Below are 57671 nucleotides of genomic sequence, written 5' to 3'. Positions count from 1 at the left end.
GTCTGCCTGGGGATCTTCGACGCGCCTGTCGAACAGGCGGTCGTGCCCAGCAACGCGGCGGCGACCAACGGTCCGATCTTCGATGCAAGGGCTTCCTGGTCTTCAGAAGACTACGCAAAACGCTTTGCGCGGCTCCACAATCACATTCGCAAGGGCGATTGCTATCAGGGCAATCTGACCTTTCCGGTTCATGCGCAGTGGTCGGGCGATCCGCTGGCCGCCTTCGACGCGCTGACCGAGCGCCAGCCTGTGAAATACGGCGCGCTGATCGCGCTCGGCGATCCGGTCGTTTTGTCGCGTTCGCCGGAACTGTTCTTCGAGGTCGACGCCGAAGGCATGATCGAGACCCATCCGATGAAGGGCACCGCCCCGCGCGGCGCGACCAAGGCGGAGGACAAGCGGCTGAAGGCGTTCTTGCTAAATGATGAGAAGAACCAGGCTGAGAACCGGATGATCGTCGATCTGCTGCGCAACGACATCTCGCTGATCAGCGAGGTCGGCACGCTGGAGGTGCCGGAGCTTTTCCGCATCGAGAGCTACCCGACCGTCCACCAGATGGTGAGCCGTGTGCGGGCCAAGCTCTTGCCCGACCTCACCATCCGCCAGATCTTCACTGCGCTGTTTCCATGCGGATCGATCACCGGCGCCCCAAAAATCCGCGCTATGGAAATCCTGCACGATCTGGAAGCCACACCACGCGACGTCTATTGCGGCGCCATCGGCTGGATCGCGCCCGGCGGCACGATGCGCTTTTCGGTTGCGATCCGCACCATATCGCTCTTTTCCAGTGGCGAAGCCGTCTACAATATCGGTGGTGGCGTCGTCTTCGATTCGACGGCCGAGGAGGAGTATCAAGAGTGCCTGCTGAAAGCGCGCTACGCGACGGGAACACCGCCGATTTCGAGTTGATCGAAACCATGCGTTGGCAGCCGGGCCAGGGCTTCCTCCGTTTCGACCGCCATTTGGCTCGCCTTTATGGCTCGGCAGCCGAACTGGGTTTTGCCTGCGATCCACAAAAGGTCGGCGAGATGCTCAGGAACGCCGTCGACCGGCCGGACATAGCCTTGCGCACACGCCTCGTCCTGTCGCGCAGCGGCAAGGTGACGGTCTCGGCGCTGCCTTATGAGCCGCATGCAGCCGACAAGGTGTGGAGGCTGCAACTGGCGCGGGTGCGGCTCGATTCAAGCGACACGCTGCTGCGCCACAAGACGAGCCGCCGGGACACCTATCAGCGGGCGCGAGCCGAATATCTGATCAGCCGGGCCGACGAGGTGCTGCTGGCCAACGAGCGTGGTGAAATCTGTGAGGGCACGATCACCAATCTCTTTGCCGATTTCGGCGACGGCGCGCTGGCAACGCCGCGGCTCGACTGCGGCCTGCTGCCGGGCGTATTGCGCGGCGAATTGCTGGACGAAGGTCGCGCCCGCGAGGCGATCTACAGCTTGGATGATCTGAAGTCGGCCAAAGCGCTGTTCGTTGGCAATTCACTGCGCGGATTGATCCCGGCGCGGCTGGGCTGAAACGCACCGAAAAGGCACCGGGCGTCACGCCCATGACTGTGTTTCGAGCATGGTTTTCCTTGCGAGCTGCGGTAGATGCGTCCGGCCCGAGAAAGAATGGGCCGGACGCGCGGCAGCCGCTTGGGAGGAGCGACTATTCGCCTTCGTGGGTCTGACCGGAGCCGCCGACGGAGACGATGTTGAAGGGTTTGCCTTCGACAGCAATGTCGCCGGCTTTCTCGAACGACGTCGCGTCAACGAGACGCAGCACGCCTTTCAAAGGATCCGTGACCACGATCCTGTCGCCGGCGACCGCGACGCGCGGCCTCGGCTCGCTCCAGTGACCGTCCATCGAATAGGGATCGGTCAGCTTGAGCGAGTTTGCGATCTCCCCCTTGACCACGTCGAGCTGGTGAAGCTGGCCGTCCTCAGTGAAAACGTAGGCGAACTTGGGACGAACAGGATCGATCGCGAAATGCACGCGGCGCGTCGGAAGGCTGATCAGCCGGAATGCGTCGCTTTCGACCGTCGGATCGATCAGCACCACCTTGTCGGCGCCGTAGTTGCCGAGGAAATATTGCAGGCCCCTGCCGCCGATCAGCGTCGTCGTTTTGCCATCCGGCAGGCTGTCGGCATAGGGCAGATGACGGATCGCCGGGGTGCCGTCGCCATGGCTGACGACAAGCAGGCCGGTCGCGCAGGCGAAAGCCAGGATATTGCCGGAAGACGCCTCGCCGTGGAGGTCGGGGCAGGCGTGGATGCCGCCGATCGGCGCGCCGGCTTCGTCAGCGACCCTGATGCCGACCGGGAGTTCGTCCGGCTTTTCCCTGTTCGGCTCCGAGAGGAGGACATGGGAGCCATAGGCAACTGCGACGCCGTGCTGCGGCGCGTCCGTCTTCACTTCCCTGAAGTCCGATTTGCCTTCCAGGACGACCTTCTCAGAGATGATACGCGCGACACCTTCGCCGTCGAAAAAAGCGGCGAAGTCTCCGTCATGCTCGACGAAATGCGACGGCTTCTTGCCTGTAATCTCGACGCCGGCAAGCTTCGGCGCTTCGACGTCGATGTCGCCGTGTTCGCCGTGGTCCTCGAAGGAAATGCCGCTCGCGATCCCGGTAACGACGCCGGCCGAGCCCTGCACGGCGAACACGGTCCGGCCGCTTTCGCTGCGATGGAGCGACGTCGGCCCTTTGATCTTAAACGTGTCGAGCTTTCCGCCATCGACCGCATCGATTACGATCACCTTCGGATCCGCGTGATCCGAGATGAAGAGGCGCCAGGCGGTCACCTCCTCGGCAAGGCCCGCACTTGTTGATAGAGACAGAAGCAGCGCGATGGCCGTGGCTGACGCCAAATTTGTCTTCACGGTATTCTCCCTTGGATGTTATTACATAACTGATTGCGGTCGACGAAAGGCGGATTGCTCCGCCTTTCCGTCGTGGCGCGGCGATCAGCTTCCGAGGATCGCGCCTTTGATCGCCGTGATGTTGTGCCGCATCATCTCAAGATAGGTCGCCGCCGGGCCGTTCTCGTCCGACAGGGCGTCGGAGTAGAGTTCACCGCCGATTTTCAGACTCGTCTCGCTGGCGATCTGCTCGATCAGGCGGGGGTTGGTGACGTTTTCAACGAAGATTGCCGAAGCCTTGTCTTGCCTGATCTGTTTGATGAGGGCCGCGACGTCCGCGGCTGAGGCCTCAGATTCGGTGGAGACGCCCTCCGGTGCGAGGAATTTTATGCCGTATTCGTGCTCGAAATACCCATAGGCGTCGTGGGAAGTGATGATCGTGCGCTTGTCCTCGGGGATCTCAGCTACAGCAGCCTTGATCTCCTCTTCCAGTGCCTCGAGCTGCTGGCCGTATGATTCGGCATTGGCCCGATAAGTGTCACAGCCGGCCGCATCGGCGGCACAGAAGGCATCGGCGATGTTCTTCACATAGAGTTCGGCATTGTGCACCGACTGCCATGCATGGGGATCGGACTCGCCGTGATGATGGTGCCCTTCCTCATGGCCCTCTTTCGCCTCCGCGGCGTGCCCTGCCTCGCCCTTGGCGGCTTTATCCTGATCGTGGTGACCTTCTTCCTCGGTGTTGCGCAACACCTCGCCGCCTTTGGTCAATTCCACGACCGGCGCTTTCGTCGCGCTCGCTTCGACGAGACGCTGGAGGAAGCCCTCGAACTGGAGGCCGTTGACCAGCACCACGTCGGCAGAACCGACAGTGGCCGCGTCGGCCGGCTTCGGTTCGTAGACATGGGCGTCACCATTCGGGCCGACCAGCGTGATGATGTCGACACGGTCACCGCCGACATTCTTGGCGAAATCGGCAATGATCGAGAAACTGGCGACAACCTTGAGGTTCTCGGCCGCGGCCACCGACGGGATGATTGGCAACGATGTTATGACGCCCATCACGGCGGCGAGCTTCAGCGTCCTGGACATTCGATCAACTCCTTTGTTCAAGCGGTTCTGTGGGAGATGTGCCGGACTCGTGGCGAGCAGCCGCGCATCCCGGCAGAGATGGAAGAAAACGTAGATCGCGCCCGCCGACAGATGATCGTCGGGCCGGCCGATCCCATCGAGGTGATGCACGGCGGGATGGCTGTTGTGGCCCAGCGTCAGGTCTTGAAAGATCACACAGGCAGCCATTCGATCCATCTCCGCGGGAGCCATCAAAGTCAGCCCAGCTCTTGACGATCCGTTATGTTATGTTATCACGTTCGTCAATCGAAAACGTTATATTATAACTAACGGTCACCGTTGTTGGAACACGAGGGAACAGTGGATGCCTGGACGCAACCAGCAGTTGGTGCTCGACGCGTTGACGCGCTCCGAGAGGCCGATGGGGGCCTACGAACTGCTTGAACTTCTTCGCCAGGAAGGGCTCCGCTCACCGCTACAGATCTATCGCGCTCTGGATCGGCTCATCGAGGAGGGCCTGGTTCACAGGATCGAGAGCCTGAGCGCGTTTGCGCTCTGCCTCCCCAGCGAATGCGGCACCCACGGGCGCGCCGCTTTTGCAATCTGCGCGAATTGCGGGCGGGCAAGTGAAGTTCATGACCCGGCATTGGAGCGGGTGCTGCGCCGGATTGCCCGACGGCAGGGCTTCCGAACCAAGTCGGCCACGGTGGAGCTTTCGGGTCTCTGCGAGGCTTGCGCGCATGCATAGCGCAAAGCGAGAGGGTCCGCTTCGACGGATGGTCGATAAAAAGGCCCAAGTTCCATCCGCCAGCTTCCGGTGCATCTCCCGGTGATGCACTTCAATCGGCTCGCCATTTTGATCCACTCCCTTTGATTTGGCATTGCGATCACGTCATCGCGAGTCGCCGGCAATCTTTGAGGAGAGCCTTGCTTGAGCTTCGCCATCCACGATTTTGGCCTTAACCACGTAGCCAACTGAGCGTAGCCGAGGTTGGCGCTTTTCGCTGGTTTATGACAATGATCTGTGGTTGTAGCGCGTGGCGGTCGGGCAAAAAAATGCTCCGCTTTGCGTCTGTTTGCCCGGCTTTTCAGCCTATCTGAGGGAGTAATCGATAAAATGGCGAATGAAAACTGGCCCGTTTACGGTGAGATCACCGGCCCTGTCGTGATGATCGGCTTCGGCTCGATCGGACGGGGAACGCTGCCGCTGATCGAGCGCCATTTCAACTTCGACAAGTCGCGCATGACGGTCATCGACCCACGCGATACCGACCGCAAGCTGCTCGACGAGCGCGACATCACCTTCATGCAGGATGCGGTGACCAAGCAGAACTACAAGAAGCTGCTGACGCCGCTGCTGACCAAAGGTGGCGGCCAGGGCTTTTGCGTCAACCTGTCGGTCGACACCGGCTCAGTGGATTTGATGCGGCTCTGTCGCAAGCTTGGTGTGCTCTACATCGACACCGTCGTCGAGCCATGGCTCGGCTTCTATTTCGACCCCAAGGCCGACAATGCCAGCCGCAGCAACTACGCGCTGCGTGAATCCATGATCGAAGAAAAGCAGGCGCATCCCGGCGGGGCGACCGCAATCTCCACCTGCGGCGCCAATCCAGGCATGGTCTCGTGGTTCGTCAAGCAGGCGCTGGTCAACCTCGCCACCGATCTTGGCCTCGAGTTCTCAGAGCCCGCGCAGCACGATCGCGAAGGCTGGGCCAGGCTGATGAAAAAGGCCGGCGTCAAGGGCATTCACATCGCCGAGCGCGACACACAGCGCACCAAGAAGCCGAAGCCGATGGATGTGTTCTGGAACACCTGGTCGGTCGAAGGCTTCATCTCGGAAGGCCTGCAACCGGCAGAGCTCGGCTGGGGCACGCATGAAACGTGGATGCCGAAGAACGCCAAGGAGCACAAGCATGGCTCGAAGGCCGCGATCTACCTGGAGCAGCCGGGCGCCAACACGCGTGTGCGCAGCTGGTGCCCGACGCCCGGACCGCAATACGGATTCCTGGTGACGCACAACGAGTCGATTTCGATCGCCGACTTCTTCACCCTGCGCGGCAAGAAGGGCAAGGTTCAATATCGCCCGACCTGTCACTACGCCTACCATCCCTGCAATGACGCCGTGCTGTCGCTGCACGAGATGTTCGGCGCCGCCGGCAAGGCACAAGCCGTACATCACGTGCTCGATGAGAACGAACTGGTCGACGGTGTCGACGAGCTCGGCGTGCTGCTCTACGGCCACGACAAGAACGCCTATTGGTACGGCTCGCAACTGTCGCTGGCGGAAGCGCGCAAGCTGGCGCCTTATCAGAACGCCACGGGCATGCAGGTCACGTCGGCAGTGCTGGCGGGCATGGTCTGGGCGCTGGAAAATCCCGAGGCCGGCATCGTCGAGGCCGACGAGATGGACTACAGGCGCTGCCTGGAAGTGCAGTCCCACTATCTCGGGCCGATCAGGGGCTACTACACCGATTGGACGCCGCTCGATAACCGCCCTGGTCTTTTCCCGGAAGACCTCGACAAGAACGACCCATGGCAATTCCGCAACATCCTCGTTCGATAGTGCAATATCCTCGTTCGATAGCAATGTCTCACTGCCTTGCAATCGCCTGGAAATCGGGCGATTGAAGGAAGGTGGGCCAGAGCGACGTGCGTCCATTTGGACGCACAAAGCGCGCTCCAGCGCTTGAAATGTACGCATCGTGCTTTCCGAAAAATCGGATCGATTTTCGGGCCGATGCGAGAGGAGAGGATTTTGATGATGACGATTGCGCGCAAATTGCTTTCGGCCGGCATTGTCGCGGCCTGTGCCGCCTCGGCGGCGTGCACCACCGCCGGCCCGGGCGGGCCGCCTTTGGCCACGCGGAGCCCGGTCGAAGGCTCATGGATCGACGCGCAAGGCACGGGCCTGTCGACCTTCGCCGGCGGCAGCTTCAACACCGTCGCGACCGACACCGGCCAGAAACTTGCCGACGGCAGCTACACCATGACCGGCGGTACCTCGGTCGAGATCCAGGGCACTTCGCTGATCCGCCAGACGCCGATCAGCTTCAACTGCTTGTTGATCTCCACCTCCCAGCTTAATTGCACCAGCGCGAGCGGACAGAACTTCGTGCTGACGCGACGCACCTGAGCCCATACTGAATTGCTTTTGCAAAGGACGGCGGCTTGAGCCGCCGTCCTTTTTGCGCCGGCAAAGCTCTCCCCGATTCCGCTTGCATCACCTAAAACCCGATGTGAACATGGGCAAAAAGCTGGCTGTTATGTTCCAGTCAAGCAAGGGCGTTAAACAGGTCATCCTGGAGACGAAGATGAAGAAGATCGCCGCTATTGCCGCCCTGTCGGTGTCCACGCTTGGCCTGTCGGCCGGCGTGTCCTTTGCCGACTACACGCTGAACATCCTGCACATCAACGACTGGCACAGCCGCATCGAAAGCAACAACAAATATGAATCGACCTGCTCGGCCGAAGAGGAGACCAAGGGCGAGTGCATCGGCGGCGCGGCGCGGCTGATCACGGCGATCGCCCAGGAGCGCAAGAAACTCGAGGGGCAGAATGTGCTGCTGCTCAGCGCGGGCGACAACTTCCAGGGCTCGCTCTTCTACATCACCTACAAGGGCAAGACCGAAGGCGAATTCCTCAACCAGATGAAATTCGATGCCATGGCGGTCGGCAATCACGAGTTCGACGACGGCGAGGCGGCGCTGGCGCCATTCCTGGACATGATCCAGTTTCCGGTGCTCGGCGCCAATGTGAAGGCCGACGAGCAATCCAAGCTCGGTGACCGCGTGAAACCGTCGATCGTGATTGAGGTCGGCGGTCAGAAGATCGGCGTCGTCGGCGCGATCACCAACGACACGCCGGAGCTCGCTTCGCCAGGCCCTAACGTCACGATCGAGGACGACGTCAAGTCGATCACATCCGAGGTCGAGAAGCTGAAGGGAGAAGGCGTCAACAAGATCATCGCGGTCACCCATATCGGTTACAAGCGCGAGCGCGACGTCATCGCCAAGATTCCGGGTGTCGACGTGGTGGTCGGCGGCCACAGCCATTCGCTTTTGTCCAACACCGACCCCAAGGCTGAAGGCCCCTACCCGACGATGGTCGACAATCCGGACGGCTATAAGGTGCCGGTCGTCCAGGCAGCGTCCTATTCGAAATATCTCGGCGAGTTCAAGGTCGTGTTCGACGACAACGGCGTCGTCAAGCAAGCCAGCGGCGACCCGATCTACCTCGACAAGTCGATCACGCCGGATCCCGCCGTGCTTGCCCGCATCAAGGAGCTCGGCGCTCCGATCGAGGCGTTGAAGAACCAGGAGGTCGCCGAAACCACCAAGGCGATCGACGGCAGCCGCGAGAACTGCCGCACCCGCGAGTGCGAGATGGGCAATCTCGTCTCCGATGCCGTCCTTGACCGCGTCAAGGACCAGGGTGTCGAGATCGTCATCACGAATGGCGGCGGTCTGCGCGCCTCGATCGACCAGGGCACCGTCACCATGGGCGAAGTGCTGAACGTGCTGCCATTCCAGAACACAGTGGCGACCTTCCAGATTTCCGGCAAGGATCTGATTGCCGGGCTAGAGAACGGTCTCAGCCAGATCGAGGACGGCGCCGGCCGCTTCCCACAGGTTGCCGGCCTGAAGTATTCATTCGACAAATCGGCCGCCCCGAATGCCGGGCGCGTCAAGTCGGTCGAAGTCATGCAAGGCGGCGCGTGGACGCCGATCAATCCGGATAAGGATTACCTGGTCGCCACCAACAACTATGTGCGCCAGGGCGGCGATGGCTACGACGTATTCGCCGACAAGGCCAAGAACGCCTACGATTACGGTCCGGGCCTCGAACAGGTGGTCGCCGATTATCTCGGCGCGCATCGGCCCTATACGCCGAAGCTCGATGGCCGTATCACCGAGATCGCGGCCGCCGCCGCGGCGGAACCGGTCCAGGAACCGGCCCAGGAACCGGCCAAGCCGGCTGAAGCCGCGCCTGCTCCGGCCGAGCCGGCAAAGCCGGCAGAAACGGCTCCAGCCGCAACCGCGGAGCCGGCGATGCCCGAACCGCCGGCTGGTTCGGACGATATCGCCACGACGCCGCCAGCCGTCCCGGCGGAACCCGCCCCGGCAGCGCCGGCACCTGCCGAGCCGGCTAAACCGACCGAGACGGCACCCGCGGCACCGGCTCCTGCGGCGGAACCGGCCAAACCAGCCGAGGCTGCGCCTGCCGAGCCGGCAAAGCCGGCCGAGGCAACACCGGCCGAAAGCAGCCATGTGATCGTTGCCGGCGATACCTATTGGGACCTGGCGGAGAAGGCCTATGGCGATGGCACCAAGTGGAAAACGATCTCGGACGCCAACAAGGACTATGAGCCGCGCCGCCTTCCGGTCGGCGCAACCTTGACCATCCCGGCCGCAAACTAAATTCTTCCGTCATTGCTGGAAAACCCGTCCGGGGAACCGGGCGGGTTTTCTGCTTTCCGCCCGAGGTAAGATAAGGTGCGGCCAGACGCTGCATTGAAAACCGGCGCGGCATCGCTAGTTTCGCGCGGTGTCCGGAGATCCCTAATGACGCTTTCCAACCCTGTCGATCCCAAGGCCGCGGCGGCGAAGGGCCTCGGCCCGCAGCCGGCAGGACAGCCGCCGGTCGGGGCGGGCAGGATCGGCGTCATGCTGGTTAATCTCGGCACGCCCGACGGCACGGAATTCAAGCCGATGTGGCGCTACCTCAGGGAATTCCTGTCCGATCCGCGCGTCATCGAGCTCAACAAGGCGATCTGGTACCCCATCCTCTACGGGCTGGTTCTCACCACACGGCCGAAGAAGTCGGGCGCCAACTATGCCAGGATATGGAACCGGCAGCGCAACGAGTCGCCGCTGCGCACCTACACCCGCGCCCAGAGCGAAAAGCTGACCGAGGCGCTGCGCGACCTGCCCGACGTTATCGTCGACTGGGCGATGCGTTACGGCAATCCGTCGACCGAGAGCGTCGCCAAAGGGTTGGTCGCGCAAGGCTGCGACCGCATTCTGTCTTTTCCGCTCTATCCGCAATATTCCGCGACCACGACCGCGACCGCCAACGACCAGCTGTTTCGCGCGCTGATGAAGGTGCGCCGCGCCCCGGCGATCCGCAGCGTGCCGCCCTACTATGCCGAACCGGTTTATATCGAGGCGCTTGCCCGTTCAATCGAGCGCCATCTGGCGACGCTCGATTTCGAGCCGGAGGTGGTCATCGCCTCCTATCACGGCATTCCGAAACCCTATTCCGACAAGGGTGACCCCTATCAGGCCCATTGCCTGGAGACGACCCGGCTGCTGCGGGAAAAGCTCGGTTGGGATGAGAAGAGGCTGATCACCACGTTCCAGTCGCGCTTCGGTGCTCAGGAATGGTTGCAGCCCTACACCGACAAGACGGTCGAGAAATTGGCCGGAGAAGGCGTGAAATCGATCGCCATCATCAATCCGGGCTTTTCTGTCGACTGCATCGAGACGCTGGACGAGATCGGCAGAGAGGCGGCCGAGACTTTCCACCATGCCGGCGGCAAGAAGTTCGCGCACATCCCCTGCCTCAACGACAGTGCCGAGGGCATGGCGGTGATCGAGGCGATGGTGCGGCGCGAACTGTCGGGCTGGATTTGAAGCGGACATAATCGAGCGCCGCTAGCCCGGCCGCCCATACGCCGACAATTCGCGATCACCCGATTGTAACATTTCTGAAACACACTTAAGTGTTTGGTGAAGTCGGTTGCGTTGAAACGTCTACCGCATCGGCGGAAAATCGGAATCGATTTTCGGAAAGCACGATGCGCAGGTATAAAAGTTAGAGCGTACTTTGTGCGTCCAGTGGACGCGCGTCGCTCTAATGTGCTCGGCATCTGAGGGAGGGCCAAATGGATTTCAGTGGTTTCGATATCGCGCTTCTTGTTCTTGTCGCTCTTGTCGTGCTCGTGCTTTTCAAAGGCATCCGGACAATCCCGCAAGGCTACAATTATACCGTCGAACGCTTTGGCCGCTATACCAAGACATTGAGCCCCGGCCTTAACCTCATCGTGCCGTTCGTCGACCGCATCGGCGCCAAGTTGAACATGATGGAGCAGGTGCTCGACGTCCCGACCCAGGAGATCATCACCCGCGACAACGCCACCGTCGCCGTCGACGGCGTCGCCTTCTACCAGGTGCTCAACGCCGCGCAGGCCGCCTACCAGGTCGCTGGGCTGGAGAACGCCATCCTCAACCTGACGATGACCAACATCCGTACCGTGATGGGTTCGATGGACCTCGACGAGCTTTTGTCGAACCGCGACGCCATCAACGAACGCCTGCTGCGCGTCGTCGACGAGGCGGCGCACCCCTGGGGCATCAAGATCACTCGTGTCGAGATCAAGGACATCAACCCGCCGGCCAATCTCGTCGAATCGATGGGTCGCCAGATGATGGCCGAACGCAACAAGCGCGCGCAGATCCTTGACGCCGAAGGCCTCAAGCAGTCGCAGATCCTGGAAGCCGAGGGCCGCAAGGAAGCCGCCTTCCGCGACGCCGAGGCGCGCGAACGCTCCGCCGAGGCCGAGGCCCGCGCCACGCAGGTGGTGTCGGAAGCGATCTCCAAGGGCGACGTGCAGGCGCTCAACTACTTCGTCGCGCTGAAATACACCGAAGCGCTGACCAGGATCGGCTCCGCCACAAACAGCAAGGTTGTGCTGATGCCGATGGAAGCTTCGTCGCTGATCGGCACGCTCGGCGGCATCGGCGAGATCGCCAAGGAAGTCTTTAGGGGCGACGGCACTGCCGGCACGCCGCGGCAAGCCGCCCGCCCGCCCGTAGTTCGCCCGAGCGAGAGCTGAGGCCGGTCCCATGTTCGACCGCATCATTTCCGAACTCGGCCCTTGGAACTGGATGGTTCTCGGCTTCCTTCTCCTCGTAATGGAGGTCGTCGCACCGGGCATTTTCATGCTGTGGATCGGCATCGCCGCGCTGCTGATCGGTGCAGTCTCCCTGCTCATCTGGGACGCAGGTTTTTGGACTTGGCAGGTCCAGGTTCTCGCTTTCCTGGCGATGTCGCTGGTTTCAACCTATGTCGGCAAGAGACTGGCGGGCGGACGCCACGACCCGACAGACCAGCCACTGCTCAACCGCCGCGGCGAACAAATGATCGGCAGGATGGCGACACTGGCCGAGCCCATCAAGGACGGCCGCGGCCGCATAAAGCTGGGCGACACGCTATGGCGCGTCTCCGGCCCCGATCTGCCGGCCGGCACGCAGGTGCGCGTGACGGGCGCGGCCGACACCGATCTGGAACTGACGGTCGAGGCGGTCTAGGACCGATCCCACCGATCTCGGCGGGCGACTTTTCAAACAGGCCTGAGCCTCTGTCAGAGACTGTTTCGAAATTCGCTCTGGCGAGTCATATGGTGGTGGTTTCGAGAACCGGCGCGCAGCGGACATTAGAGCGCTGCGCGTCCAATTGGACGCGCAAAGGACGCTCTAACACTTTGCATTTGCGCATGATCCTTTCCGGGAAACCGAAATGGGTTTCCGGGGTCATGCGCTGGTCCGTGAGCACCGGTAGCTTTAACTGCCACGACCGCTCATAAGTGCTTCGGCCGGCGAAGGCCGGAAGCGCAGAAAACGCCATCAGATGGCCGCCAGAGTAGAGTTTCCAAACGGGCTCTCAGGCCGCGCCGATGCGCAGCAGATCGTGCAGATGGACAAGTCCGACCGGCCGTCCGCCCTCGACAACCATCAGGCTGGAGATGGCCGAATTGTTGATCGTCTGCAGCGCCGTCGCCACCAGCGTATCTGGACCGGCCGTCTTCGGCTCCTTGGTCATGACCTGATCGACACTCATCGCCAGAAGATTGCTGCCGATGTGGCGCCTGATATCGCCGTCGGTGACGATGCCGATCAGCGCACCATCCGCAGCGGTTATTGCCACGCAGCCAAACCCCTTGCGCGACAATTCGAGGATCGCTTCGCGCATTCCAGTGCCGGAAGGCACCAGCGGCAGCCTGTCGCCGACATGCATGATGTCGCGGATCTGCGTCAGATTGGCGCCAAGTTGCCCGCCGGGATGGAAGGTGCGGAAATGATCCGGCGTGAAGCCGCGCGCTTCGAGCAACGCGATGGCCAGCGCATCGCCGATCACCAGTTGCAGCAGCGTCGATGTCGTCGGCGCCAGGCCATGCGGGCAGGCTTCCGGCGCACGCGGCAGCAAAAGCACCACATCGGCCGCGCGCGCCAGCGCCGATCGCTCTCCGGCGGTGACCGCGATCAGCGGAATCGAGAAGCGCCTGGAATAGGCGATGATGCCCTTGAGTTCCCGGCTCTCGCCCGACCACGACATGGCGATGATGGCATCGTCCCTGGCGATCATGCCGAGGTCGCCGTGATTGGCTTCGGCAGGATGGACGAAGAAAGCCGGCGTGCCGGTCGAGGCGAGCGTCGCGGCGATCTTTGAGCCGATATGGCCGCTCTTGCCGACGCCGGTGACGATGACGCGGCCCTCGATCTGCGACACCATGTCGACGGCGCGCGCGAACGGTTCGGTCAATCCGTTTTCGAGCGCGGCCGCCAGCGCCGCGACACCGGCCTGCTCGGTCGCTACCGTTCTGAGCGCCGAGGCGATCGAAGCTTGCCCGTCGAACCGCTTCTTGTCTTGGGATCCCGCATGCATGGCTGATGCGATTAGCGCTTTGCTGCGCGCCTGTCCAACGGAATTGCCATCCAGCGGGGCTTTAAACCAACGCCGCCTCAACCCTCCATTAACCATCCCTATTTACGGTTCGGTAAGTATGGCGCGCGGGCGCCGCGCAAGCAGTGGTGGCAATGTCCGGGGCCCAGCATGAAAAGAAAGGAAGGCGAAACGGCAAGGCGGTCTACGCCTTGCTGTTGGCGACCAGCGTCTTCGCCTTGCTGCGGCCTGCGCAGCCCTATGCCCAGGTAGCCGAGCTGCGCGGCGAGGTTTCGGAATCAGCGATTCTGGACGACCAGCAGCGCGAAACCAGGCAATTGAGCATGGCCAGCGCCCAGGATCAGACGGCACGGGCCGACGCAGCCATCCAGGGCAATGCACCGGCGCCGACCTATCAGCCGGCCAGCCCGGGCGCCGTGCAGGACGACGACACGGCACCCGCGACCGGCAGCATTTTTGATCCGCTGGAAGCCACCGATGATGCGTTTGCGGACACGCCCGCTCCAATCCCGCCGCGCCGGCCATCGAGCGTAACGCAACGCGCGAACGATCAAGACTTGGCCGCCGAGGCCGCCGCCGCGACTGCAGCCACGACGGATGACACGGACACCGGCGAAACTGACCAGGACGCCACCAATCCCCGTGCCGTGACCATTGATTCCGCCGACAGGCAGCAGCTCGATCCGGGCGCCGAGCGCGCCGAAGCTATCGAAGGTCAGGACGAGAGTGCCGAGGACGACCCGTTCGCCGCCACCGGCATCAAACTCGGCTCCTTCGTGATCAGGCCGACGCTCGAGCAAGGCCTGACGGCGTCGTCGAATGCCGATTCAAGCACCGAAGGCAAACCGGCCCTGCTGTCCGAAACGGCGCTGCGCTTCAATGCCATCTCCGACTGGCGGGAGAATTCGGCTGTCATCGACGGCTATGGCATCTTTCTCAAGACCATATCGGGCGACGAGGTTCAGGAGGCACGGGGCCGTGTCGACGGCACGCTCAATGTCGACCTCGACAACGATCTGCGCGCTATCGCCAGCCTTGGTTACGAGGCGGCGCCGGAATCGGCTTCGTCGCCGGTCGTCATCGAAGGCACCGTCGAGCAGCCGGTGCGCCAGAGCATTAACGGCAGCCTCGCGGTCGAGAAGGATGCCGGCAAGATGCGCTTCGCCCTGACCGGCGCAGTCGAACACGACATCTACGGCGACGCCAAGCTTTCGACGGGCGGAACGCTGTCGCAGAAAGACCGTGACTCGACGCTCTATACCGCCACCTTGCGCACCGGCTACGAGATTTCCCCCGCTATCACCCCCTTCACCGAAGTCGAAATCGGCCGCCGGGTCTATGATTTGCGCGTCGACGCCAATGGTTTCGAACGATCCTCGACGGGGCTTGGGGTTCGGGCCGGCGCCGAGCTCGACCTCGGCGAGAAGCTTGCCGGCGAATTCTCGGCCGGCTGGCTGCGGGAGGCGATCGACGACGACCGGCTGCCGGCAATTTCGGGTGCCACGGTGAACGCCGACCTCAGATGGTCGCCGGAACGCGGCACCACGATCGGCCTCATCGGACAAACGACCGTCGAGGGCACGACAACCCCCGACGAAAGCGGCGACATCCTTTACTCCGGCCTCCTGACGGGCGAGCGGGAAATCCGTGCCAACCTGATCGGGAACGCAGCTCTCGGCGTGGGCTGGCGCGACTACGTCGGGTCCGACGGCCATGATCTGATACTGAGCGCCGAGGCCGGACTGACATGGTGGCTGAACCGGTATGCCGGACTGACCACCCGCGCCAGAACTGAAAAACAGACCAGCAACCTGGAGGGCCGCGACTACACCGCCCACAGCATCTTCGTCGGGGTGAAGCTGCAGCCGTAAGGCAGCCGTTAAAGGTTTGGGGTATCTCGAGTTTTCGGGTCAGGCGGTGGCGAGAATGGTGGCTTCGATCACCTGAACGCAGCCTACATCGAGGTATGCGAGTGCCGGAAGCGCAGGAAAACCGCCGTTCCCCGGCCGGCTGACTATCGATATACCTAAATTAGAACGCCGCGCCCCGTTGCTCTGACGGTTTCATCTCGTCGAGAAGCTTGCGGATAACGCCCGCCATTCGGCCGTTTATGTCGCTGCGCCACAGCGCGAAGGCGACGTTGGCCTCGACAAAGCCTTCCGGCGATCCGCAATCAAAGGTGCGCCCCTGGTAGTGGCAGCCGTAGAAGGGCTGTTGCTTCTCCAGCTTCAGCATCGCATCGGTGAGTTGGATCTCGTTGCCGGCGCCCTTCTCCTGGCCCTCGAGAATCCCAAATATCTCCGGCTGCAGGATGTAGCGCCCGTTGATGTATAGGTTGGAGGGCGCCGTGCCGGCCTTCGGCTTCTCCACCATGCCGGTGATGCGGAAACCGTGATGCGTATCCTCGCCACGGCCGACGATGCCATATTTATGGGCCTCGGCGGGGTCGCATTCCTGAACCGCGACGATGTTGTTGCCGGTCTCGGCATAAAGCTCGACCATCTCCTTCATGCAGCTTTTTTCCGACTGCATGATCATGTCAGGCAAAAGCAGCGCGAAGGGCTCGTCGCCGACCAGCTCGCGGGCGCACCAGACGGCATGGCCGAGGCCAAGCGGTACCTGCTGGCGCGTGAAGCTGGTCTGCCCCGGCGAGGGTTGCAGCCGCTGCAGGCGGGCGAGTTCGTCGTCCTTGCCGCGCTGGGCGAGCGTGTCATAGAGTTCGAACTGGACGTCGAAATGGTCCTCGATGACCGCCTTGTTGCGGCCGGTCACGAAGATGAAATGCTCGATGCCGGCTTCGCGTGCCTCGTCGACCACATACTGGATGACTGGCCTGTCGACGACCGTCAGCATTTCCTTGGGTATGGCCTTGGTGGCCGGGAGAAAACGCGTGCCGAGACCGGCGACCGGGAAAACTGCCTTGCGAACTCTCTTCATGCTGTCAATTATCCGCTTCTAAGCCTGTTCGGCAATCCCGCCTCGAGACATTTTCGCGCCGGAATCTAGGATTATGGAACGGCTGGTCAGAAAAAAAATTGTAGTCCGTAAAGCACCAACCCGCCTTTTCGTTCCCAACGGCACCTATGGTAAACTAAATGCTAACCGGGTTCGGCGATGAATGATCTTCCTGTGATGAAGAAGGAGGAAAAGATGACCGTTCGCAACGCCGCAACGCGCTTCACAAGCTTCGTTGCGGCCGCCAGCCTGTCGCTTGCCTTGCTGTTGCCCACCGGATCGGCTTTTGCCGACGCCGGTTTCCGGCAATGGGTGGCGAGTTTCCGCGCCACCGCGGTGCGGAGCGGCGTTTCCGGCGCCGTTTACGACCGGGCATTCGAGGGCATCAGCGATGCCGACCCGGTCGTGCTGGAAAAAGCGCGTTATCAACCCGAATTCACCGCGCCCGCCTGGGACTATTTCGACAACCGCGTCCACGACCAGTCGGTCGCTGTTGGCCAGCAGATGGCAAGGAAGTGGAAGCCGTGGCTAGACAGGATCGAGGCAAGATACGGCGTCGACCGTCACATCCTGCTGGCCATCTGGTCGATGGAATCGAATTACGGCGAAATCCTCAAGCGCGACGATGTCATGCGCAATGTCGTGCGTTCGCTGGCAACACTTGGCTATGCCGATTCGAGACGATCGAAGTTTGCCCGCACTCAGTTGATCGCGGCGCTGAAAATCCTGCAAAGGGGCGACATCGACAAAAGCCACCTCAGCGGCTCATGGGCCGGCGCCATGGGCCATACCCAATTCATTCCCACCAGCTATCAGGCCTATGCGGTCGATATGGACGGCGATGGCAAGCGCGACATCTGGAATTCGATTCCCGATGCATTGGCAACGGCCGCCAATCTGCTCAAGAAGAACGGCTGGCAGGCCGGCAAGACCTGGGGCTATGAAGTCAGCCTTCCCGACGGAAAGAAGTTCCCGGCCGGATCGAAGTCACTGTCGCAATGGCAAGCGCTGGGTGTCACGCGTGTCAACGGCAAGCCGTTCAAGAATAGTGCGGAGAAGGCCACGCTGAAGGTGCCGGGCGGCCGCGGCGGCCCGGCTTTCCTGATGATCAAGAATTTTTCGGTCATCAAGCGCTACAACAATGCCGACAAATACGCGGTTGCCGTTGGCCTTCTTGCCGACGGAATCGCCGGCTATGGTGGGCTTGTGCAGGACTGGAAACGGCCTTTCACGAAGCTCTCCTTCGAGGAGAGGCAGGAGCTTCAGCAGCGGCTTTCCCAGTACGGCTACTATGACGGCAAGTTCGACGGCAAGATCGGCGAGGGATCGAAAGCCGCCATCATGGCCTTCCAGGCGAAGGCTGGCTTGACCCAGGACGGACATCCGAGCATGGAAGTGCTCAAATGGCTCAGGCAGAACTAGCCTCGCATAGGGGCTGACCTGGAGCATCGGACCCAAACCGGTTTTGGGGAATCCGATGCTCAAAAAAAGATAGAGCGGCGGCACGGTTGGATTTGAGGGTCCGGCGCTCTTAAGGGATGGAGAGGGTAATTGGTTTCGGCTGCGCGTATCCGTGTGATCCTTCGTCGCGTGCCGATCCTGATTCTGGCTATTGCCGTTCTGGCCGTCAGCACAGCCGCCGTCTTTCACACGCCGGCCGTGGCGCAGGAAGAACAAAGGCGTGGCTGGTCGCTGCGCGACTTGTTGTTTCTGCGCCGAAGCGAGCGGGTGGAACCGCCGCGACTGATTCAGCCGCGACGGATTCAGAGGATCGGGCCACGGAAGCCAAAAGCCAGAAAGGCCCGTGCCGCGCCGCGCCGGCCGGCTGAGCCGGCAGTCCCGATTGTCGAGAAGGCGCCGGATGCCCGCACCATTCTGGTGGTCGGCGATTTCATGGCGAGCGGCCTCGCCGAAGGTCTCGACACCGCCTTTGCCGAAAACACCAAGGTCAGGATCGTCGTCCGCAGCAACGGTTCGTCGGGTTTCGTGCGTGACGATTTCTACAACTGGCCCGAACAGATCAAGTCGCTGATCGAGACCGAAAAGCCGGCGGCCGTGATCGTCATGCTGGGCTCCAACGATCGGCAGCAAATGCGCGTGAACGGTGAACGCGAACAGCCGCGGTCCGAAGCCTGGACCAAGGAATACGAACGCCGGACCGAAGCGTTCGGTAAGGCCATTGCGTCGGCCAACGTGCCATATCTGTGGGTCGGCATGCCGGCCTTCAAGGCGCCGAAGATGACCTCAGACATGCTGGCTTTCAACGACATCTACCGCTCGACGGCCGAAAGTCACGGCGGCGAATTCATCGACATCTGGGACGGTTTCGTCGACGAGGAAGGCGCCTTTGTCACCAGCGGGCCTGACATCAACGGCCAGCCGGTGCGCCTGCGCACCGACGACGGCATCTATGTCTCGAAAGCCGGCAAACGCAAGCTCGCCTTCTATGCCGAAAAACCCTTGCTGAAGATCCTTGGAATGACCGCTCCCCCCGGCACACTGGCAGCTTATGCGCCAGCCGGCGCTCCCGTCGGGGCGCCGGCGCCGACACCCATGGCCGTCGATCGCACCGTGCCGATGCTGCTCAACGATCCGGCACTCGACGGCGGCTCGGAACTTCTCGGCGCTGCATCGCCGGCAAAGGCGGACGGGCCTGGCGAAAAACTTGTCGTCGAGGGCAAGGCGCCCGCTGCTTCGCCCGGCCGCGCCGACGATTTTTCCTGGCCGCCCAGGGGACAGCCTGCGGCGGCGGCCGCTGGAAGCGACACGACGACGGCGATCAATCCTTGATACGAGGCTCCTCGGAGACCGTTTCGAAACTCGCTCCTGTGAGTCATATGAGGGTGTTTTCGAGAACCGGAGCGGAGCGTACATTCGAGTACGTGAGCACCGGAAGCGCAGAAAACGCCCTCAGATGGCCGCAGGAGTAGAGTTTCCAAACGCTCTCAGCGCGGCAACACGCTCGATCCCATCAACGCCTCGTCGATCGAACGAGCCGCCTGCCGGCCCTCGCGGATCGCCCAGACGACTAGCGATTGACCGCGGCGCACATCGCCCGCCGCATAGAGCTTTTCGACGCTGGTCTTGTAGTCGCGGTCATTGGCCTCGACGTTGTTCGAGCGGCGGCTGTCGATGGCGATCTTCATCTGGCCAGCCAGCTCCGACACCGGTCCGACGGTGGCCGGCCCGGCAAAGCCGATGGCGATGAAGGCGAGATCCGCGCGGATGACGAATTCCGTGCCGGCGATCGGCTTGCGCTTTTCATCGACCTCGCAGCATTTGACGCCGGTCAACGCGCCGTCCTCGCCGATGAATTCGAGCGTCGCCACCTGGAACTCGCGCTCGGCGCCTTCGGCCTGCGAGGACGAGGTGCGCATCTTCGTCGCCCAGTAAGGCCAGACTGAAAGCTTGTCTTCCTTTTCCGGCGGCTGCGGCCGGATGTCGAGCTGGGTGACGCGCACGGCGCCCTGGCGGAAGGCGGTGCCGACGCAGTCGGAGGCGGTGTCGCCGCCGCCGACGACGACGACATGCTGGCCGCCGGCGACGATCGGCGGCGAGGGCCACGCCACCGACTGGATCGGCTCGCCGCCGATGCGCTTGTTCTGCTGCACCAGATAGGGCATCGCGTCATGCACGCCGTCGAGATCGTCGCCGGGAATGTTGGCCGGGCGCGGCGTTTCCGAACCGCCGCAATAGAGCACAGCATCGTATTCGGCGAGCAGTTCCGCCACCGGTTTGTCGACGCCGACATTGACGCCGCAATGGAAGCTCACGCCCTCGCCTTGCATCTGCTCGATGCGCCGGTCGATATAGTGCTTCTCGATCTTGAAGTCGGGGATGCCGTAGCGCATCAGCCCACCCGGCCGGCTCTCGCGCTCATAGACGTGGACGTCGTGGCCGGCGCGGCCAAGCTGCTGGGCGGCCGCCATGCCGGCCGGCCCCGAGCCAATGACGGCGACGCGCCTGCCGGTCTTCTTTTCCGGCGGGTAGGGCCGGATATGACCGGTTTCATAGGCCTTGTCGGCGATCGCCTGCTCGATCGTCTTGATGGCGACCGGAATGTCCTCAAGGTTCAGCGTGCAGGCTTCCTCGCAAGGTGCCGGACAGATGCGGCCGGTGAATTCCGGGAAATTGTTGGTCGAGTGAAGGTTGCGGATCGCATTGTCCCAGTCGCCATTGTAGACGAGGTCGTTCCAGTCCGGGATCTGGTTGTGGACCGGGCAGCCGGTCGGCCCGTGGCAGTACGGAATGCCGCAATCCATACAGCGCGCGGCCTGTTTCTCGACCTCCTTATCCGACATCGGCAACGTGAACTCGCGAAAATGCCGGATGCGGTCGGAAGCCGGCTGGTACTTGTGCACCTGCCGGTCGATCTCGAGAAACCCTGTTACCTTGCCCATAGTCCAGTCCCTGCTGTCCAGATGGCGCGCTCGACGACGCACCCGTTAACCTCATAAGGCAGCCATGGCAACCTTCAGTCCGAGGCCAGGATTGTTGATGAAGGCGTCGACCGGGAAGCCTCGCTTCCCGGCAACTCCCAAAGCCTATTCCGCCGCCACGCCCATGCGCATGCGTTCCATTTCGATCAGCGCGCGGCGGTATTCGACCGGCATGATCTTCCGGAATTTCGGCCGGAAAGTCGCCCAGTTGTCGAGGATCTCGCGGCCTCGCACCGAACCCGTATAATGGACGTGGTTCGAGATCAGCTGATAGAGCCGCTCCTCGTCATGGCTAGTCATGTCGCCGGACACGTCGACGCGGCCTTTGTGGTCGAGGTCGCCGCCATGATGGAGCAGTTTCTCCATCAGGTCGTCTTCTTCGGGAACGGGTTCCAGTTCGACCATCGCCATGTTGCAGCGCTCGGCGAAATCACCTTCCTCGTCGAGCACATAGGCGACGCCGCCCGACATGCCGGCGGCGAAGTTGCGGCCGGTCTGGCCGATGACGACGACAATGCCGCCGGTCATGTACTCGCAGCCATGGTCGCCAACGCCTTCGACGACGGCAGCCACGCCCGAATTGCGAACCGCAAAACGCTCACCGGCGACGCCGCAGAAATAGGCCTCGCCCTCGGTCGCGCCGTAGAGCACCGTGTTGCCGACGATAATCGACTCCGCTGCGACGATCTTCGTGTTCTCCGGTGGGCGGATGACGATGCGTCCACCCGACAGGCCCTTGCCGACATAGTCGTTGCCGGCGCCAATCAGTTCGAACGAAACCCCCCGCGCCAGGAAGGCGCCAAAGGACTGGCCGGCGGTGCCGGTGAGCTTCACCGAGATCGTGTCCTCGCGCAGGCCCTTGTGCTTGAAGCGCTTTGCCACTTCGCCGGACAGCATGGCGCCGGTGGAACGGTCGACATTGCGGATCGGCAGCTCGATGCTGACCGGCTGCCTGGCTTCCAGCGCCGGCTTGGCGAGCTCGATCAGCTTGCGGTCGAGCACGCCGTCGATCGGATGCTTCTGCCGCTCGGTCCAGTGCACCGCCTCATGCGGGGCATCCGGCTTGAAGAACATCTTGCTGAAATCGAGCCCGCGCGCCTTCCAGTGCTGGATCAGCGCCCGCTTCTCCAAGAGTTCGGTGTCGCCGATGATCTGGTCAAGATGGGTGTAGCCCATCTCGGCGAGCAGCGCCCGCACCTCTTCCGCCACATAGAAGAAGAAGTTGATGACGTGTTCCGGCGTGCCCTTGAAACGCTTGCGCAACACCGGATCCTGCGTCGCGACGCCGACCGGGCAGGTGTTGAGATGGCACTTGCGCATCATGATGCAGCCGGCCGCGATAAGCGGCGCGGTCGAGAAGCCGAATTCGTCGGCGCCAAGCAATGCACCGATGACGACGTCGCGACCGGTGCGCAGGCCGCCATCGACCTGCAGCGCGACGCGCGACCTGAGGCCGTTGAGCACCAGCGTCTGGTGCGTCTCGGCAAGGCCCATTTCCCACGGGCTGCCGGCGTGCTTGAGCGAGGTCAGCGGCGATGCGCCGGTGCCGCCGTCATAGCCGGAAATGGTGATGTGATCGGCGCGCGCCTTGGCGACGCCGGCCGCAACCGTGCCGACGCCCACTTCGGACACCAGCTTGACCGAGACATCAGCCGCCGGATTGACGTTCTTGAGATCGAAGATCAGCTGCGCCAGATCCTCGATCGAATAGATGTCGTGGTGCGGCGGCGGCGAGATCAGGCCGACGCCGGGCGTCGAATGCCTGACATTGGCAATGGTGGCATCGACCTTGTGGCCGGGCAGCTGACCGCCCTCGCCGGGCTTTGCGCCTTGCGCGACCTTGATCTGCATCACATCGGAATTCACCAGATATTCCGCCGTCACGCCGAACCGCCCGGAAGCGACCTGCTTGATCGCCGACCGCTCGGGGTTCTTGCCGCCGCCCGGCAGCGGCAGGTAGCGGTCGGCCTCTTCGCCGCCCTCGCCGGTGTTCGACTTGCCGCCGATCGTGTTCATGGCGCGCGCCAGCGTGGTGTGAGCTTCCCTGGAAATCGAGCCGAAGGACATCGCACCGGTCGAGAACCGCTTGACGATATCGGCCGCCGACATAACCTCGTCGAGCGCGACCTTCTTGCGGCCGGTTTCTTCGGCGAACCTGATCTTGAACAGGCCGCGAATGCTCTGCGCCCGCGCCGCCTCGCTGTCGATCTGAGCGGAATAGTCCTTGAACGTCTGCCACGATCCTTGGCGCACGGCGTGCTGGAGGGTGGCCACGGCATCGGGTGACCAGATATGCGCTTCGCCGCGCATGCGGAACATGTATTCGCCGCCGACCTCGAGACTGTTGCGCAGCACCGGGTCGTTGCCGAAGCCGTCGGCGTGGCGGCTGACCGTCTCGGCCGCGATCTCTTCCAGCCCGACGCCTTCGATCAGCGTCGCGGTGCCGGTGAAATACTTCTGCACGAAATCGGTCTTCAGCCCGATCGCGTCGAAGATCTGCGCGCCGCAATAGGACTGGTAGGTCGAGATGCCCATCTTCGACATCACCTTGAGAATGCCCTTGCCGATCGACTTGATGTAGCGGGAGACGACCTCGTAGGCGTCGACCTCCGCCGGCAGCTCGCCGCGCTTGTGCATGTCGAGCAGCGTGTCGAAGGCCAGGTAAGGATTGATCGCCTCGGCGCCGTAGCCGGCAAGGCAGCAGAAATGATGCACCTCACGTGGCTCGCCGGACTCGACGACGAGCCCCACCGACGTGCGCAATCCCTTGCGGATCAGATGATGGTGGACCGCCGCCGTGGCCAGAAGTGCCGGAATGGCGATGCGGTCCGGCCCGAGCTGACGGTCGGACAGGATGATGATGTTGTAGCCGCCGGCGACCGCCGCTTCAGCGCGCTCGCACAGCCGGTCGATGGCGCCCTGCATGCCGGCCGCGCCTTCATTCGAAGCATAGGTGATGTCGATCGTCTTGGTGTCGAAACGGTCCTCGGTATGACCGATGGAGCGGATCTTCTCCAGATCGCCATTGGTCAGGATCGGCTGGCGCACTTCGAGCCGCTTGCGACGCGAATTGCCAACGAGGTCGAAGATGTTGGGCCTCGGCCCGATGAAGGACACCAGGCTCATCACCAGTTCCTCGCGGATCGGGTCGATCGGCGGATTGGTGACCTGGGCGAAGTTCTGCTTGAAATAGGTGTAGAGCAGCTTCGATCTGTCCGACATCGCCGAAATCGGCGTGTCGGTGCCCATCGAGCCGACCGCTTCCTGGCCGGTGGTTGCCATCGGCGACATCAACAGCTTGGTGTCTTCCTGGGTGTAGCCGAACGCCTGCTGGCGATCGAGCAGGCTGACGTCCCTGCGCAGCGCGCGCGGCTCGACCGGCTTCAGGTCTTCGAGGATGAGTTGGGTGTTGGCGAGCCAGCTCTTGTAGGGATGCCTGGTCGCGATCTCCGACTTGATCTCCTCATCGGAAACGATGCGGCCCTTCTCCAGGTCGATCAACAGCATGCGGCCGGGCTGCAGCCGCCACTTCTTGACGATCCTTTCCTCCGGCACCGGCAGCACGCCGGCTTCCGAAGCCATGATGACGCGATCGTCGTCGGTGACGATGTAGCGCGCCGGGCGCAGCCCGTTGCGGTCGAGCGTGGCGCCGATCTGGCGGCCGTCGGTAAAAGCTACTGCGGCCGGTCCGTCCCACGGCTCCATCAGGGCGGCGTGGTATTCGTAAAAGGCCTTGCGATCTTGATCCATCAACTTGTTGCCGGCCCAGGCTTCCGGGATCAGCATCATCATCGCATGGGCGAGCGAGTAGCCGCCCTGCGTCAGGAATTCGAGCGCATTGTCGAAACAGGCGGTGTCCGACTGCCCCTCATAGGAGATCGGCCACAGCTTGGAGATGTCGTTGCCGAACAGTTCGGAATCGACCGAGGCCTGCCGCGCCGCCATCCAGTTGACGTTGCCGCGCAGCGTATTGATCTCGCCATTGTGGGCGACCATGCGATAGGGATGCGCCAGCTTCCACGACGGGAAGGTGTTGGTCGAAAAACGCTGGTGGACGAGGATCAGCGCCGTCTCGAAACGCGGATCGGTCAGATCCTTGTAGTAGGCGCCGACCTGATAGGCCAGGAACATGCCCTTGTAGACGATGGTCCGCGATGACATCGACACGACGTAGAAGCCATTGTCGACGCCCTTGGTCTCTTCATGGATGCGACCGGAAATGACCTTGCGCAGGATGTAGAGCCGCCGCTCGTAATCGTCGTCGCTCTCGATCTCGGCGCCACGACCCAGGAACACCTGCCGCTGGACCGGTTCGGAAGCAGCGATATCAGGCGCCTTTGACAGCAATGAATTGTCGACCGGCACATCGCGAAAGCCGAGCAGCGGCTGGCCTTCAAGCTGCGCCACCTCGGCGATGATGCCTTCGATATGCGCCTGAAGCTCAGGATCGCGCGGCATGAACACATGGCCGACGGCGTAATGGCCGGGCTTGGGCAGTTCGACGCCCTGGCTGGCCATCTCCTCGCGGAAGAAGCGATCGGGAAGCTGCACCAGCACGCCGGCGCCGTCGCCCATCAGCGGATCGGCGCCGACGGCGCCGCGATGCGTCAGGTTTTCGAGCACCGCAAGGCCGTCCTTGACGATCTGATGCGACTTCACGCCCTTCATGTTGACGATGAAGCCGACGCCGCAGGCATCGTGCTCGTTGCGGGGGTCGTAAAGGCCTTGGGCGGCGAAACCGGTATGGGTGCGCCCGATATTGGTCAGGCCAGTGGCGATGGACCGATTTTTGACAGCTGGCGCTTTCGTCTGCGCGGCCGGGCCGTTCGTCGCAGATGGCGTCATTTCCGTCATCATCCTGTCCTCCATTCCCAGCCCTAAGGGCGCTGGTTTCCGTTGGGAAGCGCATGAGCTTCCCTCTCATCCTTACGGCACGTCTTGCGAAATCCTTGCCAAACCAGGCGGCCTGGTTCGCATCCGGCAATCGTACAGGCCAGAGCCGGGCTGTCTACCTGTCGCTCGCGGCAACGGCCGGAGAGGCCCAATGATACGCCAATCCAGCCTGTTTTTGTGCGACAAAATAAGACAGCACTACTGTCCTAAATTTTTATGACAGAAATTGCGGATGCGCACAAGACCGATTCACAACAATCTTAGGCATTTAGAGACAGAAAATTACGCGCGACCGTACCAAAACGCAACCTTCGGTCGTCCGCCTGTGTCCCGGCCTCTCGCTGGCTTTACCGCTTTTCCGCCGCTTGGCACTTGCGAGCGGCATGCGAAAGCGGCCAAGGTTGCATCGATTTTCCCAGCACAGGCAAACGCATGAATTTCGCTTCCGACAATTGGGCAGGCGCCCATCCCGACATCTCAGCCAATTTATCCCGGCATGCCGCAGGTGCTGCCACTGCTTACGGCGACAGCGACCTGGACCGCGCCATCTATCGGCGCTTCAGCGAAATTTTCGAACGCGAGGTTGCAGTGTTCTTCGTCGCAACCGGTACGGCGGCCAACGCCCTCTCCATGAGCGCGTGCAACCGAATTGGCGGCGTCGCCTTCTGCCATTCCGAAGCGCATATGACCGTCGATGAATTCGGCGCGGCGGGCTTCTACACCGGAGGGGCGCGCATGTCGCCGGTGCCGGGTCCATTGGGGCGCATCAATCCGCAGGCGCTCGACCGGGCCATCATGCGCTATTCCCAAGACCTGGCTCCCGCCGGCCAACCGATGGCGGTCACGATCACGCAGGCGACTGAAGTCGGCACCGTCTACACCGTCGCCGAGATCACAGCCATCTCCGAAGTGAGCCACCGTCACGGGTTGCCTCTGCATATGGACGGCGCGCGCTTCGCCAACGCGATTGCCGCGATAGACACCAGTGTGGCGGAAATGACCTGGAAGAGCGGCGTCGACATCGTCTCCTTTGGCGGCACCAAGAACGGCTGCTGGATGGCCGACGCAGTCGTGGTTCTTAATCCAGACCTGGGGCATGATTTGCGCCTGTTGCGCCAGCGCGCCGCCCAGAACTTTTCCAAGTCGCGCTTCATCTCGGCCCAGTTCGAAGCCTATTTCGCCAACAATCTGTGGCTGGAAACCGCGCGACACGCCAACGCCATGTCGGCTCGGCTGGCGGCAGCAATTGAGGATTCTGCTTCGGCCCGGCTCGCCTGGCTTCCCCAGGCCAATGAAGTCTTCGCAATCCTCAGCCGCAACAATGCCGAACGGTTGCAGGCCGCCGGCGCCAAATTCTACGAATGGGGAGTGCCGCATGGCCTTGACGGCCACATCGGCGAGGACGAGGCGCTCTACCGTTTCGTCACCAGCTTTGCGACCACGGCCGAAGAGGTCGACCGCTTTGGCCAGCTAATTGCTGGATAGCACCTTATCCACATCCACAAAAAAGGGCGACGCCAAGCGCCGCCCTTCGTCCCTGAGATCGTCTTGTGACGCAGCTTACGCGGCGGTCTTGGCCTCGATCTGCTTGGCCTTCGCCGAAGACGCGGTGATCGCGATCTTGCGGGGCTTCAGCTCCTCGGGAATATTGCGCTTGAGATCGACGAAGAGCAGGCCGTTCTTCAGCGAGGCGCCGACGACTTCAACATGGTCGGCAAGCTGGAAGCGGCGCTCGAAGGCCCTGCTGGCGATGCCGCGATAGAGCAGTTCGGAGCCTTCGCCATTGCCCCCTTCCTTGCGCTCACCCTTGACGGTCAGGACATTGCGGTGAGCTTCGATCGAGAGCTCGTCGTCCGAGAAGCCGGCGACCGCCATCGAGATGCGATAGGAATCCTCACCGGTGCGCTCGATGTTGTAGGGTGGATAGGTCTGCGCACCTTCGGGCTGCGCAAGCGAATCGAGCATGGTGAACAGCCGGTCGAAACCGACGGTCGAACGATAGAGCGGGGAAAAATCAACGTGACGCATAGTGTGTTCTCCTGTTGAGCAACAAAGTTTGCGTATGGCCGGTGCGAAACCCGTGACGGCGTTCCGAATAGGCCAGCGGCCCCGACATTGGCGGCCACAGCAGACATTTGGGGAACACCTGAAAGCATTTCAAGATTTCTCGATGAACGGCAGATGAACCGCGGCTTCGGCGGACGTTCAGCTAAGTGGCGGTAGACTGCTTCCAGGATCAAGGAACAGGCGGCGGTTACGGCGTCGCGCGTCCTCTCGGACACGCAAGGACGCTGTAACACTTTGATTGCGCATGATTCACAGCGAAAATCGGGTCCGATTTTCGGTGTCACGCGCGAGATGCCGCAACGGCGCCGACCGGGTGTAACGTCCCTTCCTCCCGGATCGACGGGGGCCGGAAGCATGCCGCAAGCTGCTTTCGGCCTCACTCGCTGGCTGCCTCGTTCAGCCTTTCCAACGCGTCCGGAATTCCTTTGCTTTTGCTGCATGGGCGTCTATGCCTACCAAAGCTTGCGCCATGCAGGCAGCGACACACAAACGCAGCGCGAATGACGGACCTCCTCAACAAAATTCCCCTCTTCCGCGAAATTCCGGGCAATCCGCTACCGGAAAATGCGGCCGGTGGTTTCTTTACGACGCGCGATGGCAAGAAGATCCGCTACGGCCTCTTTCCCGCCGTTGCCCGCCCGATGAAGGGCACCGTGGTCGTCTTGACCGGCCGCAACGAGTGCATCGAAAAATATTTCGAGACCATCCGCAACCTTGCCGATCGCGGCTTCGGCGTCGCCACCCTCGACTGGCGCGGCCAGGGCGGTTCCGACCGGCTGATCAGCGACCGCGAGCGCGGCTATGTCCGGAGCTTCTTCGACTATACCGGCGACCTGGAACAGTTCTTCGAGGAGATCGTGCTGCCCGACTGCCGGGGGCCATATTACATATTGGCCCATTCGGCTGGGGCGGTGATTACGCTGCTTGCCGCACCGTCGATGGTGAACCGCGTACGGCGCATGGTGCTGATCGCGCCATTCCTGGCCGTCCCCGACCTGCCGGTCTCGACAACCACCGTTCGCCGCCTGTGCTCGCTGTTCTGTCTGCTGGGCCTTGGCAAGCTTTATGCCGCCTGGGGTCCGCGGCCCAGAAGAATCATTCCGTTTGCCGCCAACATGGTGACATCAGATCCAGAGCGGTACCGACGCAACACGCTGATCTACGAAACCTACCCGCAGCTGGCGCTCGGCGGCCCGACGATACGCTGGCTGAAAGCGGCGGCGCAGGCCTCCGAGGCCATCAGCGATCCCGACTTCATGGCCAGGATCCAGGTACCCTTGCTGGTGATCGCCGCCGGTGCCGACCAGGTCGTCTCGACCAAGGCGGTGGAAACCTACACCAGACGTCTGCGCCTCGGTTCGCTGCTGGTGATCGATGGTGCACGCCATGAAATATTGCAGGAAGCCGACTTCTATCGCGAGCAGTTCTTTGCCGCCTTCGATGCCTTCATCCCGGGAAGCGACGACACCGCCTGATTGAGTGCCGCACTCCCTCCGGACGCTCCAAGAGCGCTCCAAGTCATTGAAGTCCATGCCTCGGCTTGAAAAATGCCTGCCAACCTCGATCGTCGGCCTATCCCTGCCGGGCGAAATCCATGATCCAGTTGGTCTCCCAGGTCTTGCCGCCATCCGGTGAAAAAGCCTGCTCCCAGCGCGCCGATTTTTCAGTGATCCGCGACCAGAGGAAGCGAACCTGGATATTGCGTCCGTCGAAGACGTCGTCGCACAGGAACGTGCCGACGCCTGCTTCGAAGGTGCCGCGCATCGGAACATCGATGGTTGCCGGGTTGCGGCCGTCGATCCACCAGATCGACCATTGTCTCGTCGCCGGATCGAACGTCCGCAGCGTGGCGGCGCGATAGGCCTCGCCGGGCAATTCAATCACATTGTCGTCGACATTGCCGAGGCCGCCAAGGATCGGGCGCACGTCGCATGTCCCGCCAAACACGTCCCAGTTCGTGTCGCCTTGCAGCCGCTTCTGCAACCTTCGATGGCTGACGTTCCAGCGTGCGAAGAAGAGATCGAAATCGGCCCGGCCGTCTGCTGGAGCATTTTCGGAACGGCTGGCTGTTGACTGCGTCGACATGAATACCTCCCCGTGGCATGATCTCCATAGCAGAGAGCTGCTGACATCTTCCTGTCAGGAGCGTGGGCTACATCGCCGGTGGGCACCTTGGTCCCGCAATCGCCAGCTGCCCAGCCGGTTCAGCCACGCAGCGCCGCCATCGCGGCGGCATGAAGCTCCGGCGTTGCCGCAGCCAGGATGTCGCCGCCCCTTTCCGCCGGTCCGCCTTCGAAGGTGGTGACGACGCCGCCGGCCTTCTCGATGATCGGGATCAGCGCGACGATATCGTAGGGCTTTAAACCGGGGTCGGCGACGATGTCGACGCTTCCCGCCGCGACCATGGCGAAGGCATAGCAGTCGGTGCCGTAGCGGGCGAGCTGGACCTGCTGCTCGAACAGGTCGTAGCGCAGGCGCGCGTCTCCCTTGAACAGTGCCGGCGTGGTGGTGAACAGCGTCGCCTCGGCGAGGCTTGCCGTCTTGCGTGTCGTCAGCCTTCGCGGTCCGCCCGGGCCTTCATAATGGGCACCGGACGCGTTGGCATAGAAAAGCTCGCCGGTGAAGGGCTGCGACATCATGCCGGCAACGGCATCGCCGTCGACTGTCAGCCCGACCAATGTTCCCCACACCGGCAGGCCGGAAATGAAGGCGCGCGTGCCGTCGATCGGATCGATCACCCAGACGTGCCTGCTGGAAATGTTCTCGCTGCCATGCTCCTCGCCAAGGATGCCGTGATCGGGATATTCCGCTGATATAAGCGCCCGGATGACCCGCTCGGCCTCGCGGTCGGCCTCGGTGACCGGGTCGAAGCTGCCTTGCTCCTTGTTGGCGACCGCGCCCTGGCTGCGGAAGCGCGGCAAGGTTTCGGCCGCGGCGGCATGCGCAATGCGCCGCATGAAATCGATGCTGATATCCAACTGAGTCTCCCCGCGTTGCAGCCTGCTGGAACCGTCGTTTGCCTGTGGTTTTCCGCCAAAGCAAGGGCGTGCGGAACTTTTGCGCATCGTCAACTGTTGCTCGAATGCAACGCTGGCGCCCTCGAATTCAGTTTCCACATCACCGTGAATTAAAAACTCCGGTCGACGGCTTGACATTTGTGCATCGCACAATAGATTTGTTCTCGGACAGGCTTTCCTGTCCATGCCCTCCTTGGGCGTTTCCTCCCTAGACTTCGACCGTGTCGTGCAAACGATGCGGTCTTTTTTTCGGCGTGGCATCCAGCGGATTGCGCTTCCCCGACCCGCACGTCGACGCCTTTATCTGGCGCAAGGTCTCGTTTCGATTTTCGGCATCATTCGGCGGCAAGCGGCAGATCGATAAAATGGTGGTCGGGCATCGCCATCAGATCGGCCGAGAATTGTGCCAGATCGTCGGCGAGTGCATCGAAGCCGGCGGATTTCTGGAACGTCCGCTCGTTCATGTAAAGCCCGCGATTGACCTCGATCTGCAGTGCATGGAGATGGCGCACGGGGCGGCCATAGTGCTCGGTGATGAAGCCTCCGGCGTAAGGCTTGTTATGGGCGACGGTGTAGCCCATGCCGATCAGCAGGCCGATCGCCGTCTCGGTCAACGCTGCCGAGGCGGAGATGCCGAAACGGTCGCCGACGATGAAGTCGGGCCTGACACCGCTGTCGCCGACCCTGATGCTCGCCGGCATCGAGTGGCAATCGATCAGCACGGCAAAGCCGAACCGCGCATGGGTCCTGGTCAAAAGCCGTTTCAGCGTCTCGTGATAAGGCTTGTAGACAGCCTCGATACGCGCGACGGCTTCCGCCAGTGGCAAGCGGCCGGCATAGATTTCGAGCCCCTCTCCCACCAGCTTGGGCACGGTGCCAAGCCCGCCGGCCACGCGTGCCGAGCGGATGTTGCAGAAGGACGGCACGGGTTCGGCGAACATCCGCGGATCGAGTTCCCACGGCTCCCGGTTGACGTCGAGATAGGCGCGCGGGAAGTTTGCCGCCAGCATCGGCGCGCCGAGCGCGACGGCGCCGCCGAACAATTCGTCGACGTAGCAATCCTCGGAGCGGCGGATGGCGTTTCGATCCAGCCTTGCCATCGCCAGGAACCGGTCCGGATAGTGACGGCCGCTATGCGGCGAGTTGAAGAGGAAGGGGACGCGCTGTTCGGCGCCCGACCGGATTTCGAAGGGAGGAACGACCGAAAAATCCTCGGCTGCCGTTTTCAATTTGAACGAATCCGGAAACACCAATGCATCATGGTTGGAAACGTGCCACCTCGCCGGCCGCATGTCCAGCGTTTCGGCGTCCGGGCCGCTTTGTTAAAGGCCGATCGGGCCTTTATCGTTCACTTGATGTTTACCCTCACCTCCTCATATACAGGATGGTTAACGGGCTGCCCCACGGCAGACTCGGACGGGTGATTCGGACGGGAAAAGATGGCACGCATTCTACTGGCGGAAGACGACGATGACATGCGCCGGTTCCTCGTCAAGGCGCTGGAGCGTGCCGGCTACCAAGTCAGCGACTTCGACAATGGCGCCAGCGCCTATGAGCGGCTGCGCGAAGAGCCTTTCTCGCTGCTCTTGACCGATATCGTCATGCCGGAGATGGACGGCATAGAACTCGCCCGCCGCGCCACCGAGATCGATCCCGACCTCAAGGTCATGTTCATCACCGGCTTCGCCGCCGTTGCGCTCAATCCGGATTCCAAGGCGCCGAAAGACGCCAAGGTGCTGTCGAAGCCGTTCCATCTGCGCGACCTCGTCAACGAGGTCGAAAAGATGCTGCAGGCAGCCTGATCCGATTCCGGCACGGCTTCAGCGCGCCTTCGACGGCGTGGCAAGGCGAACCTTTCTTTCCCTTTTCCTGCTATTGACGCGCCGTAGCAAAAATGGTGTATGCGCGGCTTCGGATGGGCGTGTAGCTCAGCGGGAGAGCACTGCATTGACATTGCAGGGGTCACAGGTTCAATCCCTGTCACGCCCACCATCCAGACAATCCGCCGTATCCCGCAGATATCCTCGCTCAAGGGCGCTTCCGGGCTGGACCGCGTGAATGCCGCATTTTCGAGAATGCCAAAATCGGACGCCTTGATTTTCTCGCCCAGCCAATGCTTCTCAATAAAGTCGGCAGAGAATATCTTTTCGACTACATCGACGACATGAAACATGAAATTTGGGTGAGGGCATCGCTCCTCTAGGTCAATCCGAAACGGTATCCAAGCGTGTCGGCGAGCGACTTTGCATTGGCCATGGCCAAGAGACGGCCGCCCAAGCCGTCATGTCTGGTGCGGCAATCAGCGTCGTTGAGGATCAGGCCGCGCCGAGGCGGAGGTCACCTGTCTCGATATGCTGGAGAAACCAGGCATAGGTCTGTTCCAATCCGCTCTGAAGCGAGTACCGCGGGCGCCAGCCCGTGGCAAACAGGCGCGACACGTCCATCAGCTTGCGCGGCGTGCCGTCCGGCTTCGTCGCATCGAATGTGAGCACCGCGTCGGCGCCGACGACGGAGAGCATGGTGCGGGCCAGCTCGGCAATGGTGATGTCTTCGCCCGAGCCGACATTGACGTGGCTGTCGCCGGCATAGTTTTTCAGTAGCCAGACCAGAGCGTCGGCGGCGTCGTCGACATGCAGGAACTCGCGCATCGGCGTGCCCGATCCCCAGACCTCCAGGGTTTTGTCGCCGGCCCGCTTGGCCTTGTGCGCCTTGCGCATAAGGGCTGGTACGACATGGCTGGTGGAGAGGTCGAAATTGTCGCCGGGGCCATAGAGGTTGGTCGGCATCGCCGAGATGTACTCGACACCGTATTGGCGCCGATAGGCTTGGCACAGTTTCAGCCCAGCGATCTTGGCGATCGCGTACCATTCGTTGGTCGGTTCGAGCGGACCGGTCAGCAAGGCGTCCTCGGAGATCGGCTGTGCCGCAAACTTCGGATAGATGCAGGACGAACCGAGAAACAGCAATTTCTGCACCTCGTTGCGAAAAGCGCTCTCGATGACATTGGTCTGCATGATGAGATTGTCCTGCAGAAAATCGACCGGCAACCTGTTGTTTGCCAGGATACCGCCGACCTTAGCCGCAGCCATCACCACCGCATCCGGCCTGTGGTCTGCCATCCAGCGCCGCACGCCGGCCTGGTCCATCAGGTCGAGTTCATCGCGGGATGCGGTCAGGACCTCGCAGTCCTCGTCCGCCAGCCTGCGCAATATGGCCGATCCGACCATGCCGCGATGCCCGGCCACGAAAACGCGCTTGCCCTGAAGGTCGAAGTCCATTGGCGTATCCCTATGCAGAACGGTCGCTATGACCACTGGCGTCGCCGCGCCAGATGGTCCTGCGTCGGACGCATAGCGCATACAGATTTGCCCGGACAAGGCAAATCGGAGATTCGGGCGAGCTCTTCTTGCGGTTGGCGCTCAGACGCCCGCCACGGCGCACAGGTTCTTCATTCTTGCGACGGCAAGCTCCGGGTCGGCCAGCAATCCGGCCTGGTCGGCAAGACGGAACACATCCGCATAGTGGCTAATGCCGCGCGCCGACTGCATGCCGCCGATCATCGAGAAATGGTCCTGGTGGCCGTTCAGCCAGGCCATGAGGACGATACCGGCCTTGTAGTACTCGGTCGGCGCCTCGAAGATTTTCCGCGACAGAGATACCGTCGGCGCCATCAGCGCGTCATAGCCTGGGCGGTCGCCAGCGGCCAGTTTCGCCAGCGCGGCATTGGCGACCGGCGCAATGGCGTCGAAAATCCCGAGCAGCGCATGCGAATGTCTTTCGCCGTCGCCGGCGATCAGCTCGGGGTAGTTAAAGTCGTCGCCGGTGAACATGACGACCCCTTCCGGCAGCCGGTTGCGCAGGGCAACCTCTTTGCCGGCATCGAGCAGCGATATCTTGATCCCCTCGACCTTGCCGGCGTGGCGTTCGATGATGGCGACGACCGTGTCGAGCGCGGTGTCGAAATCATGGCTGCCCCAATAACCCTTCAGCGCCGGATCGAACATGCCGCCCAGCCAGTGCAGGATGACCTTGCCGGATGCCTGGGACAGGATGCGATCATAGACGCTTATATAGTCGTCGGGACCCTTGGCGACAGCCGCCAGCGCGCGGCTGGCCATCATGATCGCCGTGCCGCCCAGGCCTTCGATGAAATCGAACTGCTCTTCATAGGCCGCGATGACATCGTCGAGTGTCCTGACGGCGCCTGGCGCCAGATGGTCTGTTCCGGCACCTGAGGCGAGGTCGGCGCCCTCGACGGTTCGCGCCTCGGCGATCGAGCGGCGGATCAATTCCCTGGCGTTTGTCCAGTCGAAACCCATGCCACGCTGTGCGGTATCCATCGCCTCGGCGATGCGGAAGCCGAGCCGCCACAGATGATGGCGAAACGCCATCGTGCGCTCCCAGTCGACCGCTGGATGAGCCCATGGATCGGTCATCTCAAGGGGATCGGCAACGACATGGGCGGCGGCATAGGCGATGCGCGAAAACCGCGCGCCGATCACCGGCTGTGCCGGCTGGCCGACAAGGCGGTAGCGAGTGCTGCGACCGCCCTCCCCGGGCAAGGCAATGTCCATCGATCTCTCCCTTGGTCGCGGCTATAAATGGAACGTTCCAATAAATCAAGAACCTTTTGATCCTCAATCCATGCCCCGAAATGCTGCCTCGCAGCGACAAAGCCCTTTGAGTGCACCGTCCTCAGCCGCGGGGTACTCGTTTTCTGGATTCGAGAAAATCCTGATTGACTCAAATGCAGCACGGAATTAGAACGTTCCAATAAATTCGACCAGAAAATACCGGAGGACGATCGGGATGGCCAGCAGGCCCAAGGCGACGATACTCGACATTGCCCGTGAGGCGGGCGTGTCCAAGTCGACGGTGTCGCTCGTGCTGCAGGGCAGCGGTCTGATCCGGCCTGAGACCGCGCTGAAGGTTCGCAAGGCGATCGAGGATGTCGGCTATGTCTACAACCGCGGCGCCGCCAATCTGCGCAAGGCCCACTCCAACGTCATCGGCATGGTCATCAACGACCTTACCAACCCGTTTTTCGCCGAAATGGCGGTCGGCATGGAGCGTGTCTTCCAGTCGGCGGGCATCGTGCCGTTCATCGCCAACACGGCGGAGAACCCGGTGCGCCAGGAAGAGGTGCTGAAATCGCTGATGGAGCAAGGTGTCGCCGGGCTGATCGTGTCGCCGGCGCGCGGCACGACGCCCGGTGCTTTCCGCCGCATCGAGACGGCGGGGCTTCCGATCGTCTTCACCATGCGCCGCCTTCCTGAAAGCCGCATCCCGGTGATCGCGCCTGACAATCATCGCGGCGCCTGGCTCGCCACCGCCCATCTGATCGGCAAAGGGCATCGCCGGCTGGCCTTCTTCGGCGGCTCATCGGATCTGGTGGTCTATCACGAGCGGCTGGGCGGTTTTCGCGAGGCCTGCGAGGGGCTCGGCATCGCCAAACGCGATATACTCGTCGTCGAAGGCGAAACCAGCCGCAAGGGCGGCATTGCCTGCCTGGAGACGGCCCTCGCCATGGCCGAGCCGCCGACCGCGGCGCTGTGCTTCAACGATGCGGTCGCCTTCGGCGTCATGTTGGCGCTGCGCAAGCGCGGCCTCGAGCCCGGCGCGGATTTCGCCGTCGTCGGCTTCGACGACGTGATCGAAGCCCAGCATTACATGCCGGCGCTGACCAGCGTCGCGGTGGATTCGGCAGGCCTGGGCGAGCGCGCCGCCCATGTCATGCTGAAGATGATCCAGTCGCGCACCACGCGCGCCGAGGATCATATCGGCGCCGTCAACCTCGTCGTCAGGGACAGTTGCGGTCCTGATCGCCGCGCTGGAATGGGAGACGCGGCATGACCGTCAAATGGGGACTGATCGGCGCAAGCACGATCGCCAGGCAATTCATGATCAATGCCATCCGCGCGCAACCGAACAGCGAGATCACGGCGGTGATGAGTTCCAGCCCGGATCGCGCCACTTCCTATGCCAAGGACAACGGCATTCCGCTCGCCGTCTCGACGCTCGATGAATTGCGCGGCTCCGGCATCGACGCCGTCTACATCTCGACCACCAACGAATTGCATCTCGAACAGGCATTAGCCGCCATCAGGGCGGGAAAACATGTGCTGTGCGAAAAGCCGCTGGCGCTGACCAGCGCCGATGCACGCGCAATGGTCGCCGCCGCCAAGGCGGCCGGCATCGTGCTCGGCACCAACCATCATCTGCGCAATGCCGGCGCGCACCGGGCGATGCGCGAAGCCATTGCCGGCGGCCGCATCGGCAAGCCGATCGCCGCGCGCGTCTTCCACTCGGTCTATCTGCCTGAGAATTTGCAGGGTTGGCGCATCACCAGGCCGGAAGCCGGCGGCGGCGTGGTGCTCGACATCACCGTGCACGATGCCGACACGCTGCGTTTCGTGCTCGACGACGATCCGCTCGAGGTTTCGGCGTTCACCCAGGCCGCAGGCATGGCCGCCGGCGGCCTGGAGGACGGCGCCATGTGCATCTGGCGCTTCAAATCGGGCATCATCGCCCAGTCGCATGAGGGCTTCACCACCAAATTCGCCGGCACCGGCTTCGAGGTGCATGGCAGCGAAGGCTCCCTGATCGCGAAAGATGTGATGACGCAGAAGCCGATCGGCTCTGTGCTGCTGCGCACGGCACAGGGCGAGGAAGAATTGAGCTTCGACCGCGAAGATCTCTATGTCAGGTCTTTGCGCCAGTTCCATGCGGCGATCCGTGGCGAAGGCCAGCCGTCGGCGACCGGCGAGGACGGCGTCTGGTCGCTGACTTCAGCCGAAGCGGCGTTGCAATCCGCCAAGTCCGGCAAATCAGCCGCGATCGATCCGAAACTCGGGGGGGCAGGGTGAGCAAGCTCATCTCCGCAGCGCAAGCCGCCAGCCTGATCAGGGACGGCATGGTCGTTTCCGTGTCGTCGTCGAGCGGTCTCGGCTGCCCGGATGCGGTACTCGCCGCGATCGGCGAGCGCTTCGACGCGGAAGGCCATCCGAAGAACATCACGACGCTGCATCCGATCGCCGCCGGCGACATGTACGGCATCAAGGGTATCGACCATCTGGCCAAGCCCGGCCTGTTGAAGCGCACGCTGTGCGGCTCCTATCCGTCCGGCCCGTCATCTTCGGAGCCGCCGCAGATATGGAAGATGATCGGCGACAATTCGGTCGCCGCCTACAACGTGCCCTCAGGCATCCTGTTCGATATGCACCGCGAGGCTGCGGCCAAGCGCCCTGGCGTGCTGACCAAGGTCGGCCTCGATACCTTCGCCGACCCGCGTCATCAGGGCTGTGCCATGAACGCGGCCGCCAGCGAGCCGATCGTATCGGTGCAGCAGTTCGACGGCGAGGAATGGCTCTATTTCCGCTCGATCGTGCCTGACGTCTCAATCATCCGGGCGACGACGGCCGACGAGCGCGGCAACCTGACCTATGAGCACGAGGGCGCCTATCTCGGCGGGCTGGAACAGGCGCTCGCCGCCCGCAACAACGGCGGCATCGTCATCGCGCAGGTCAAGCGCGTCGTCGAGAACGGCACGCTGAAGCCGCATGACGTGCGCGTGCCCGGTGTGCTGGTCGACCATATCGTGGTGGCGCCCGACCAGTTGCAGACGACGCTGACACCCTACGATCCGGCGATCTCGGGCGAGATCTTCCGGCCGCTGTCGACTTTCCGCAACGCCGAGATGAGCGTCCAGAAGGTGATCGCGCGGCGCGTCGCGATGGAGCTTGCCGACGGCATGGCCGTCAATATCGGCTTCGGCATCTCGGCCAACGTGCCGCGCATCCTTATCGAGGAAGGCCAGCACGGCAAGGTCACCTGGGTAATCGAACAGGGCGCGGTCGGCGGCGTGCCGCTGCTCGATTTCAAGTTCGGCTGCTCGTCGAACGCCGACGCGTTCATGCCTTCGCCACACCAGTTCATCTACTTCCAGGGCGGCGGCTTCGACGCCTCGCTGCTGTCCTTCCTGCAGATCGATCGCAATGGCTCGGTCAACGTGTCGAAGCTTTCGGCCAGGCCGCATGTCACCGCCGGCGCCGGCGGTTTTGTCGACATCACCGCGCGGGCGAAGAAGATCGTGTTTTCCGGCTTTTTCAATGCCGGGGCCAAGCTGTCGCTGGCCGATGGCGGCATCAGTATCGACGGGGAAGGCAAGGTCAAGAAAGTGGTCGGCGAGGTCGAGCACATCTCCTTCTCGGGCAAGCGCGCGGTCGCGCAAGGACAGGACATCACCTATGTCACCGAACGCTGCGTGATGAAGCTGACGCCGGATGGGCTGATGGTGACTGAGCTGGCACCCGGTATCGATCTTCAGCGCGACGTGCTGGCGCAGGCCGAGATTCCGCTCGCCGTCGCCAACGACCTGAAAGTCACGCCGGACGCGCTCTACCGTGACCGGCCGATCGGACTGTCGCTCAATGGCGGCGCCTCGCTTGGAGGCGCGCATGGCTGAGCGTCTCGTCACCTTTGAAACCGACGGCGACCTCGGCATCGTCACGCTTCGCCGGCCGGAGAAATTCAACGCGCTCGACATCCCGATGCTGCGCGCGCTGGAAGCCGCGCTCGATACGGCCGAGGCCGCGGACGGCGTCCGCGTCGTGCTGCTGTGTGGCGAAGGCAAGGGCTTTTGCGCCGGCGGCGACGTCGAAGCGTGGTCGCGAATGAGTGCCGCCGATTTCCAGGTGCAATGGGTGCGCTATGGCCACCGCGTCTTCGACCGGCTGGCGCGGCTCCGGCAGCCGACCATCGCCGTGCTGTCCGGCCATGCGCTGGGCGGCGGGCTTGAACTGGCGGTCGCCTGCGACTTCCGGGTCGCCGAGGCGCAGGTGAAATTAGGCTTCCCGGAAACCTCGATCGGCGTGGTGCCCGGCTGGTCCGGCACGCAGCGCGCGGTGCGCCGCTTCGGCGCGCAGACGGTGCGGCGCATGGCAATCGGCGGCGAGACGTTCGTGGCGGCCGAAGCACTCGCTCTGGGCATCGTCGACCGGGTGGTCGACACGGGCAAGGCGTTCATCGAGGCCAAGGCCTGGGCCGGCAAGATCTCCGAGCGCGGCCCGCTGGCAACGCAGGCCGCCAAGCTGATGATCGCGGTCGCCGAGGGCGAGGAAAGTGCTGCCGCGACAGAGGCGCTGGCCAGTGGCTTCATCGCGCTGACCGGCGATCTCAAGGCTGGTGTCGACGCTTTCAAGGCCAAGCAGAAACCAGCGTTTTCAAGATCATAGAATGCGAGCGGAACCTGGAAATCACATGAACTTGCCCCTCACCATCGCCATGCCCGCCGAGGCAGCCGCGACGCCGAAGACCTACCGGCTGCTGATCGACGGCAAGTTCGTCGATGCCCGCGACGGCCGCACGCTGGAGCGCAACAGTCCCGGCCACGGCTTCACCGTTTCGCGCTATGCGCAAGCCGGCGAAGCGGACGTCGAGGCGGCGGTGACCGCCGCGCACAAGGCTTTCGTGACCGGCCCCTGGCCGCACATGAAGGCCGGCGAGCGCGCAGCGATCCTGCTCAAGGCGGCGGACCTGATCGAGGCGCGGCTCGAGGAGATCGCCCGGCTCGACGTGCTGGAATCCGGCAAGCCGATCGCCCAGGCGCGCGGCGAGATCGGCGGCGCCGTCGACATCTGGCGCTATGCCGCGGCGCTTGCCCGCACGCTCCATGGCGAAACCTACGCCAATCTCGGCGACGCCATGCTGGGCGTCGTGCTGCGTGAACCGATCGGCGTCGTCTCGATCATCACGCCGTGGAATTTTCCCTTCCTCATCGTCAGCCAGAAACTGCCGTTCGCGCTCGCCGCCGGCTGCACGGCGGTGGTCAAGCCGAGCGAGATGACCTCGGCCTCGACCTTCGTGCTCGGCGACATCTTGATGCAGGCCGGCTTGCCGGACGGCGTCGTCAACATCCTCGCCGGCCTGGGCGCCGATGTCGGCGCGCCGATGGTCAGCCACCCGCTGGTCGAGATGGTGTCGTTCACCGGCTCCACCCGAGTCGGCAAGATGACGATGGCGTCGGCTGCGAACTCGCTGAAGAAGGTCTCAATGGAGCTTGGCGGCAAGAACGGCCAGATCGTCTTTCCAGATGCCGACCTCGAAGCGGCAGCCGACGCGGCGGTGTTCGGCGGCTTCTTCAACGCCGGCGAATGCTGCAACGCCGGCAGCCGGCTGATCGTTCATGAGGCGATAGCCGACGACTTCCTCGGCGCAGTGAAGGCGCTCACCGCAAGGGTGACCGTCGGCGATCCGCTCGATATCAGCACCAAGGTCGGCGCGATGATCTCTTCCGAGCACCTTTCCAAGGTGACCGGCTACGTGGCGGCGGCGGCAAGCGACGGCAGCAGCATCTATAGCGGCGGCAAGCAAATCGCCTCCAGTGCCGGTCAATATCTCGATCCGACCATCCTTCGCGGCGTCACCGAAGACATGGCCATTGCGCGTGAAGAAGTGTTTGGACCGGTGCTGTCGGTGCTGACGTTTGGATCGATTGAAGAGGCGTTGCGCATCGCCAACAACACGCCTTATGGTCTATCGGCGGGCGTGTGGAGCGCCAGCATCGACACCTGCATGTCGGTGGCGCGGAATGCGCGTTCGGGAACCGTTTGGGTGAACACGTTCATGGAAGGTTATCCCGAGCTGCCTTTCGGAGGCTACAAGCAGTCCGGTCTGGGACGCGAACTCGGCAAGCGCGCCGTTGAGGACTATACCGAAGAAAAGACAATCCAGTTTCATCGCGGCCAGCGCACCGGATGGTGGGTCGGCTGAGTTGGGAAGAACCCGGCGGACAATCGCCGGTCGTGTAGCTGCAACAAGGGAGGAAGTACATGTTGCGCAAATTGCTTATCGGAACGGCTCTCGGCTCGGGTCTTGCGTTCGCGGCCCATGCCCAGGACGTCAAGGAAGTCGAGATGCTGCATTGGTGGACGTCTGGCGGCGAAGCGGCTGCCTTGAACGTGCTCAAGGAGGATCTGGCCAAGCAAGGCTTTGCCTGGAAGGACGTGCCCGTGGCCGGCGGCGGCGGCGACGCCGCCATGACCGCGCTGAAGGCGATGGTCGCGGCCGGCAACTACCCGACCGCCTCCCAGATGCTCGGCTATACCGTGCTCGATTATGCCGCGGCCGGCGTGATGGGCGACCTGACCGAGACGGCGGTAAAGGAAGGCTGGGACAAATCCGTTCCGGCCGCCCTACAGAAATTCTCGGTCTATGACGGCAAGTGGGTCGCGGCTCCGGTCAACGTCCACTCCGTCAACTGGCTGTGGATCAACAAGGCGGTGATGGACAAGATCGGCGGCACCGAGCCGAAGACCTTCGACGACTTCGTCGCGCTGCTCGACAAGGCCAAGGCGGCGGGCGTTATCCCGCTCGCGCTCGGCGGCCAGAACTGGCAGGAAGCCACCATGTTCGATTCGGTCGTGCTGTCGACCGGCGGACCTGAGTTCTACAAGAAGGCCTTCAACGACCTCGACGAGGAGCAGCTGAAGTCCGACACGATGAAGAAGTCGTTCGACAATCTTGCCAAGCTCGTCACCTATGTCGACCCGAACTTCTCCGGCCGCGACTGGAATCTTGCCACCGCCATGGTCATCAAGGGCGATGCGCTGGTGCAGGTCATGGGCGACTGGGCCAAGGGCGAATTCAACGCCGCCAAGAAGACCCCGGGCACCGACTTCCTGTGTTACCGCTTCCCGGGCACCGACGGAAGCGTGGTCTACAACTCCGACATGTTCGGCATGTTCGACGTTCCCGAGGACCGCAAGGCCGCGCAGGCCGCCTTGGCCACCGCCACTTTGTCGAAGAGCTTCCAGTCGGCCTTCAACGTCGTCAAGGGCTCGGTCCCGGCCCGCACCGACGTGCCCGACACCGACTTCGACGCTTGCGGCAAGAAGGGCATGGCCGACCTGAAGGCCGCCAACGAAGGCGGCACGCTGTTCGGTTCGCTGGCGCAAGGCTATGGCGCGCCGCCGGCCGTCGCCAATGCCTACAAGGACGTCGTCTCGAAATTCGTCCACGGCCAGATCAAGACCTCGGACGAGGCCGTGACCCAGCTGGTTAACGCAATCGAAGACGCCAAATAGGAACCAGCATGAAAGGACCTTCCCCGCTCCGGTGGGGAAGGTTCCACCAAGCCAGGATGGTCGGCCTCTGGTCGGAATGGCGCCGGCGATCAACCAACACGCCCCGTCTCGACGGGGCTATGCTTCCCCGCCTGGCGGTGAAGGGACCCGAGAGGGAGGAGCCCATGACTACGGTCGCGACCCAGATCAAGCTGACGCCGGAGCATAATGCGCGCCCGGGCGCCTCGGTGCGCTCGCGCCTGCAGGACGCCTTGCCGAAGGTCGTGCTGGCGCCAAGCTTTGCGATCACCATCGTCTTCGTCTACGGCTTCATCCTGTGGACGGTCTATCTGTCCTTCACCAATTCCAAGACCTTCCCGTCCTATAAGCTGACCGGGCCGCGTGCCTATCAGCGGCTGTGGCGTTGGACCTTCGAGAGCGACCCGCCGTCAAGCTGGTACACGTCGATCATCAATATGGGCATTTTCGGCTTCCTCTACATCTTCATCTGCCTGGCGCTCGGCCTGTTCTTGGCGATCCTGCTCGACCAGAAGATCCGCGGCGAAGGCATGTTGCGGCCGATCTATCTCTATCCGATGGCGCTATCCTTCATCGTCACCGGCGTCGCCTGGAAATGGTTCCTCGATCCCGGCCTCGGCCTTGAGCAAACGCTGCACCAGTGGGGCTGGACGAGCTTCCATTTCGACTGGATCAAGAACAAGGATTTCGTCATCTACACTGTGGTGATCGCCGGCGTCTGGCAGGCGTCGGGTTTCATCATGGCGATGTTCCTCGCCGGCCTGCGCGGCATTGACGGCGAGATCATGAAGGCGGCGCAGATCGACGGCGCAACCACGTTCCAGCTCTATCGCCGCATCGTCATCCCGCTGCTGCGGCCGGTGTTCCTCTCGGCCTTCATCGTGCTCGCGCACCTCGCCATCAAGTCCTACGATCTGGTCGTAGCACTGACCAGCGGCGGGCCGGGCGGCTCGGCCTGGCTGCCGTCGAACTTCATGTATGAGTACACCTTCAAGCGCAACGAAATGGCCGTCGGCTCGGCCAGCGCCGTGATCATGCTGATGACCATCACCGCGATCATCGTGCCCTATCTCTATTCCGAGCTCAGGGAGCGACCGCGATGAGCGTCATTGCCTCGCCCGCTAGCACTGGCGGCATCAGCGCCAGGACCGTCAACCGCATCGTCATCTACGGCCTGCTGGCGCTGTTCGCGCTGTTCTACCTGATGCCGCTGTTCGTCATGCTGGTGACTTCGTTCAAGACGATGGACGAGATCCAGAACGGCAACATGTTGGCGCTGCCGCAGGCGCCGACCTTCGAGCCGTGGCTGAAGGCGTGGGGCGAGACCTGCGTCGGCCTGACCTGCGCCGGCATCAAGGGCTATTTCTGGAACTCCATCAAGATGGTGGTTCCGGCGGTGCTGATCTCGACGCTGCTCGGCGCGCTCAACGGCTATGTCCTGACCAAATGGCGCTTCCGCGGCCACACGCTGGTCTTCGGGCTGATGCTGTTTGCCTGCTTCATCCCTTTCCAGTCGGTGCTGTTGCCGATGGCGACGATCCTCGGCAGCCTCGGCCGTTTCGGCGTGACGCTGCGAAACGCAACGGGATTTTCATTCGGCTTGGGCAATCCGACAGTCAACCTGGTCTTTGTCCACGTCGTCTATGGGCTCGGCTTCACCACTTTGTTCTTCCGCAATTATTACGAGGCGTTCCCGACCGAACTGGTCAAGGCGGCACAGGTCGACGGAGCCAGCTTCTTCCAGATCTTCCGGCGCATCATGCTGCCGAATTCGATGCCGATCTTCGTCGTCACCGTCATCTACCAGTTCACCAACATCTGGAACGACTTCCTGTTCGCCTCGGCCTATGCCGGCACCGGTGACGCGATGCCGATGACCGTGGCGCTGAACAACGTCGTCAATACCTCGACCGGTGTCGTCGAATACAACGTCAACATGGCGGCAGCGATGATCGCCGCACTGCCGACCCTTCTCGTCTATGTGGTCGCTGGCCGCTATTTTGTGCGCGGCCTGATGGCCGGCGCCGTCAAAGGATAATCGAATGGCTTTTCTCGAAATTAATGGGCTGAGGAAGCGGTTCGGATCGGTCGAGATCCTGAAGGGCATCGACGTCGATCTCGAAAAGGGCGGCTTCCTGGTGCTGGTCGGCCCGTCCGGCTGCGGCAAGTCGACCTTGCTCAACACCATCGCCGGCCTCGAAACCATCACCGAAGGCGAAATCCGTGTCGACGGACGGACGATCAACGATCTCCACCCCTCGAAACGCGACATCGCCATGGTCTTCCAGAGCTACGCGCTCTATCCGAACATGACCGTCGCGGGGAACATTGCCTTCGGCATGGAGATGCGCGGCGTGCCGGCAGCGGAGCGCCAGAAGGCGATCGACAAGGTGGCGAAGGTGCTGCAGATCGGCCACCTCTTGCAGCGCAAGCCAAGCCAGCTCTCCGGCGGCCAGCGCCAGCGCGTCGCCATGGGCCGTGCGCTGGTGCGCTACCCCAAGCTCTTTCTCTTCGACGAGCCGCTCTCCAATCTCGACGCCAAGCTGCGCGTCGACATGCGCATCGAGATAAAGCGGCTGCACGCGACCACCGGCACGACAATCGTCTACGTCACCCACGACCAGATCGAAGCGATGACGCTGGCCACCAAGATCGCGGTGATGCGCGATGGCGAGGTGCAGCAGTTCGGCACGCCGGCCGAAATCTATAACAACCCGACCAACCTGTTTGTTGCCGACTTCATGGGCTCGCCGGCCATGAACCTGATTCCGGCGACGATCGGCGGCAATGGCAATGCCCTTTCCGTGGTGCTGCAGCGCGAGGCGCGCGAGCCGATCTCGCTGCCGCTGGCCGATGCGCCGACGGGTCTGTCGGCATTCCACAGCAAGCCGATCATTTTTGGCGTCCGCCCCGAGGCCCTGACCGATCCTGAAGGCGCCGAACGCAACGCATCGAACATCGCCACCGCCGACTGTCACATCGAAGTCGTGGAACCGGCCGGCTCCGATACCTTCGCCGTCACCAATCTCGGCGGCAAGGCGGTGGTGGCGCGGCTGCGCGCCGACGCCAATATCCAGCCGGGCACGGTCACGCCGCTCGCCTTCAACCTGACCAAGGCGGTGTTCTTCGATCCGGCGACCGAGAACCGTATCCTCTGACAGCCATGACAAACCCGGACATCGTCATCATCGGCTCCGGCATCGGCGGCGCCACGATCGCTTCCGGCCTTGCCGGCAGTGGCGCCTCGATCCTGATGCTGGAGCGCGGCGAACCCCTGCCGGCGACGCCGCATACGCGCGACACGCGCGCCATCTTCGTCGACGGCCACTATCGGCCGAAGGAGATGTGGCGCGAGGCCGGGGGTGCTGCGTTCAATCCCGGCAACTACTACTATGTCGGCGGCAATTCGAAATTCTATGGCGCGGTGCTGATCCGCTACCGCAGGGAAGACTTTTCGGCCATGGAGCACTATGGCGGCGTCTCGCCGGCCTGGCCGTTCTCCTATGAGGAATTCGAGCCTTGGTATTCCAAGGCCGAGCAGCTTTTTCGCGTCCGCGGCGCACTCGGCGAAGACCCGACCGAGCCGTTCCACTCGATCCCCTATGCCTTCGGGCCGGTGCCGGACGAGCCGCCCATCGCCCGCGCCCGCGCCGAACTCAAGAGCCTTGGCCTGCATCCGGCATCGCTGCCGCTCGGCGTCGACATCGATGCCTGGCTAAAGGACGGCAAGACAGGCTGGGACGCATTCCCCAACACCGGGACCGGCAAGGTCGACGCCCAAACCGGGCCGCTGGTGACAGCGCTTGCCGACCGGAATATCAGGCTCGAGACGGGTGCCCATGTCGAATGTCTCGAAGCGTCATCGGATGCCAGGACGATCGCCGCCGTTCAGTATCGCCAGAATGGCACGCTGATGAAAGTGACGCCGAAACTGGTCATCCTTTCGGCCGGCGCGGTCAATTCGGCGGTCATTCTGCTGCGCTCGCCCTCCCCCAGCAGTAAGGGAGGCGGCAATGGCCTCGCCAATCGTTCCGACCAGGTCGGCCGCAACTTCATGAACCACAATTCGAGCGCCATGCTGGCGATCGACCCGCGCCGCAGGAACACATCCGTCTACCAGAAGACGCTGATGCTCAACGACTATTATCTGTCCGATGGCAAGGGCGGCAAGCCGCTCGGCAACGTCCAGCTTCTCGGTAAGATCGACGGTTATATCCTGAGGGCCAACGTCAAGCTTGCACCCAAATTCGCGCTGGATTTCATGGCCGGCCACGCCGTCGACTGGTACCTGATGTGCGAGGACCTGCCCGATCCCGAAAGCCGCTTCATGGTCGACGGCAAGGACATCGTCATGCAATGGCGGCGCTCCAACATGCAGTCGCTCGACGGGCTGACCAAGGTAATGCGCGAGAACTTCCGTGCCTGCGGTTACCCGATCGTCCTGTCGCGGCCTTTCGACAAGCGCACGCCATCGCACCAGTGCGGCACCGTCAAGATGGGCGACGATCCGGCAACCTCGCCGCTCGACCCGTTCTGCCGCTCGTTCGACCACCACAACCTGTTTGTCGTCGACGCTAGCTTCCTGCCGAACTCGGCCGCGGTGAATCCGGCACTGTCGATCGCAGCACAAGCGCTGCGCGTCGCCGATCACATCCGCAAGACGGAGCTTGTCGCATGAGCCGCCCGGCAGCCATCGTTACCGGCGGCGCGCGCGGCATCGGCCTTGCTTGCGCCGAAGCGCTGGCCTATGCGGGCTTCGACATCCTTGTCGTTGATCTTGCCGAAGAAGCCGCCGACGGACTTGCCGCTGACATCACTGCCCGCGGCGCGAAATTCGCCTACCATTGCGGCGACATCGCCGATCTCGACCGCCATGCCACACTGGTCGATGCCGCGACAAGCGCCTTCGGCCGCATCGACTGCCTCATCAACAATGCCGGCATCGGCGCCGTCATACGCGGCGACCTGCTGGAATTGAAACCGGAGAATTTCGACCGGATCCTCGCCATCAATCTGCGCGGCACCGTCTTCCTCAGCCAGGCCGTTGCCAAGGCGATGCTTGCGGAGCCGGGTGCTTACCCCCGGTCGATCATCACCATCACCTCGGTCAGCGCCGAAATGGCCTCGCCGGAACGTGCCGACTATTGCATCTCCAAAGCCGGGCTTTCGATGTGGGTGAAGACCCTGGCGCTGCGGCTTGCTCCCGAAAATATCGGTGTGTTCGAGGTGCGGCCGGGCATCGTCCGCACCGACATGACATCAGGCGTCACCGCCAAATACAACGCGCTGATCGACGGCGGTCTGGTGCCGGCGAAGCGCTGGGGCGAAGCCGCCGATGTCGGGGCCGCGGTGGCGGCACTCGCCGGCGGCAAGCTCGGTTTTTCGACCGGCTCGATCATCAATGTCGACGGTGCGCTGTCGGTGCCGAGGTTGTGAACAGGTGACGCCATGACCGACTACATCATCGCCGGCGCCGGCCCGGCCGGCTGCGTCCTGGCCAACCGGCTGAGCGAAGATCCGTCGCATCAGGTGCTGCTGCTCGAGGCCGGCGGCAAGGACTGGCACCCGCTGATCCACATGCCGGCCGGTTTCGCCAAGATGACCAAGGGCATCGCCGCCTGGGGCTGGTCGACCGTGCCGCAAAAGCACATGAAGGACCGCGTCTTCCGGTACACACAGGCCAAGGTGATCGGCGGCGGCTCCTCCATCAACGCCCAGATCTATACACGCGGCAACGCCCGCGATTACGACGCCTGGGAGAAGGAAGAGGGCCTTGCCGGCTGGGGCTATCGCGACGTGCTGCCCTATTTCAAGCGGGCCGAGAACAACCAGCGCTACGCCAACGATTTTCACGGCGACCAGGGTCCGCTCGGCGTGTCGAACCCGATTGCGCCGCTGCCGATCTGCGAGGCCTATTTCCGCGCTGGACAGGAGATGGGCATTCCCTTCAATCCGGACTTCAACGGGATAGCCCAAGAAGGCGTCGGTTATTACCAATTGACGCAGAAGGACGCGAGACGCTCCTCCGCCTCGGTCGCCTATCTCAGGCCGATCCGCGAGCGCAAGAACCTGACCGTCAGGACCGGCGTGCTGGTGACGCGCATCGTCGTCGAGAACGGCCGGGCCGTCGGTGTCGAGATCGTCGACAGGCCGGGCGGCCAGCCGACGACCCTGCGTGCCGAGCGCGAAGTCATCGTCTCGTCCGGCGCCATCGGCTCGCCAAAGCTCTTGATGCAGTCGGGCATCGGCCCGGCCGACCACCTGAAGTCGGTCGGCGTGACGCCAGTCCACGACCTGCCCGGCGTCGGTTCCAACCTGCAGGATCATCTCGACCTGTTCGTCATTGCCGAATGCACCGGCGACCACACCTACGACAATTACGCCAAGCTGCACCGGACGGTGTGGGCCGGCCTGCAGTACCTGCTGCTGAAAAAAGGCCCGGTTGCCTCCAGCCTGTTCGAGACCGGCGGCTTCTGGTACGCGAATCCCACCGCCGCCTCGCCCGACATCCAGCTCCATCTCGGCCTCGGCTCCGGCATCGAGGCCGGCGTCGAGAAGCTGAAAAATCCGGGCGTGACGCTGAACTCGGCTTTCCTGCGCCCTCGTTCGCGCGGCACGGTGCGGCTGAACAGCGCCGACCCCGCCGACCACCCGCTGATCGACCCGAATTACTGGTCCGATCCCTACGATCGCGACATGTCGATCAAGGGGCTCAGGCTGGCGCGCGAGATCATGCGGCAGAAAGCGCTAGCCCCTTACGTGCTGCGCGAGGTGCTGCCGGGACCGGTACTCACCAGCGACGACGAGCTGTTCGACTATGCCTGCCGCAGTTCCAAGACCGACCACCACCCTGTCGGCACCTGCCGCATGGGCCATGACACAATGAGCGTGGTGACGCCGGATCTCAGGCTGCGCGGCATCGAAGGGTTGCGCGTCTGCGACGCCTCGGTGATGCCGCACATCCCCTCCTCTAACACCAATGCGCCGACGATCATGGTCGGAGAAAAGGGCGCCGATCTGATCCTTGGCCGCGAGCCGCTGCCGCCGGTCATGTTTTCCGGCAACCGCGCGGCATAGGGACTCAAGAATGATCAGACACTGTGTTTTTGTCAGATTTCGCACGACGTCGACGCCACCGAGCGCGCGGCGATCCATGCCGATCTCGAGGCGCTGCGGTCGGTGATCGACGGCATGGCCAAGGTCGAATTCAGCGCTAATGTCAGCCCAGAGCCGTTCGCGCGCGGCTTCACGCACGGCTTCACCATCGACTTCAGCGACGCTGCAGCACGCGACGCCTATCTGGTGCATGAGGCTCACAGCCGAGCCGGCGCCCGGCTGGTCGCGGCGCTCGAAGGCGGCACTGACGGGCTGATGGTGTTCGACCTCAAGATAGGCGCTTAGCCTATCCGAGCCTCAGCGCGACGACGCCGGCAACAATGCTGAGCACGGCGGCACCGCGCCATCCTGTCATCTTCTCGCCGAGCGCAAACACCGAGATCATCATGGCGAACAGGATCGAGGTTTCGCGCAGCGCCGCGACCGAGGCGATCGGCGCCTTGGTCATCGCCCACATCACGATCCAGTAGGCGGCGCCGCTGAGCACGCCGGTGTACACGCCCGCCTTCCAGTCGCGCGCCAGCAGCGGCAGCGCTTTTGGTCCGCGAAAGATCAGGCACAGCACCAACGCCCATGCCGCATCACAGACGAACAGCCATGCCGCATAGCTTGAGGCGGTAGCGGCCAGCCGCGCGCCGCTGCCGTCGGAAAGCGTATAGCCGGCGATGAAGATCGAGGTGCCAAGCGCAAAGCCGACCGCGCGCAGGTTCAGCCTCTCCAGATGTGCGCCGCCGCGAAACGACAGCACCAGCGTGCCCGCCGACAGCAGGACGATGCCGAGAATAGCGAGTGGCGCCGGTACCTCGGCGACGACCACGATGCCGCCAAGTGCAGCCAGCAGCGGCGCCGTGCCGCGCGCCAGTGGATAGGTCTGGGCGAAATCGCCGGCCTTGTAGGCGCCGATCAGGAACGTCCTGTAGCCCATATGGAAGATCACCGAGGCGATGATATAGGGCCACACTTCCGCCCTCGGCACCTCGACGAAAGGCAGCGCCAGAAGCGCCACGGCGCCCATGCCGAGCGTCATCAGCGTGATCGACAGGAAGCGGTCGAGATGGACCTTGACCAGCGCGTTCCAGATCGCGTGCATGGCGGCGGCGGCAAGTACCGCGAAGAAGACGGACAGGGTCATCGGTGGCTCATGCGCCTCCGATCCCTGTCGCGAAGGGCGTTTCCAGGTCGATGTCGACCCGCAGCGGAAAATGATCCGAAGCGACTTCGCCGATATCGGCGCTGACCGAGCGCACCCGTCCCGCCAACATCCCGCCGACGAAGCAATGGTCGAGCCGGCGCTTTGTCAGCCTGCCGTCGATGGTTTTCACATGGGTGTGGAAATCCGACGTTGGTTCGCCGGCGACGGCGGCGGCATCGACGAAACCGTCGAGATAGGCCGCACCGCGATGATAGGGCATGCTGCCGACGATGCGCCGGTACTCGACGCTGCCTGGCTCCATGTTGAAATCGCCCATCCAGATCGCCGCCAGCGGGTTTTCCGGCTCCGGCTGGCCATTGCTCCAGTTGCGCACCGGCTCATCGTCGGCGCCGCTCCACGGGCCGCCGTCGGACGGCGCCCGGCGATGCTCGGCGAGCAGATAGTCGATCTGCTCCAGCCGCTCTTCGGCAGCGATATGCGCGAGATGCAGCGACAGCACCCGCACCGGACCGGCAGGGGTGTGGATCATGCATTCCAGCGCTGCGTTGCGGGTGTTGAGCGGACGCACGGTGCGGCGCAGCGGCAGCGTGTGCAGGCGCGACCAGACGATCGGCAGCTTGGACAGGACCATGGTGCCGAATTGCCGCCGCCGGTTGACGATGCGGCCGTCACGCCGCTCGCTGGCGTCCATGTCGAAGGCCGGCCCATAAACCCAATAGTATTCGGGCAGCAGTCGCGAAAGAAGTTCCGGCTGGTCGTCATCGCTGCTGCGCAGCCAGTGCCGCTCCACTTCCTGCAAGGCGATGATGTCGGCGCCGGCCACGACACGTGCCGCGCGCGAGAGATCGTAGCGGCCGTCGCTGCCGAAGCCGTACTGGATGTTGTAGCTGACCAGCTTCATCGCTTAACCGGCTCAATTTCCTGATGGCAGTAGCGGTACGGCGGCAGCCTGGCAATGGACCGCTACGGTGGTGGGTATGGGCCAAGCACGGATAGTCAGCAATCAGCTTCCCTCCCCGGCCAGGGTGTGTTCAGATTCAGGTCAGGCCGACATCACCTGAATATCAGCACACCCTAGGTCGTCAGCGGCTGGAACCGCCCGGCCGGCGACGCCGCCAGTTCCGACCAGTCGATCTCTTCCTCCAGGCGATGATAGGCTTCGTCACCGATCGTCCCGTTCCGGCGCAGTTCCTCCAGTGCATCGCGCTGGCTGTTGATGGCATAGAGGCGCAGCCGGTCATACTCCGTCGCCGCCTGCGCGTTCCCAGGGTTTTCGGCGATCGTGCGCTGGGCCGTATATTGCTCGCGCACGGCGGCAGCGGCATTCGATGTCTTGCCGCTCAGCACGTTGAGCGCGGCCTGCATGATGGCGACACGCGCCTGCGCCACTTCGCGATCGACTGTCGTGTCTGGATCGAAGTTGAGCAGGCGCAGCAGCGGCTTCAGCGTCATGCCTTGCAGCACCAGCGTGCCGAGCACGACGGCGAAGGCGGCAAGCACGATCGGATCGCGGCCGGGGAAGTCGGCCGGCAGTGCAATGGCCACCACCAGCGTCACCAGCCCCCGCATGCCGCACCAACCGACGAGCACGGCGCCGCGAAACGTCGGCATATCTTGCCTTTTGTCTTCGCCGTCGAAGCGGGCAAACCATCTTATGATCGCAACGTAACTCGTTACCCAGACGAGGCGCGCGACGATGACGACTATGAGTACCGTTGCGGCGAAGAGAAATGCATCGCCTTGCCCTTCGCCGGAGAGCCGGCCGACGATCGATCGGGCCTGCAGGCCCATCAGCACGAAAGCCAGCACGTTGAGCACGAACACCGCCGACTCCCAGACTGAATAGGTGCTGACGCGCCTTCTGGCCGACATGCGGCGCGGCGCCCTGCGCGCGATGGTGATGGCGTAGACGACGATGGTGATAATGGCTGAAAGGCCGAGCTTGTCGGCAATGATCCAGACGGCAAAGGTTCCGGCAAACTGCACCACCGTGCTGCTTGCCGCATCCTCGATGCGCGAGAGCGTCAGCAGCGAGAAGCGGCCGAACAGATAGCCGGCGACAACGCTGCCAACCGTTGACAGCAGGATTACAGGTACAGCGTCCTTCAGCATGACCGAGCCGATGGCAGCCGAAACCGCGATTCGGTAGATCAACAGCGCAGTGGCATCGTTGAGCAAACTCTCGCCCTGCAGGATGGCGGTGAGGCGGTGCGGCACCTTGAACTGCCCGAGCACGGCGCTTGCCGCCACCGCGTCCGGCGGTGCGACGATGGCGCCGAGCGCGATCGCCGCCGCGATCGGCAGACCGGCCATCTTCCAGCCCACGACTGCAACGACCCCAGTGGTGAAGACAACGGCGCCAAGCGCCAGCAGCGCCAGCGACAGCCGGTAGCGCTTCAGGTCGCGCAACGAGGTGTCATAGGCGGCATCGAGAAGCACCGGCGCGATGAATAGGGCAAGAGCCAGTTCCGGGTCGATCTCGATGGTCGGTGCACCGGGCACGAAGGCAATCCCAACCCCGGCCAGAGCCAGCAGGGACGGATAAGGAACCTCCAGCCGTCGCGACAGCGCCGTCAGCGCAACGGCGATGAGCAGGAGAACAAGGGTAAGCTCGAAAAGGGCCATGTTTCATCGTAGCGACGAAACGCGATTGTTGGCAGTGGCAAAGAATCAGGATGCTGTTGATTGTCCAGCACAGCCGGGCTGGCTGACCGTATGACTTCAGGCGCCGCCGGCGTATAACAGCAATCATGATCCTTATTGGCCAGTATGACTCGCCTTTTGTTCGCCGCGTCGGCATCGCACTGACGTTCTACGGCCTCCCCTTCGAGCATCGGCCATGGTCGGCCTTCGGCGATGCCGACAAGATTCGTTCCTACAACCCGCTGACGAGGGTGCCGACACTGGTGCTGGACACGGCGAGGTGCTGACGGAAAGCCACCAGATGCTCGATTATCTGGACAACCTGGTTGCGGTCGAACGAAGGATGTTTCCGACAGGCGAACCCGCCCGCCATCAGGCGCTGGGGATTGCGGCCCTGGCCACCGGGCTCGGCGACAAGAGCGTCAGCCTGTTTTACGAAAAGCGCTTGCACGAGAAGGTCTCCGACCTTTGGGTCGGCCGCTGCCGGACGCAGATAGAGAGCGTCCTGGCTGCATTGGAAGCGGACCGCGCCGCGAGGTCTGGGGTCTATTGGTTCGGCGATAGCATCGGTCATGCCGATGTCGTGGTTGCCGCCGTGCTGCGTTTCCTTGGTGAAGCGCATCCGGGCATGGTTCCGCTGGCCGGCCTTCCGGCGTTAGAGGCTCATGCCGCTCGGATGGAGGCCCTGCCCGTCTTTCAGGCGATCTCGCAGCCTTTTATCCCGCCGGCCTGAACGCTTCGGCCCTGTCGGTTTCTCTCCGGGTCAGTGCAACACCAGCATGTCGCCCGACGAGAACGAAATCTCGGCCTTTTCGCCGACGGCGGGCGGCGGGGTGGCCGGGCTGTTGAACGTGTCGAGCGACACCGTGCTGCCGCCGATGCCGACGCGAACCCGGATGACCGAGCCGAGGAAATGCACTTCGGTGATCTCGCCCGAAAGGCTGGAGTCTCGGCCAGGATGGCGGCCGAGCGAAATCGCCTCGGGCCGCAGTGCCAGCGACAGCGTGTCGCCGGACTTGGAGCCGTTGAGCTTGCCCTTGAGCGAGATCTCTTGCGCGTTGACGCGTACCTTGCCCGACGCCGCGTCGGTGACGGTGCCTTCGAGCACGTTCAGCGTGCCGACGAAATTGGCGACGAACTTGGTTGCCGGCCGGTTGTAGATCTCGAACGGCGTGCCGACCTGCTCGGCCTTGCCGCCATACATGACGGCGATGCGGTCGGAGATCGACAGCGCCTCTTCCTGGTCGTGGGTGACGAAGACAGTGGTGATGCCGAGCTTCTTTTGGATCGAGCGGATTTCCTCGCGCAGCGACACGCGCACCTTGGCGTCGAGCGCCGACAGCGGCTCGTCGAGCAGCAGGAGCTTCGGCTTCGGCGCAATCGCCCGCGCCAGCGCGATACGCTGCTGCTGGCCGCCGGAGAGCTGATAGGGATAGCGGTCGCCCATCTGCGGCAGCTTGATGAGGTCGAGCATCTCGGCAACGCGCCTGTCGGCATCGGCCTTGGGCATGCCCGCGACCTTCAGCCCGAAGCCGATGTTTTGCGCCACGGTCAGGTTCGGAAACAGCGCGTAGGCCTGGAACACCATGCCGACATTGCGCTGGTTGGGCTTGAGCCGGGTGATGTCCTTGCCGGCCACCACGATCTTGCCGGCGCTCGGCTCCTCGAAGCCGGCGACCATGCGCAGCACCGTCGTCTTGCCGCAGCCCGACGGCCCGAGGAACGAGACGAATTCGCCCGGCTCGACGTCGAGATTGAAGTCCTGGACGACGGTGGTGGCGCCGAAAGCTTTTCGAACCTGCTGGATGGAGAGGAATGGCTCGGCCATGGCTTTTCTTTCGGTCAGTACTTTTTCGATCAGTTTGGCCGGTTCGCCGATCGCGGCGCAAAACGCGACAGGATCTGGATCAGCGACATACAGCCCCAGGTGATGGCGAACGAAATGAGCGCCAGTGCCGACGGCTCATAGGCACTGTTGGCGCCGATGTTCTGCAGATAGGGGCCGAAGGCCGGGCGATTCAGCAGCGAGGCCATGGTGAACTCGCCGATGACGATGGCAAAACTCAGGAACGCGCCGGATAGGACAGCGATCAGTACGTTCGGCAGGATGATGCGGGCGATGATGGTGGTCCAGCCGGCGCCGAGGATTTGTGCGGCTTCGGTGAGCGTTCTGACGTCGATGGTCCTGAGACCGGTATCGACCGCCCGGTACATATAAGGCAGCGCCAGCACTGCATAGCCGATGACCAGCAGAGCATCGGTGCCACGCGCCGTCGCCAGAAAAGGCAACGCTGAATTCGAACCGAACATTCTGATGTAGCCGAAGACGATGACGATAGCGGGGATAACCAGCGGCAGCAGGGTGATGAACTCTACGACCGGCCGCAGATTCGGTAGCCGCAGCCGTATCCAGTAAGCCGTCGGCACGACCAGGAGCACGCCCAAAAGGATGGTGAATACCGCCACAACGACGGAATAGGTAAATGTCGCCTGGAAATTCGGATCTTCGAAGACCGAGCGGTAGGCGTCAAAGGAATATTCCCCTCGCCGCTTACGCAAGGAGAATTCAAAGGTCGCCACAAGCGGCAGGACGAAATAAGTGGTTCCCACGCCAAAAACGAGCCAGGCCCAAAAGCGGTTGCCTTGCTTCATTTCAGCCACCGTTCGGCTCGCCGTTGGAACAAGATATAGAAGAGATTGGCCAGGCCGGTGATGACGATCATGCCGAATGCAAGTGCGTAGCCTAGATTCGGATTGTAAAGCACGTCGCCGCGAATCTGCGCGAACAGCTGAATTGGCACGATGTTGAGTGACGGCCCCGTCAGTGCATAGGCCGTTGCGACCGCCCCGAACGCGTTGGCAAAGAGGAGGACCGTCGTACCGAGAAAACTCGGCCATAACACCGGGATGACCACCATGCGCCAATATTGCCAATTGGTTGCCCCGAGCGTCGCGGCAGCTTCGCCCCATTCCTTCTTCAGCCCATCGACCGCCGGTGTGATGATCACGATCATCAACGGAATCTGGAAATAAAGGTAGGTGAGAATCAGACCCCAGAACGAAAAGATACTGAAGCCGAGCGAATAGATGTTAATGCCGAAAATGTCACGCAACAGGATCGTCGTCACTCCGAGCCGACCTAGCGTCGCGATGAACGAGAATGCCAGCGGTACGCCGGCGAAATTCGAGGCGACGCCCGAGAAGGTCAATGTTGCCGAGCGTAACCACGGCGGCAAGCCTCCGCGAACGACTGCCACGGCCATCGCCAGACCGATCAAGGCGCCAAGGATCGCAGAAACAAAGCTGATCTGAATGGATACCCAATAGGCCGCCGCGAGCTTGGGTTGCGACAACGCTATGATGTTGTCGAACGTATAGTCGCCGGCTGCATTTTTGAACGCGCCCGCGATCAGCCCGACCGTGGGCAAGATCAGGAAGACCAGTGCGAAAGCGAAGAACGGAGTTACGCCTAACCAATGCAGTGGCAGCCGAAGGCGGCTGATCTCCGGCGCGCGAGGACTGACGCGGGCTGTCTCGGATATTGTGGAGTCTGCCATGGAATTCCCGAAGCTGGCATAGGGCGCCGGGGGGGGGGCCCCCCCGCGCCCCATTTATTTAGTGAACCCCGCGCCCCCCCGGGGCGGGGTGGTTTTAACAAATGTAGCCGGCGCCGCACCGAAAAATTTTTGTG

General features: G+C 62.8%; 46 protein-coding genes, 1 tRNA gene and 1 pseudogene (1 of these 48 cut by a window edge). 30 read left to right on the top strand and 18 right to left on the bottom strand.

Going from position 1 to position 57671, the window contains the following annotated elements; translation table 11 throughout:
- Both AC0L14_RS10590 and AC0L14_RS10585 read left to right on the top strand, forming a co-directional pair.
- A protein-coding gene (locus AC0L14_RS10590; protein WP_473749420.1) for an aminodeoxychorismate synthase component I crosses the window boundary here: on the top strand, nt 1-909 show its 3' portion. Its footprint begins 237 nt before the window's first position; 909 of the gene's 1146 nt are visible here — the last part of the coding sequence; its start codon lies beyond the left edge, outside the window; the stop codon is at nt 907-909.
- On the top strand, nt 858-1520 hold the full coding sequence (locus AC0L14_RS10585; RefSeq protein WP_473749419.1) for an aminotransferase class IV family protein: 663 nt from the start codon (nt 858-860) through the stop codon (nt 1518-1520). Before AC0L14_RS10590 ends, AC0L14_RS10585 begins: the two co-directional genes overlap by 52 nt.
- A 133-nt stretch (nt 1521-1653) precedes the next feature.
- Here AC0L14_RS10585 and aztD read toward each other — a convergent pair whose 3' ends face one another.
- On the bottom strand, nt 1654-2865 hold the full coding sequence (gene aztD / locus AC0L14_RS10580) for a zinc metallochaperone AztD (protein WP_473749417.1): 1212 nt from the start codon (nt 2863-2865) through the stop codon (nt 1654-1656).
- 84 nt (nt 2866-2949) lie between these two features.
- Nucleotides 2950-3936 (bottom strand): zinc ABC transporter substrate-binding protein AztC, encoded by a 987-nt coding sequence (gene aztC / locus AC0L14_RS10575; protein ID WP_473527268.1) that lies wholly within the window; start codon nt 3934-3936, stop codon nt 2950-2952.
- Nucleotides 3937-4279: 343 nt separating this feature from the next.
- Here aztC and AC0L14_RS10570 point away from each other — a divergent pair, with 343 nt between their 5' ends.
- From AC0L14_RS10570 to AC0L14_RS10540, 7 genes are all read left to right on the top strand, one after another.
- On the top strand, nt 4280-4663 hold the full coding sequence (locus AC0L14_RS10570; RefSeq protein ID WP_473749416.1) for a Fur family transcriptional regulator: 384 nt from the start codon (nt 4280-4282) through the stop codon (nt 4661-4663).
- Nucleotides 4664-5032: 369 nt separating this feature from the next.
- Nucleotides 5033-6478 carry a homospermidine synthase gene (locus AC0L14_RS10565; protein ID WP_473527140.1) on the top strand — a complete coding sequence of 482 codons (1446 nt, stop codon included), beginning with the start codon at nt 5033-5035 and terminating at the stop codon, nt 6476-6478.
- 198 nt (nt 6479-6676) lie between these two features.
- The gene (gene omp10, locus AC0L14_RS10560; RefSeq protein ID WP_473749536.1) at nt 6677-7048 is read left to right on the top strand and encodes an outer membrane lipoprotein Omp10; all 372 of its coding nucleotides are present in this window, start codon (nt 6677-6679) and stop codon (nt 7046-7048) included.
- A 178-nt stretch (nt 7049-7226) separates the two neighbouring features.
- Nucleotides 7227-9332 (top strand): 5'-nucleotidase C-terminal domain-containing protein, encoded by a 2106-nt coding sequence (locus AC0L14_RS10555; protein ID WP_473749414.1) that lies wholly within the window; start codon nt 7227-7229, stop codon nt 9330-9332.
- A 144-nt stretch (nt 9333-9476) separates the two neighbouring features.
- The gene (gene hemH, locus AC0L14_RS10550) at nt 9477-10547 is read left to right on the top strand and encodes a ferrochelatase (RefSeq protein WP_473749412.1); all 1071 of its coding nucleotides are present in this window, start codon (nt 9477-9479) and stop codon (nt 10545-10547) included.
- Between the two features lie 251 nt (nt 10548-10798).
- Complete coding sequence (locus tag AC0L14_RS10545) at nt 10799-11749, top strand: SPFH domain-containing protein (RefSeq protein ID WP_123149656.1); 951 nt, start codon at nt 10799-10801, stop codon at nt 11747-11749.
- 10 nt (nt 11750-11759) lie between these two features.
- Complete coding sequence (locus AC0L14_RS10540; RefSeq protein ID WP_473486423.1) at nt 11760-12224, top strand: NfeD family protein; 465 nt, start codon at nt 11760-11762, stop codon at nt 12222-12224.
- Between the two features lie 352 nt (nt 12225-12576).
- Here AC0L14_RS10540 and AC0L14_RS10535 read toward each other — a convergent pair whose 3' ends face one another.
- A complete protein-coding gene (locus AC0L14_RS10535; RefSeq protein WP_473486422.1) occupies nt 12577-13578 on the bottom strand; it encodes a KpsF/GutQ family sugar-phosphate isomerase in 1002 nt (333 codons plus the stop codon).
- Between the two features lie 152 nt (nt 13579-13730).
- On the opposite strand from AC0L14_RS10535, the gene AC0L14_RS10530 reads away from it, so the two are divergent.
- On the top strand, nt 13731-15467 hold the full coding sequence (locus AC0L14_RS10530) for an outer membrane beta-barrel protein (RefSeq protein ID WP_473529548.1): 1737 nt from the start codon (nt 13731-13733) through the stop codon (nt 15465-15467).
- A 160-nt stretch (nt 15468-15627) separates the two neighbouring features.
- On the opposite strand, the gene galU is transcribed toward AC0L14_RS10530, so the two are convergent.
- A complete protein-coding gene (gene galU, locus AC0L14_RS10525) occupies nt 15628-16533 on the bottom strand; it encodes a UTP--glucose-1-phosphate uridylyltransferase GalU (RefSeq protein WP_287211435.1) in 906 nt (301 codons plus the stop codon).
- Between the two features lie 213 nt (nt 16534-16746).
- On the opposite strand from galU, the gene AC0L14_RS10520 reads away from it, so the two are divergent.
- Both AC0L14_RS10520 and AC0L14_RS10515 read left to right on the top strand, forming a co-directional pair.
- Nucleotides 16747-17973, top strand: coding sequence for a lytic murein transglycosylase (locus tag AC0L14_RS10520; RefSeq protein ID WP_473486420.1), 1227 nt, complete (start codon nt 16747-16749; stop codon nt 17971-17973).
- Between the two features lie 129 nt (nt 17974-18102).
- Nucleotides 18103-19341 carry an SGNH/GDSL hydrolase family protein gene (locus AC0L14_RS10515; protein WP_473749409.1) on the top strand — a complete coding sequence of 413 codons (1239 nt, stop codon included), beginning with the start codon at nt 18103-18105 and terminating at the stop codon, nt 19339-19341.
- Between the two features lie 155 nt (nt 19342-19496).
- Here the strand turns inward: AC0L14_RS10515 and AC0L14_RS10510 are convergent, their stop codons facing one another.
- Together AC0L14_RS10510 and gltB are read right to left on the bottom strand one after the other, a co-directional pair.
- Nucleotides 19497-20951 carry a glutamate synthase subunit beta gene (locus AC0L14_RS10510; protein WP_473529550.1) on the bottom strand — a complete coding sequence of 485 codons (1455 nt, stop codon included), beginning with the start codon at nt 20949-20951 and terminating at the stop codon, nt 19497-19499.
- Nucleotides 20952-21095: 144 nt separating this feature from the next.
- On the bottom strand, nt 21096-25844 hold the full coding sequence (gene gltB, locus AC0L14_RS10505) for a glutamate synthase large subunit (protein ID WP_473749535.1): 4749 nt from the start codon (nt 25842-25844) through the stop codon (nt 21096-21098).
- Between the two features lie 471 nt (nt 25845-26315).
- On the opposite strand from gltB, the gene AC0L14_RS10500 reads away from it, so the two are divergent.
- Nucleotides 26316-27368 (top strand): threonine aldolase family protein, encoded by a 1053-nt coding sequence (locus tag AC0L14_RS10500; RefSeq protein ID WP_473749408.1) that lies wholly within the window; start codon nt 26316-26318, stop codon nt 27366-27368.
- A 75-nt stretch (nt 27369-27443) separates the two neighbouring features.
- Here the strand turns inward: AC0L14_RS10500 and AC0L14_RS10495 are convergent, their stop codons facing one another.
- Nucleotides 27444-27911 (bottom strand): Hsp20 family protein, encoded by a 468-nt coding sequence (locus AC0L14_RS10495; RefSeq protein ID WP_473486416.1) that lies wholly within the window; start codon nt 27909-27911, stop codon nt 27444-27446.
- A 539-nt stretch (nt 27912-28450) separates the two neighbouring features.
- On the opposite strand from AC0L14_RS10495, the gene AC0L14_RS10490 reads away from it, so the two are divergent.
- Nucleotides 28451-29425, top strand: coding sequence for an alpha/beta fold hydrolase (locus AC0L14_RS10490; protein WP_473486415.1), 975 nt, complete (start codon nt 28451-28453; stop codon nt 29423-29425).
- A gap of 97 nt (nt 29426-29522) precedes the next feature.
- Here the strand turns inward: AC0L14_RS10490 and AC0L14_RS10485 are convergent, their stop codons facing one another.
- The 3 genes from AC0L14_RS10485 to AC0L14_RS10475 all read right to left on the bottom strand — a co-directional run bounded on the left by AC0L14_RS10485 (nt 29523) and on the right by AC0L14_RS10475 (nt 32259).
- On the bottom strand, nt 29523-30035 hold the full coding sequence (locus tag AC0L14_RS10485) for a DUF1579 domain-containing protein (protein WP_473529551.1): 513 nt from the start codon (nt 30033-30035) through the stop codon (nt 29523-29525).
- Nucleotides 30036-30154: 119 nt separating this feature from the next.
- Nucleotides 30155-30928 (bottom strand): histidinol-phosphatase, encoded by a 774-nt coding sequence (hisN, locus tag AC0L14_RS10480; RefSeq protein WP_473486413.1) that lies wholly within the window; start codon nt 30926-30928, stop codon nt 30155-30157.
- Nucleotides 30929-31302: 374 nt separating this feature from the next.
- Nucleotides 31303-32259 carry an N-formylglutamate amidohydrolase gene (locus AC0L14_RS10475; RefSeq protein ID WP_473486412.1) on the bottom strand — a complete coding sequence of 319 codons (957 nt, stop codon included), beginning with the start codon at nt 32257-32259 and terminating at the stop codon, nt 31303-31305.
- Between the two features lie 147 nt (nt 32260-32406).
- Between AC0L14_RS10475 and cpdR the strand changes: the two genes are divergently transcribed.
- Together cpdR and AC0L14_RS10465 are read left to right on the top strand one after the other, a co-directional pair.
- Nucleotides 32407-32769: a cell cycle two-component system response regulator CpdR gene (gene cpdR, locus AC0L14_RS10470; protein WP_006199474.1), complete on the top strand. Its 363-nt coding sequence runs from the start codon at nt 32407-32409 to the stop codon at nt 32767-32769.
- Nucleotides 32770-32884: 115 nt separating this feature from the next.
- Nucleotides 32885-32959: transfer RNA gene (locus AC0L14_RS10465), tRNA-Val, on the top strand.
- A gap of 323 nt (nt 32960-33282) precedes the next feature.
- Here AC0L14_RS10465 and fcl read toward each other — a convergent pair.
- Both fcl and AC0L14_RS10455 read right to left on the bottom strand, forming a co-directional pair.
- Nucleotides 33283-34245 carry a GDP-L-fucose synthase gene (fcl, locus tag AC0L14_RS10460; RefSeq protein WP_473486411.1) on the bottom strand — a complete coding sequence of 321 codons (963 nt, stop codon included), beginning with the start codon at nt 34243-34245 and terminating at the stop codon, nt 33283-33285.
- A gap of 141 nt (nt 34246-34386) precedes the next feature.
- The gene (locus tag AC0L14_RS10455; RefSeq protein WP_473486410.1) at nt 34387-35541 is read right to left on the bottom strand and encodes a dihydrodipicolinate synthase family protein; all 1155 of its coding nucleotides are present in this window, start codon (nt 35539-35541) and stop codon (nt 34387-34389) included.
- A 235-nt stretch (nt 35542-35776) separates the two neighbouring features.
- On the opposite strand from AC0L14_RS10455, the gene AC0L14_RS10450 reads away from it, so the two are divergent.
- The 13 genes from AC0L14_RS10450 to AC0L14_RS10390 all read left to right on the top strand — a co-directional run bounded on the left by AC0L14_RS10450 (nt 35777) and on the right by AC0L14_RS10390 (nt 50469).
- Entirely contained in the window at nt 35777-36820 is a 1044-nt protein-coding gene (locus AC0L14_RS10450; protein ID WP_123149668.1) for a LacI family DNA-binding transcriptional regulator, read from the top strand.
- Complete coding sequence (locus AC0L14_RS10445; RefSeq protein ID WP_473486409.1) at nt 36817-37833, top strand: Gfo/Idh/MocA family protein; 1017 nt, start codon at nt 36817-36819, stop codon at nt 37831-37833. The genes AC0L14_RS10450 and AC0L14_RS10445 overlap by 4 nt, the downstream gene beginning before the upstream one ends.
- On the top strand, nt 37830-39431 hold the full coding sequence (locus AC0L14_RS10440) for an acyl CoA:acetate/3-ketoacid CoA transferase (RefSeq protein ID WP_473749404.1): 1602 nt from the start codon (nt 37830-37832) through the stop codon (nt 39429-39431). The genes AC0L14_RS10445 and AC0L14_RS10440 overlap by 4 nt, the downstream gene beginning before the upstream one ends.
- A complete protein-coding gene (locus AC0L14_RS10435) occupies nt 39424-40200 on the top strand; it encodes an enoyl-CoA hydratase/isomerase family protein (protein ID WP_473639704.1) in 777 nt (258 codons plus the stop codon). The genes AC0L14_RS10440 and AC0L14_RS10435 overlap by 8 nt, the downstream gene beginning before the upstream one ends.
- A gap of 25 nt (nt 40201-40225) precedes the next feature.
- Nucleotides 40226-41737: an aldehyde dehydrogenase family protein gene (locus AC0L14_RS10430; protein ID WP_473749402.1), complete on the top strand. Its 1512-nt coding sequence runs from the start codon at nt 40226-40228 to the stop codon at nt 41735-41737.
- 59 nt (nt 41738-41796) lie between these two features.
- Nucleotides 41797-43050: an ABC transporter substrate-binding protein gene (locus tag AC0L14_RS10425; protein WP_473749401.1), complete on the top strand. Its 1254-nt coding sequence runs from the start codon at nt 41797-41799 to the stop codon at nt 43048-43050.
- Between the two features lie 164 nt (nt 43051-43214).
- Entirely contained in the window at nt 43215-44171 is a 957-nt protein-coding gene (locus tag AC0L14_RS10420; RefSeq protein ID WP_473749400.1) for a carbohydrate ABC transporter permease, read from the top strand.
- Entirely contained in the window at nt 44168-45106 is a 939-nt protein-coding gene (locus AC0L14_RS10415) for a carbohydrate ABC transporter permease (RefSeq protein WP_473749399.1), read from the top strand. Before AC0L14_RS10420 ends, AC0L14_RS10415 begins: the two co-directional genes overlap by 4 nt.
- Nucleotides 45107-45110: 4 nt before the next feature.
- Entirely contained in the window at nt 45111-46226 is a 1116-nt protein-coding gene (locus AC0L14_RS10410; RefSeq protein ID WP_473749398.1) for an ABC transporter ATP-binding protein, read from the top strand.
- Between the two features lie 5 nt (nt 46227-46231).
- Nucleotides 46232-47746: a GMC oxidoreductase gene (locus AC0L14_RS10405; protein WP_473749397.1), complete on the top strand. Its 1515-nt coding sequence runs from the start codon at nt 46232-46234 to the stop codon at nt 47744-47746.
- Nucleotides 47743-48504, top strand: a complete 762-nt coding sequence (locus tag AC0L14_RS10400; RefSeq protein ID WP_473749396.1) for a 3-ketoacyl-ACP reductase — start codon at nt 47743-47745, stop codon at nt 48502-48504. The genes AC0L14_RS10405 and AC0L14_RS10400 overlap by 4 nt, the downstream gene beginning before the upstream one ends.
- 12 nt (nt 48505-48516) lie before the next feature.
- Entirely contained in the window at nt 48517-50145 is a 1629-nt protein-coding gene (locus AC0L14_RS10395; protein ID WP_473749395.1) for a GMC family oxidoreductase, read from the top strand.
- A gap of 21 nt (nt 50146-50166) precedes the next feature.
- A complete protein-coding gene (locus tag AC0L14_RS10390; RefSeq protein ID WP_473749534.1) occupies nt 50167-50469 on the top strand; it encodes a Dabb family protein in 303 nt (100 codons plus the stop codon).
- A gap of 1 nt (nt 50470) precedes the next feature.
- Here the strand turns inward: AC0L14_RS10390 and AC0L14_RS10385 are convergent, their stop codons facing one another.
- The 3 genes from AC0L14_RS10385 to AC0L14_RS10375 all read right to left on the bottom strand — a co-directional run bounded on the left by AC0L14_RS10385 (nt 50471) and on the right by AC0L14_RS10375 (nt 53962).
- Nucleotides 50471-51316, bottom strand: a complete 846-nt coding sequence (locus AC0L14_RS10385; RefSeq protein WP_473749394.1) for an EamA family transporter — start codon at nt 51314-51316, stop codon at nt 50471-50473.
- Between the two features lie 7 nt (nt 51317-51323).
- A complete protein-coding gene (locus AC0L14_RS10380) occupies nt 51324-52238 on the bottom strand; it encodes an endonuclease/exonuclease/phosphatase family protein (RefSeq protein ID WP_473749392.1) in 915 nt (304 codons plus the stop codon).
- A 173-nt stretch (nt 52239-52411) separates the two neighbouring features.
- Complete coding sequence (locus tag AC0L14_RS10375) at nt 52412-53962, bottom strand: cation:proton antiporter (RefSeq protein ID WP_473749391.1); 1551 nt, start codon at nt 53960-53962, stop codon at nt 52412-52414.
- Between the two features lie 125 nt (nt 53963-54087).
- Here AC0L14_RS10375 and AC0L14_RS10370 point away from each other — a divergent pair.
- Nucleotides 54088-54713: pseudogene (locus tag AC0L14_RS10370) on the top strand (glutathione S-transferase family protein).
- Nucleotides 54714-54743: 30 nt separating this feature from the next.
- Here AC0L14_RS10370 and AC0L14_RS10365 read toward each other — a convergent pair.
- Genes AC0L14_RS10365 through AC0L14_RS10355 form a run of 3 tightly spaced genes read right to left on the bottom strand, consistent with a single transcriptional unit; the run spans nt 54744 to nt 57537 of the window.
- Nucleotides 54744-55808 (bottom strand): ABC transporter ATP-binding protein, encoded by a 1065-nt coding sequence (locus AC0L14_RS10365; RefSeq protein WP_473749389.1) that lies wholly within the window; start codon nt 55806-55808, stop codon nt 54744-54746.
- Between the two features lie 29 nt (nt 55809-55837).
- Nucleotides 55838-56632 (bottom strand): ABC transporter permease, encoded by a 795-nt coding sequence (locus AC0L14_RS10360; RefSeq protein WP_473486395.1) that lies wholly within the window; start codon nt 56630-56632, stop codon nt 55838-55840.
- Nucleotides 56629-57537, bottom strand: a complete 909-nt coding sequence (locus AC0L14_RS10355; protein ID WP_473749388.1) for an ABC transporter permease — start codon at nt 57535-57537, stop codon at nt 56629-56631. The genes AC0L14_RS10360 and AC0L14_RS10355 overlap by 4 nt, the downstream gene beginning before the upstream one ends.
- Nucleotides 57538-57671 lie beyond the last annotated feature (134 nt).

The organism is Mesorhizobium sp. WSM4841 (genome assembly GCF_055811515.1).
The sequence above is the reverse complement of the archived record's forward strand: the minus strand, read 5'-3'. Positions and strand labels throughout refer to the sequence as shown.

Bases quoted from the DNA above. Each gene is read 5' to 3' on its own strand.
- aztC (WP_473527268.1), bottom strand. From the start codon at position 3,936: ATGTCCAGGACGCTGAAGCTCGCCGCCGTGATGGGCGTCATAACATCG.
- AC0L14_RS10570 (WP_473749416.1), top strand. From the start codon at position 4,280: ATGCCTGGACGCAACCAGCAGTTGGTGCTCGACGCGTTGACGCGCTCC.
- AC0L14_RS10565 (WP_473527140.1), top strand. From the start codon at position 5,033: ATGGCGAATGAAAACTGGCCCGTTTACGGTGAGATCACCGGCCCTGTC.
- omp10 (WP_473749536.1), top strand. From the start codon at position 6,677: ATGACGATTGCGCGCAAATTGCTTTCGGCCGGCATTGTCGCGGCCTGT.
- AC0L14_RS10555 (WP_473749414.1), top strand. From the start codon at position 7,227: ATGAAGAAGATCGCCGCTATTGCCGCCCTGTCGGTGTCCACGCTTGGC.
- hemH (WP_473749412.1), top strand. From the start codon at position 9,477: ATGACGCTTTCCAACCCTGTCGATCCCAAGGCCGCGGCGGCGAAGGGC.
- AC0L14_RS10545 (WP_123149656.1), top strand. From the start codon at position 10,799: ATGGATTTCAGTGGTTTCGATATCGCGCTTCTTGTTCTTGTCGCTCTT.
- AC0L14_RS10540 (WP_473486423.1), top strand. From the start codon at position 11,760: ATGTTCGACCGCATCATTTCCGAACTCGGCCCTTGGAACTGGATGGTT.
- AC0L14_RS10535 (WP_473486422.1), bottom strand. From the start codon at position 13,578: ATGCATGCGGGATCCCAAGACAAGAAGCGGTTCGACGGGCAAGCTTCG.
- AC0L14_RS10530 (WP_473529548.1), top strand. From the start codon at position 13,731: ATGTCCGGGGCCCAGCATGAAAAGAAAGGAAGGCGAAACGGCAAGGCG.
- galU (WP_287211435.1), bottom strand. From the start codon at position 16,533: ATGAAGAGAGTTCGCAAGGCAGTTTTCCCGGTCGCCGGTCTCGGCACG.
- AC0L14_RS10520 (WP_473486420.1), top strand. From the start codon at position 16,747: ATGACCGTTCGCAACGCCGCAACGCGCTTCACAAGCTTCGTTGCGGCC.
- AC0L14_RS10510 (WP_473529550.1), bottom strand. From the start codon at position 20,951: ATGGGCAAGGTAACAGGGTTTCTCGAGATCGACCGGCAGGTGCACAAG.
- gltB (WP_473749535.1), bottom strand. From the start codon at position 25,844: ATGACGGAAATGACGCCATCTGCGACGAACGGCCCGGCCGCGCAGACG.
- AC0L14_RS10500 (WP_473749408.1), top strand. From the start codon at position 26,316: ATGAATTTCGCTTCCGACAATTGGGCAGGCGCCCATCCCGACATCTCA.
- AC0L14_RS10495 (WP_473486416.1), bottom strand. From the start codon at position 27,911: ATGCGTCACGTTGATTTTTCCCCGCTCTATCGTTCGACCGTCGGTTTC.
- AC0L14_RS10490 (WP_473486415.1), top strand. From the start codon at position 28,451: ATGACGGACCTCCTCAACAAAATTCCCCTCTTCCGCGAAATTCCGGGC.
- AC0L14_RS10485 (WP_473529551.1), bottom strand. From the start codon at position 30,035: ATGTCGACGCAGTCAACAGCCAGCCGTTCCGAAAATGCTCCAGCAGAC.
- AC0L14_RS10475 (WP_473486412.1), bottom strand. From the start codon at position 32,259: ATGCGGCCGGCGAGGTGGCACGTTTCCAACCATGATGCATTGGTGTTT.
- cpdR (WP_006199474.1), top strand. From the start codon at position 32,407: ATGGCACGCATTCTACTGGCGGAAGACGACGATGACATGCGCCGGTTC.
- fcl (WP_473486411.1), bottom strand. From the start codon at position 34,245: ATGGACTTCGACCTTCAGGGCAAGCGCGTTTTCGTGGCCGGGCATCGC.
- AC0L14_RS10455 (WP_473486410.1), bottom strand. From the start codon at position 35,541: ATGGACATTGCCTTGCCCGGGGAGGGCGGTCGCAGCACTCGCTACCGC.
- AC0L14_RS10450 (WP_123149668.1), top strand. From the start codon at position 35,777: ATGGCCAGCAGGCCCAAGGCGACGATACTCGACATTGCCCGTGAGGCG.
- AC0L14_RS10445 (WP_473486409.1), top strand. From the start codon at position 36,817: ATGACCGTCAAATGGGGACTGATCGGCGCAAGCACGATCGCCAGGCAA.
- AC0L14_RS10435 (WP_473639704.1), top strand. From the start codon at position 39,424: ATGGCTGAGCGTCTCGTCACCTTTGAAACCGACGGCGACCTCGGCATC.
- AC0L14_RS10430 (WP_473749402.1), top strand. From the start codon at position 40,226: ATGAACTTGCCCCTCACCATCGCCATGCCCGCCGAGGCAGCCGCGACG.
- AC0L14_RS10425 (WP_473749401.1), top strand. From the start codon at position 41,797: ATGTTGCGCAAATTGCTTATCGGAACGGCTCTCGGCTCGGGTCTTGCG.
- AC0L14_RS10420 (WP_473749400.1), top strand. From the start codon at position 43,215: ATGACTACGGTCGCGACCCAGATCAAGCTGACGCCGGAGCATAATGCG.
- AC0L14_RS10415 (WP_473749399.1), top strand. From the start codon at position 44,168: ATGAGCGTCATTGCCTCGCCCGCTAGCACTGGCGGCATCAGCGCCAGG.
- AC0L14_RS10410 (WP_473749398.1), top strand. From the start codon at position 45,111: ATGGCTTTTCTCGAAATTAATGGGCTGAGGAAGCGGTTCGGATCGGTC.
- AC0L14_RS10405 (WP_473749397.1), top strand. From the start codon at position 46,232: ATGACAAACCCGGACATCGTCATCATCGGCTCCGGCATCGGCGGCGCC.
- AC0L14_RS10400 (WP_473749396.1), top strand. From the start codon at position 47,743: ATGAGCCGCCCGGCAGCCATCGTTACCGGCGGCGCGCGCGGCATCGGC.
- AC0L14_RS10395 (WP_473749395.1), top strand. From the start codon at position 48,517: ATGACCGACTACATCATCGCCGGCGCCGGCCCGGCCGGCTGCGTCCTG.
- AC0L14_RS10385 (WP_473749394.1), bottom strand. From the start codon at position 51,316: ATGACCCTGTCCGTCTTCTTCGCGGTACTTGCCGCCGCCGCCATGCAC.
- AC0L14_RS10380 (WP_473749392.1), bottom strand. From the start codon at position 52,238: ATGAAGCTGGTCAGCTACAACATCCAGTACGGCTTCGGCAGCGACGGC.
- AC0L14_RS10375 (WP_473749391.1), bottom strand. From the start codon at position 53,962: ATGGCCCTTTTCGAGCTTACCCTTGTTCTCCTGCTCATCGCCGTTGCG.
- AC0L14_RS10365 (WP_473749389.1), bottom strand. From the start codon at position 55,808: ATGGCCGAGCCATTCCTCTCCATCCAGCAGGTTCGAAAAGCTTTCGGC.
- AC0L14_RS10360 (WP_473486395.1), bottom strand. From the start codon at position 56,632: ATGAAGCAAGGCAACCGCTTTTGGGCCTGGCTCGTTTTTGGCGTGGGA.
- AC0L14_RS10355 (WP_473749388.1), bottom strand. From the start codon at position 57,537: ATGGCAGACTCCACAATATCCGAGACAGCCCGCGTCAGTCCTCGCGCG.